Origin of the sequence: Streptomyces sp. NPDC057486, assembly GCF_042802415.1 — a bacterium.
GTDB classification, from domain to species: Bacteria; Actinomycetota; Actinomycetes; order Streptomycetales; family Streptomycetaceae; genus Streptomyces; species Streptomyces yanii.
Genome location: NZ_JBHVEE010000010.1, coordinates 56204 through 111898 on the forward strand (window position 1 = coordinate 56204; position 55695 = coordinate 111898).

The window sequence follows — 55695 nt, forward strand, 5'->3', positions numbered from 1 at the left end:
ACCGACGTCCGTCGCGCGGCGATCGCGGCCGGGCGCGAACTCGAACGCCGGATGCCGGACCGGGTGACCAGCGCGTGGTGGAAGGAGGAGCGCGGTGAACGCATCTTCGTCGACTACAACCAGACCGCCCGCGACCGGACGATCGCCTCCGCCTATTCCGTACGACCTCACCCGCACGCCCTGGTCTCGGCGCCGTTGCGATGGGACGAGATCGACGACGCCGAGCCGCAGGACTTCGACATCCGCAGCATGCCGAAGCGGTACACGGAGGTCGGCGACGTGCACGCGGACATGGACGACCACGCCTTCCGGCTCGACCGGCTGCTGGAACTGGCGGACCGGGACGAGCGGGAGCGCGGGCTCGGCGACATGCCCTACCCGCCGGAGTACCCGAAGATGCCCGGCGAACCCAAGCGGGTCCAGCCGAGCCGCGCCCGGCGCGACGAGGACGGGGAGGCATGAGCGCGCCCGACCTGGAGCCCGTCACGCCGCACGGGGAACACGCCCGCCCCCGGACCCGCGGTGACAGCTGGGCGGCGTTCAAGGAGTCCCCGTATCTGCCCGCCGTCGTGCTGCTGTTCATCATCGCGGCGGCGGCCGGTCTCTTCGCCGGGTCCTACACGTACGCGATGGCCAATCCGACCCCGCGCAACATCCCGGCCGCTGCGATCGGCGGCCTCGACTCGCTGCGCGACAAGGCCTTCCTCGCCCGGCTGGAGGTCGCGCTCGACACCTCGCTGGTGCTGCGCGAGTACGCCACCGAGGCCGAGGCCCGCACCGCACTGGAGGAGCAGAAGGTCTTCGCCGTCCTGCGGTCCGCGAACGGCGGGGTCGCCCTCGATGTCGCGAGCGCGTCCGGAGCCTCGGTCGCCCAGTTGCTCGCGGAGTCCGCACTGAAGGTGGCGGAAGCGACCCATGTGCCGGTCAAGGTCACCGATGTGAAACCACTGCAACGCGGTGATCCCCGAGGCCTTGCTCTCTTCTACATCTCGCTCGCCGCGGTCGTCATCGGCTTCGTCGGCGCCATCCAGCTGAGCGTGCACGCCAAGGGGCTGGAACCGCTGGAGCGGATCGGTTTCACCGTCGCGTACGCGCTGCTCGGCGGTTTCGCGATCGCTGCCGTGGTGGACTGGCTGCTCGGCTCCGTCGATCTGCCGTTCGTCCAGTCGTGGATGATCCTCGCCTTCACGATGTTCACCACGGGCATGGTCTTCACCATGTTCAACACCCTGATGGGGCGTTGGGCGATGATCCCCACCTGGGGACTGATGGTGCTGCTCGGCAACCCGTCCTCCGGCGGAGCGGTGTCCTGGCCGCTGCTGCCGTCGGTGCTGGGCTTCATCGGCCGCTGGCTCCCCCCTGGCGCTTCGGTCAACGCCCAGCACGCCGCCGTCTATTACCAGGGGCACCAGCGGATCTTCCCCTACCTGGTGCTCGCCTGCTGGTCACTGGTCTCCTGCACGGTGTTCTGGGTATGGCGCCACCGGCACCCCGGAGGCCGTGGCCGCATGGCTCAGCATGCGGTCACGGCCTCCTGACCTTCCCCGAGCGCATGCCCGTGCCGTCCGCCGCGGTGGAGCTGGTGATCGTCCCGTCGGCGTTGAGCCCGAGCACCGCGAGTGTGCGTCCCCGTACGGACCTGTGATGTGGTGTGCGGCTGCATGTGGTCGACCATCCTTCTTTGGTCACTGCAACAGCGTGGAGTCACTGCAACAGCCGACGAAGCCAGACCTCATTTCGCGACTCGCCCATGGCTATTGCGGGGTGGAGCGAACCTTGTTCTTAGTGTGAACAAAGGAAGATCCCCGGGCTGCGGTATGGCCGTCCCGGGAGCGACCTGTGCCCCGACGGTCTCCGTAAGTCTCCGTAACACCCGTCCAGCAGTGGGGAGTTCGACATGGATCGCAGGAGCTTCAACCGCCGGTTCCTGGTGGGGGGTGGGATCGCGGCCGCGAGCGGCGTGACATCGTTGTCGCTCGGATCGGTCGAAGCCAACTCGGCGGAGCCCCCGCCGAGGACCGCCCCGGCGGGAGGCGTGATCCGTCATCTCAAGCTGTACGCCGAGAATGTGGCGGACGGGCGGATGGGGTACGGCTTTGAGAAGGGCAAGGCGTCGGTCCCCGGTCCGCTCATCGAGATCAACGAGGGCGACACCCTGCACATCGAGTTCGAGAACACGATGGATGTGGCAGCCGGCCTGCACGTGCACGGCGTCGACTACGACATCGCGAGCGACGGCACCCGGATGAACAACAGCATCGTCGAGCCGGGCGGCACGCGTACGTACACCTGGCGCACCCACGCGCCGGGCCGCCGAAAGGACGGCACGTGGCAGCCCGGCAGCGCGGGCTACTGGCACTATCACGACCATGCCGTCGGGACGGACCACGGCACGGGCGGCATCCGCAAGGGGCTGTACGGCCCCGTGATCGTCCGGCGCAAGGGCGACATCCTGCCGGACAGGACCATCACGATTGTCTTCAACGACATGACGATCAACAACAGAGCGGCCCACGACAGCCCCAACTTCGAAGCCACCGTGGGCGACCGGCTCGAAGTGGTCATGATCACGCACGGCGAGTTCTACCACACGTTCCACATCCACGGTCATCGCTGGGCGGACAACCGCACCGGACTGCTCACCGGGCCCGACGACCCCAGCCGCGTGATCGACACAAAGATCGTCGGCCCGGCGGACTCCTTCGGCTTCCAGGTCATCGCGGGCGAACACGTGGGCGCGGGTGCCTGGATGTACCACTGCCATGTGCAGAGCCATTCCGACATGGGTATGGCCGGACTGCTGCTGGTCGCCAAGGCGGACGGCACGGTCCCCGGCCACGACCCCCATGCCATGCATGACATGAAGGCCGACACACCGATGAACGACAAGGTGACGACCGACAGGACCTGAGGCCGACGGACCGAGGCCGGACGAACCCGGTCAGGGCTCCGTCGGCCCCGTCGCCAGGCGCAGTTGTTCCTCCTCGACGATGCGCCTGGCCAGGCTTCCGTCCGACACGTCCACGGCGTCCGGCGTCGTCTCGGCGACGTCGCTGCGTCGCGCGTACGCGTCGAACAGTTGCTCCTTGCGGGCCAGGATGTCCAGCATTCGCTGGTCGACGCTGTCCGTCGCGAGCAGCCGGTGCACCTGGACCGTGCGTATCTGTCCCATCCGGTGGGCGCGGGCCACGGCCTGGTGCTCCATGGTCGGCTTGATCTGCGGCTCGCAGAGGATGACAACCGACGCGGCCTGCATGTTCAGCCCGACGCCCCCGGCCTGGATCTGGCTCAGCAGGACCGCGTGGCCGTCCACCGTGCTGAACTCGTCGATCAGCTCCTGCCGCCGGGCGGCCGGGACGTTGCCGGAGACCGGCCCGAACACCCCGCTGTCCAGGGCCTCCCCGACCGTGGTGAGCACCTCGCGGAAGTAGGAGAACACGACGACCTTGAGCCCGTTGCCTGCGGCCTCCGTGACCAGCTCGCGCAGCCGGTTCAGCTTTGCGGAGGTCTCCGGGCGGGCGTAAGCGGCCCGGCGCATCCGCATGAACTGTCCGGCGGCGACCGCCTCCCGGTAGGCGTCGAGATCGGCCTCGCTGAATTCCTCCCACTCGTCGACCTGCACCAGCGCCGGGAGTTCGGTCAGCACATCCTCCTGGTTGCGCCGCAGATAGGCGGGCGCGACGGCGCGGCGGAAGGCGTGCGACCCGGCGAGCCCGTGGGTGGTCCTGATCGACGGTGCGAGTTCGGGCTGGAGATGGCGGACCAGACTGCGGAACTCCTCGACCCGGTTCTCCATCGGCGTACCGGTCAGGAACAGCACCCGTTCGGTGCGTCCCGCCCAGCCGGAGACCGCGCGCGAGCGGCGGGTGGCGGGGTTCTTGACGTAGTGCGCCTCGTCGACGACGAGCATGCCGGGCCGCTTCCCGCCGTCCCGGGCGGCCGGGAGGGTGTGCAGGGCATCGAAGGTGGTGAGGGCGACCCCGCCGCGCTCGCGCCAATCGGCGAACGCCTCCTGCCGCTCGGGGCCGTGCACCGGCAGCACCCGCAGGGTGGACCGGGTCCGGAGCTCCCGCACCCAGTTGATCAGCACGCTTGCCGGACAGACCACCAGGAAGTGCGTCTCGCCCCGTGCCGAGAGGTGCGCGATCGCGGCGATCGCCTGCACGGTCTTCCCGAGCCCCATCTCGTCGCCGAGGATCACCCGCTTCTGAGCGAGCGCGAAGCGCGCCCCGAACGACTGGTAGCCCCGCAGCGAGACCCTCAGATGCGCATCGTCGAGCCGCAGCCCGCGTACCCGGTCGGCGATCCCCGACGGGAGGAACCCCTCGGCGGCGTCCCGGTCGGGGTGCGTGCCCGACATCTCGGCGAGCAGGCTGTAGTACTCGGCGGACCGCAGCTCGAAGTCGACCCACGCAGCGAGGTCCGACTCCGGGGTGCGCAGCAGATCGACCGACACCTGCCCGAACAACAGCGGAAGCCCGCGCTCCGTCGCCTCCGCGACCACGGTCCGGACAGAGGAGACGGCAGTGAGCGCCGCCGTGCGGGCCTGCCGACGGGCGAACAGCATGCGCAACCGACCGCGGGCCGGTTCGGCCTCGGTGAGCAGCGGCTCCAGCTGCCCGAAGAGCCGGCGCGCCGCGTCCACGGCCCGCCGGACGTCCGGACCCGCCTCGACCAACCGGTGCAACGCCATGACGAGGGCGGTCGTGGACTCGTCGGGTGCCTCGACGTCGATCCGGACGGCGACCGTGTCCCGGACCGCGTGCGCGATCTGGCCCGCGGCGGCGAGCGCCTGATCGGCGGTCTGCGCACCGACGCCGGGGATCTGGCGGAGCTCGTACCGATTGGCCTCATGGACCTGACCGACCGTCGTATAGCCGGCCTGCTCGACCGCGCCGAGGCGCAGTCGGCCCTCGGTGACGTCCTTGAGCCGGGAGACCGGGATCGCGGCCAGCTCACGGTGGATCAGGGAGTCGAGGACCGGGGCAAGGGCAGCGTGTATGGCATCGGTCGCGCGGGTGTGGTCGGCCAGCACGGCACGCGCCGCGTCGAGCAGCCGCTCGGCCTCTGCGATCAGCTCCCGGGCCGCCTTCCCCGTCGGCGCCCCGGTGTCCCTCGCCCCGGTACCGGTCTCCCCGGCCTCTGTCATGTGCGTTCCTCTGTCCGCGCAGCCCCGCTGCCGCCTTGCCCGGCAGCTGCCCGAGTGAGACATATCGTGCCATGGGCCGATGGCGGTGCGGGCCCGGCGGAGCGAGCGCCCCGGTGCGCGGTCAGGACGCGGGCGGACGGCGTTCGGCCGAGGGCGGCAGCAGGACCTCCAGTGCCTTGGCGCAGGACCGTGCCTGCACCAGGAACCACTCGGTGCGCGCCTCCGGGCGGAGACCGTGCTTCCGGCACCGGGGGCGCGGCGGGGGCGGGCGGACAGTCCGCTTGGCCGGCGGGGGCTGTGCCGTACGCACCCGGCCGTGAGCGAACACCTCGTCCGCTGACGGATCACCAAGTAGGACCCCGCCGACCGCGATACATACGAGGGGCGGACTTCCGACACACGCCCTGGGATCCCTCCCGGCAAGCTTTGCCCCGTCGCAAACATTGCCGGTCAAGGCACTAGTCGCCGAGGTCGAACACCGACCAGTCCGTGCCTTTGCGCTCCCGCAGATAGATCCGGGAGCCACGGCAGACCACCGCGTTCCGGCCCGGCACGCGGCCGTCCGGCCGGGCCAGCAGCGTCCCGCGCTCTTCCGCCTCGACAGCCGTCTCGGCGATCCGGCCGTGTTCCAGCCTCCCGTTGCCGGTCAGGAAGGCGACCCGTTCGCCGTTCACCGCGAGACCGCGCACACCGCGCACCGATGTGGGGCGCACGTGTACGGTCCCGTCGCCGAGCACCTCGATCAGCGGGTAGTACATGTACGGGCAGGCCCAGGCAGTCCCGCCGTCGACGTTCAACGCCACGCAGTCCGACATGTCGATGAGCCCGGGGCCGGGGCGGAACGACCAGAGCGGCTCGCCGGTGCTGCTCCAGCGGCGCAGACCGGGATGGCTGAGTGGATCATCGCCGTAGACCCCCTCATCGAAATAGCCCGCCCATAGACCCCCCGCCTCGTCGGCGATCAGATGCTCGATGGCGTCGCCCATCCGGAATGTCCAGGACGACCGTCCCAGCGCGTCGAAGACCTGCACGTGCTGCCTGTCGACGGTGCTGCGCTTCTCCGCCAGTACGAATCCGCCGTCCGGGAGCGCGTCGAAGGCGGGGCAGTACAGCTGCACCGCGCCGAGGTGTGTCTCGTACACACGGCCGTCGTCCGCGGTGACCACTGTGGCTTCGTACGGATCGGATGTGCCTTGCCCGGGGTTGCGCTCACTCAGCAGCCAGTGCGCGCGGCCGTACGCGTCGACGGTGCTGCTCATCATGTGCAGACCCCGGTAGGTGTGCGGCAGACGGGCGTACGGGGTCAGGGGTGTGGACTCCATGGTGCTCCTCGGCAGGAAAGCAGGAACGCGGAACGTGAACCGGGCGGCTGCGGGGCATGCGCAGGTGCCGGCGGCGCGTGGGCCGAGGGGCGGAGCAGAGGGCGCCTACGAGGCATGAGCCTTTCTGATGGTCATGCGCCGATCATCCATGAGGGCCGGGCCGCAGCGCAATGGTTTCCAGCGTTGCGCAGTCTGCGGTTGTCCGTGCCCGGTGCCAGACTCGGATGGTCAGGAGAAACCCCTGCAGTGCACACGCGGGACTCGCTGAAGGAGCGCACCATGCTCACCACCGGTTTTGTCACCGGATCCCCCAACTGGCTCGATCTCGGCACGCCCGACCTCGACCGGGCCACCACCTTTTACCAGGGCCTCTTCGGCTGGGACTTCGTTCCCGGCGGTCCCGAGACCGGGGGGTACGGGATGTTCATGCTGGACGGGAAATCGGTCGCGGGCGCCATGACCGTCACCGCGGAGCAGGCGAAGTCGTCCTGGTCGGTCTACTTCCAGACCCCCGACGTCGATGCCACCGCCAAGGCGGTCGAGCAGGCCGGCGGCGCGGTGCCCTTCCAGCCGATGGATGTCCTCGACTTCGGTCGGATGGGCGGCTTCACGGACCGGGGCGGCGCGTACTTCGGGACCTGGCAGCCGAAGAAGAACACCGGCCTGGGCGCGGTGGGCGTGCCGCGCTCGCTCTGTTGGACCGAGCTGTACACCCCGGACGTGCCCGCGGCCGCCGCGTTCTACGGGAGAGTCTTCGGGTGGGAGACCCATCAGGTTGCGTACCCCGGCGGCGGCGGGTCCTACACTCTGATCCGCACCAAGGGTGGCAGTGAGCATGCCGATTTCGGCGGGCTCGTACCTCTCGACGCCGTTGCGACCCAGGGTGTCCTGGGTCCGCACTGGCTGCCGTACTTCGAGGTGGACGACTGCGACGCCACGGTCGCGGACGTGGAGCGGCTGGGCGGCAAACTGACGCTGGAGCCGATGGAGATGGAAGGCGTGGGCAAGTTCGCCAACGTCGCCGATCCGTACGGGGCGCAGTTCGCCGTGATCAAGAGCTCCGACGCGTCGGAAAGCTGACCGGAGGACGCACCGGCCACGCATTGATGCGGCGTTGATCAGTCGTTTATCGCGACCGGGCACTGTGTGTGCCATGCTGATCAACACCGTGACCGACCCCGCACTCGCCTGGCAGGAGACGGCGCTCTGCGCGCAAGCGGGACCCGAGTTCTTCTTCCCTGCCCCCGGCAGCTCCACACGTGAGGCGAAGCAGCTGTGCAACGCCTGCGAGGGCCGGGTGGCATGCCTGGAGTACGCCCTCGACAACGACGAACGGTTCGGCGTCTGGGGCGGACTCTCGGAGAAGGAGCGGGAGCGGCTGCGCAGAGTTGAGCGCGACCGAGCCTGAACCTCCTTGTTCCGTACCGCAGTTCAGCCCTCCGCAGTCCTGGGGCCGCATCTCCAGAGGGCCGAGTTGAGCGACTGCGACTGCAACTACGTCGTCGTCGGGGCGGGATCGACCGGCTGTGCCGACCGAGCGCCGCGCATCACCCGCGGCCGCACCCACCGTCGCCGGGCGGGCGGCCGAAATAATTCGTGACGCCGCGCGGGTGACAGATGGTTAAGATCTCCCCAATGCCCGGACGTAGCGCAGAGGCAGGCGCACCGCCTTGCCAAGGCGGGTACGCCGGTTCGAATCCGGCCGTCCTGGCAGGTCGCCCCCTCGGGGCCCCGTAGCGCAGAGGCAGTCGCGTCCGCATGGCATGCGGAAGGACGCCGGTTCGAATCCGGTCGGGACCACGAGGGGGCGGAGCCATGGAGAGCGGCATCACGGACGAGGAACTGGCAGCCTTCGACCGCCTCGTCGGCCGACTCCGGGCACTGCCCGTCGACGACCCCGCCCGGCTCCGCGCGGAACAGGTCGCCTCCTCGTTCGCCCGCGACGGCCGGCTGGGACGGCGCAGAATCCGCGGCGAGCGGCGGACCGAGGCCGACGCCGCCGTGATCTCGGCGACGGCGACCGGCGCGGCCGACCGGCGCGAGGACGCCCCGCTGGACCCCGGCGCGGTTTCCGCCGGTCCGGCGGGAACACTGGCGCGGGCCCGCCGCTGCTACATCTGCAAGACCCCGTACCGGCAGGTCGACGCCTTCTACCACCTGCTCTGCCCGGACTGCGCGGCGGAGAACAGGTCCCGCCGCGCGCTCTCCACCGACCTTTCGGGACGCCGGGCCCTGCTCACCGGAGGCAGGGTCAAGATCGGCTTCCAGCTGGCGCTCATGATGCTCAGGGACGGCGCCGAACTCGTCGTCACCACCCGCTTCCCGCACGACACCCTGCGCCGCTTCCGGGCCGTCCACGACAGCCCGAAGTGGCTCAACCGGCTCACCGTCGCCGCCGTCGACCTCCGTGACCCGCGCCAGGTCCTCGGCCTGTGCGAGCAGTTGCGGGATACGGGCGAGCCGCTCGACATCCTGATCAACAACGCCGCCCAGACCGTTCGCCGCCCGCCCGGGTCGTACGCGCTGCTGGCGGCGGGGGAGTACGGGTCACTGCCCGCCGGTGTGCTCCGCGCCCCCGGGTACGCGGCCATGACCGCCCTCGCAGGACCTTCCGCGTCGAGCGCACTGGGGCTGGTGCTCCCCGACGCCGAGCAGACCGGACTGCCGGACGGTGTCGACCGAGTGGGGCTGCCTCCCGGCGTCGACGAGGCCGGCCTGCTGCCGGACACCGCGCCCGTGAACTCCTGGTCCGCGCGGATCGGTGAACTGGACCCCGCCGAAGTCCTGGAGACGCAGCTCGTCAACTCCCTGGCCCCCGCGTTCCTCTGCGACCGGCTGCTCCCGCTCCTGCTGGCTTCCCCGCGGCCGCGCCGCTACATCATCAATGTGACGGCGGTGGAGGGCCGGTTCGCGGTACGGAACAAGACGGGTGGCCACCCGCACACCAACATGGCGAAGGCAGCACTCAATATGCTGACTCGCACCAGCGGCGCCGAACTCGCCGCTCAGGGCGTCCATATGTGCGCCGTCGACACCGGCTGGATCACCGACGAGAACCCGGTGCCGAAGAAGGAGCGGATCGCCGCCGGAGGCTTCCGTACCCCGCTCGACATCGTGGACGGCGCCGCCCGCGTCTACGATCCGATCGTGCGTGGCGAGGCAGGGTCGCCCGTCTCGGGCGTCTTCCTCAAGGACTACCGGGAAGCGGAATGGTGAAGGGTGGCCGCACGCGCACTGCGGCCCCGGAGGGCGACGACCGGGATCAACTGATACACCACCGGACAGGCCGGCCCTCGCGATCGAGGAGGTCGGCATCGCCGTTCCTCGGCGACCCGGCCGACCGGCAGTGATCAATCGAGGCGGGACACCTGGTAGTGACTGATGTACCAGCCGTCCTCCACGCGCTTGACCAGGACGCCGAGATTGACGCCGAGCGTGGGACGGTCGGTGAACGAGAAGTCGACGCTCAGGTAACCGAGCACGAGGTCGTCGGCGGGCCGCCTGGTTTCGAGAATCCGATACGCGGCCGTCAGCCCGAGGGGCTGGGAATCGTAGTAGTCGGCGACGCCCTGCCGGCCGACGCTGTAGGGGCGCAGGCCCTGGAAGATCGCGTCCTCGGTGAAGTGGGAGGCGACCCGCTGCGGTTCGTGCCCGTCGACGGCTGCTTTCCACTGGTCGAGGACACCGCGCAGGATCGCTTCGCTGTCTGTCGTGCTGTTCATCAGGGTTCTCCTGTCGGGTGGAATGAGTTCAGGGCTGCTGGGTCGGGCCGGTCATGACGCCGGCCGCAGGTTCGGCCGTCGCGTGCCGCAAGCCTGTGCCGGTTGTCGGCGGGCCGGGTTCCGTATGCTTCGACGACCATCCGGCGAGGCGCAGGTGACGACTGCGGCCCTGGCCCTGGGAGCTCATGATGACCGTCCCCGAAACTGAAGTGGTTGCATTGCTAGCCGACCGGTCGGCTATTTCAATGTAGACGACCGGTCGAGAATGAGTCAACGGGCGCCCGGGCCGGTTCCCGCACGTACTTCTCCGCGGCCGGCGGGCGCAGACTCCCGGCCTGGAGGCCGAGCCGCTCCAGGTCCTCGGTCCGCACCCAGCACACCGCGAGGTCCTTGAGCCGGGAGGGGGTCGCTCCGCCGGTCAACGCTCGATCGTCGTTCGGTCGTCGTCGCGACCTGCCATGGACTCGGATGCTGCGATGAAGGCTCGTACGAGGGGACGGTTGTCTCCGCGGCGGGTGGCCATGAAGATTCGGCTCACCGCAGGAGGCCCGTCGAGCTCGAGCCTTCGGGCGCCTGCGGGCAGCAGCGACGTGACGCTGTAGGGGGCGATGGTGACGCCGAGGCCGGCGGCCACGAACATGATGATGGTGTGCCAGTTCGAACACTCCTGCGTGGCCTGGACGTCGATGCCGGCGTCACGCAACGACTGCGTGTTCACGTCGAACGCGTGAGCCCCTGCTGAACGCGGGAACAGGATCAGCGGGTCAGCTGCCAGCGCCGCTGGTTTCACATGGTCACCCCCCGCGGCGGGGTGCCCTGCGGGGATGACGGCGACGAACCGCTCCGTTGCCAGTAGGAAAAGGTCGATGTCGTCCCGCTCCTCAGCATCCCGCACGATCCCGACGTCGGCCGTCCCCCGCTCCAGGGCCGCCAGGACGTCGACGGTGAAGCCGTCGTGAAGTTTGACCTGGACGTCCGGGCGGCGTCGGGAGAATTCGCGGAGCCGTTCGCCGACGATCGAGGTGGCAGAGGTGATGAAGGCGACATCCAGGCGACCGGCCTCGCCGCGGCCGACCCGGCCGGCTTCCTCGAGGTCGGCGGCCAGGCGGCCCAGAAGGTCCCTCGCTCGTGGCTGGAACGTCGCTCCCGCGTCTGTGAGGTGGACGCTTCGCGAGGTCCGCCGGAACAGCTCGACGCCGAGGATCTTCTCAAGCTGTCTGATCTGCTGGGACAGGGCCGGCTGGGCTATGTGCAGTCGCTGGGCGGCCCGTCCGAAGTGGAGTTCCTCGGCCACGGCCAGGAAGTACCGCAGATGACGGAACTCGATTCGCTGATCCATAGGTCGAGCTTATTGATAGCGGTCAGGCTGTGTATTGGACATATGGGTGAGTGGGTCCGGAAACTACCGGGAAACTACACCGGAAAGGGAACCAGTCCGATGCCGTACATCTCTGCCCCGACCGTGGTCTCCTCGATCGCCTCACAGAGTGACGCCGACGCCTTCCGCACGCTGAACGAGGAGTGGATCTCGCGCCTGTTCACCCTGGAGGAAGAGGACCGGGCCGTTCTCGGGGATCCGTTCGGCCGCATCGTGGGCCTGGGCGGCGACGTGCTCCTGGCGCACGAGCGGGACAGCGGCACTGTCGTCGGGTGTGTCGCACTACTGGCCTATCCGGACGCCGTGTTCGAGCTGGCGAAGATGGCCGTGACGCCCGACGCGCAGGGCCACGGCATCGGCCGCCAACTCATCGCCGCAGCGATCGACCGCGCCCGCGCACTCGGTGGGGCCCGGCTGTTCCTCGGTACGAACAGCAAGCTCGCCCCCGCCATCCACCTCTACGAGAACGCCGGGTTCGTCAGGATCACCCGCGACCGTCTCCCGGTGGCCGACTACTTCGCCCGCGCCGACACCCTCATGGAACTGAAGTGACGCCCCGGCCCGGCGCCCGGAATCTGCCTCGCGCCGGCCCCGCCTTCATCGGCACGTCGCGCGGCGACCGCCTGCTCCACGTCGGTGGCGTCCCATGGAAGATCCTTCTGCGGGCCTCTGCTGTCTGATCACCCCTCAGGTGCGGAGAGCGGCGTCGAGATCGCGAATGAACTCTCCCACACGCCCGCCTCCGGGAGGTGCGGCGGGAAAACGGCCGAGCACCGCGGTGACGGATGGTGGCGCGTGATGACGCGCCCATTCAAGGGCCCCCGCGGCGACACTCCGGTCCTCTCCGGAGGCCAACTCTTCGGCACGCGCCGCATGCGCTGCCGCACCGAGAATGTGCTTGACCTGATGAGCGTCTGCCAGGGGATGAAGGAACGCGGCGCCGGCCGCGTGGCTTGCCGCCCGTGCCGCGTCGACCGCAGCGGGTGAATCGGCTTCCCGTGCCGCCCTGAACGCCGCCCAACCGCTCTGCCGCAGAGCGGCCGTGCGCCGGCCGCCCCCGGCGAAAGCGCGTGCTGCGTCGATGGCGTCACGAGGTCGCGTGTCAGCAGGACGACTCTGTTCGTAGATCGACAGCGCCCTGCTCGCACAATCAGCCGCGTAGCCCGTGACTTCACGAAGTTCGTGTTCGCTCAGCTCAATCCTGTCTGACCCAATCGGCACGGCTCAATCTTGCCGCAGGTCGCCGGAGTTCGTGAAGCACTCGCTGCGTGCCGGGTCGGTGACATCCTTGTGGTGACCACGGTCGACCGGCTCGCCCGATCCATCCGGGACGCCCGCGACACCGTCCGTGCCGTCGAGATGTGGACACCGACGTGGGCGCAGTGATCAACACTGCCGCGGGGGCCTGAGCCGGTCCCGCTGCTGTCGTCCGGTCCGACACGGTGCCCGAGGAACTCCTCGTGGCACCGGGCCGGGGCTCGGCGGGGTCCCGCGAGCAGGGCGGGCCGATCCGGGCTCGGCCGACAGGCCGCCGCGGCCGCCGTCCACGCGGCAGTCGTCGACGGTGAGGGCGGGGGCTCGCTCGTCACCGCGGCTGCCGCGCTGCTCGATGAGGTGCCCCGTGTCCGCGTCGCGGACCAGATGCGTGTGATGCCGGGTCGCACGGCGACGTCCGCCCACGAGTGAGCGGGCTCGTGGGCGGACGAATGCCGTGGAGGCTGTGTGGATCAGGCGTTTCGCGGAGGCCTGGGGCCCAGGTCTCCGCGAGGCCGGCGGGTCAGGCGTTCGCGCGGGCGGCCATCCGCGCCTTGCGCGCGGCCAGCTTCTCGTCGAACTTGACCGCCTCGCTGTCCAGTCCACCCATGTAGAGCCCCAGCTCTTCCTGCGCCTTCAGCCCGTCCGGGCCGAGCCCGTCGATGTTCAGGACCTTCAGGTAGCGCAGCACGGGCTGGATCACGTCGTCGTGATGGATCCGCAGGTTGTAGATCTCGCCGATCGCCATCTGTGCTGCGGCCCGCTCGAAGCCGGGCATGCCATGACCGGGCATCCGGAAATTGACCACGACGTCACGCACGGCCTGCATCGTCAGATCCGGGGCGAGCTCGAAGGCCGCACCGAGCAGGTTGCGGTAGAAGACCATGTGCAGGTTCTCGTCGGTGGCGATCCGGGCCAGCATGCGGTCGCAGACCGGGTCGCCCGACTGGTGGCCGGTGTTGCGGTGCGAGACGCGGGTCGCGAGTTCCTGGAAGGCGACGTACGCCACGGAGTGCAGCATCGAGTGCCGGTTGTCGGACTCGAATCCCTCCGCCATGTGCGCCATGCGGAACTGTTCCAGCTTGTCCGGGTCGACGGCGCGCGAGGTGAGCAGGTAGTCGCGCATCACGATGCCGTGCCGGCCCTCCTCCGCGGTCCAGCGGTGCACCCAGGTGCCCCAGGCGCCGTCACGGCCGAACAGGGAGGCGATCTCGTGGTGGTAGCTGGGGAGGTTGTCCTCGGTCAGCAGGTTCACGACCAGTGCGATCTTGCCGATGTCGGTGACCTTGGACTGGTCGGCCTGCCACGCCTCACCGTCCTCGAAGATGCCGGGGAAATTCCGGCCGTCCGAGAAGGGGACGTACTCGTGGGGCATCCAGTCCTTGGCGACCTTGAGATGGCGGTTGAGCTCCTTCTCCACCACTTCTTCCAGGGCGTACAGCAGTTGGGCGTCGGTCCACGCCTTTGATGAACTGCCGAGGTGGGGAGAGGTGATCGTCACGGGGGCTCCTGGGGACGGGAGAAGTACCTACGGTCTCGTAGGTTACGAGACCGTAGGTTAAAGGCGGAGTAAGGTCCCCGCCAACCCCGCCCCCGCGAAGTCCGATTACGTACTGTTATGTCTGCAGGTCACGCAGGCGCACGGAGAGACAGGTCACGCACCCTTCCAGTTTCTCGAACTCACTGATATCGACTGATACAGGGTGATATCCGAACCCGGCGAACAAATCCGCGGTCTTCGGCGCGCTCGCGGCCATCAGTAGATTCCCGCCGCCGAGCAGCACCACGTGCGAGCCCGCCTCCTCCGGAACCGGCAGGAAACGGTCGAAGAGCGACGGCTCGTCAACCAGGGGTGGATACCCGACGACCGTGCCGTCCGGCAGCGCCGTCACTGCGGACTTCAGATGCAGCACCTTGGTCAGTGGCACGGCTGCGACACGGGCGCCCAGCGGCTCGAACGCGGATCTGAGCTGCCGCACCCCTTCCGCGTTCGTCCGGCCGCCGCGCCCGACAAGGACCGTGTCGCCGATCTTCAGGACGTCTCCGCCGTCCAGCGTGCCCGGCTTCCGTACCCGGTTCACCGAGCAGCCGAGCCCGGCCAGTGCCTCCTCCACGGCCGCCGTCTCGCCCCGGCGGGACTCCGCGCCGGACCGGGCGATGAGGGCCACGTTCCGGAACATCACGACGGTGTCCTCGACGAACACGCTGTCCGGGTATCCGTCCGCCGGCTCCACCTCGACCGTCTCCCATCCGTACTCGCCGAGGACGGCGACATACCGCTCCCACTGCTCGATGGCGAGGCGGACATCGACGGGGGTGCGCTCGACATGGGTGACGAGACCCTCGGCGAGACGTGGGTCGGGACGGCGGACCAGAGCTTTTCTGCTGGGCACGAGTAGTTCCCTCCATAGGGTTTCGGGGTGGAGTGCGGGTCGGCCACCTCGGCCACGTCTTCGACGGCGTACCGCGATTCCTGGACCGGTGGAGCCAGTGTCCGCATTCGCTCCAACGATCTCCGGTAGCGGCGCAGTTGCATATCGGCATCGAGCGGCATCGGGCCGTGCGAGGTCGAGCTGCGCCGTGTCGAGCCGAGGCACTGCGGCGCCGGACCCGGGACATGCTGCTCCGGGTCCGCCGACGGTTCGATGCCCTGCGGATACCTCTGCGAACAGCATCCGTCAGCATCCGTCCCATGGATCGGCCGAGAAGTCCGAGGAATGTCGCGAGCGCCGCAGCGGGAGCATGTGGCTGCTCGCCGCCGTGGTCGACCCGGAGGGCAGGGGACTGGCATCTCCCTCCGGCACCGACTCCGGCCGGCGCCTGAAGGAGCCGGGCCCACTCCACCGGTGGCCCCGGCCGGCGCCTTTCCCTCACATCTGCCACGGCTCAGAGCTCCGGCGTCACCGCCTCGGCCGTGGTGTCACGCAGTTCGCCGTCCAGCAGCAGCCAGCGCGTGATGCCGAGCGATTTCAGGAACGGCACATCGTGGCTCGCCACGATCAGCGCTCCCTCGTACGACTCCAGAGCCGCCGTCAGCCGACGTACGCTTGCCATGTCCAGATTGTTCGTCGGCTCGTCCAGCATCAGCAGCTGCGGTGCCGGTTCGGCCAGCAGCAGCGCCGCCAGTGCCGCACGGAAGCGTTCCCCGCCCGACAGCGTCCCCACGGGCCGTTCCGCCCGGCCCCCCTTGAACAGAAAGTGCGCCAGCCTCGCCCTGATCCGGTTGTACGTGGCATTCGGTGCGAATCGCGCCACGTTCTCCACCACGCTCAGTCCGTCGTCGAGCACATCCAGACGCTGAGGCAGAAAGCCCAGCGGCAATTGGGGTGTGGCCTCGCCGGATACCGGTGCCAGCTGACCGGCAATGGTCCGCAACAGTGTCGTCTTGCCCGCGCCGTTGCGGCCCACCAACGCGATCCGCTCGGGGCCCCGCAACTCGAACCAGCCGCTCACCCGCGCTCCGTAAGCGAGTTCCAGATCGCGCAGTACGAGCACACCCTGGCCCGGATGCACCTTGGTGTGCGGCAGCTCGACCCTGATCTCGTCGTCGTCCCGCACCGCCTCGACGGCGTCGTCGAGGCGCTCCTTCGCCTCCGCCAGCTTCCCGGCGTGCATCAGGCGATGCTTGCCGGCCGACTCCTGGGCGGCCCGCTTGCGGTTGCCCATGACGATCTTCGGCTCGCGCTTGTTGTCCGACATCTTCTGTCCGTAGCGCTTCCGCCGGGCCAACTTGACCTGTGCGTCGGCCAGTTCACGCTTCTGGCGCTGCACATCGGCCTCCGCTACCCGCACCATGCGCTCGGCCGCCTCCTGCTCGACGGCGAGCGCCTCCTCGTATTCCGAGAGATTCCCGCCGTACCAGGTGACCGATCCGTCCCGCAGATCCGCGATCTGGTCGACCCGCTCCAGGAGTTCACGGTCATGGCTGACGACGACCAGGACACCCGCCCATGCGCCGATCGCCTCGTACAGCCGCCTGCGCGCGTACAGGTCCAGATTGTTCGTGGGTTCGTCGAGCAGCAGCACCCCGGGGCGGGCCAGCAGCAGCGCGGCCAGGCGCAGCAGCACGCACTCGCCGCCCGACATCTCGCCGATCGTGCGGTCGAGCCCGATGTGGCCGAGGCCGAGCTGATCGAGCGTCGCGCGGGCGCGCTCCTCCACGTCCCAGTCGTCGCCGACGGCAGCGAACTGCTCCTCGCGGACGTCACCCGCCTCGATGGCGTGCAGAGCGGCCCGGGTGCCGGCGATTCCCAGGGCCGCATCGACCCGCAGTGCCGTGTCCAGAACCAGATTCTGCGGCAGATACCCGATCTCGCCCCGGGTCCGGATGTGGCCCTCGGTGGGGGTGAGTTCACCTGCGATCAGCCGCAACAGGGTTGACTTTCCACAGCCGTTGAGGCCGATGAGGCCGGTCCTGCCGGGGCCCACGGTCAGCTGGAAGTCGTCGAAGACGTCACTGCCGTCGGGCCAGGCGAAGGAGAGCGACGAACAGGCGATATGAGTCATGGGGGTAGACATACGGATCTCCCGGTTGCGAGGAAGGACAGGGGGCAACGGGTGAGACACCGGTCACGGGCGTTCCACGGACATGGCCGAGGAGGAGTCCCGGTTGCGGAGGACGGCTCGAAGAGCTGAGGTCACACTCGGGCGCGCAGACATGACAGACATGAACGGGCATGCACTGTCCGGACACGGCGCGCAACACGGTGTCTCACGACCTCAGACGAGCAACGTCCTTCTCCGATCCGACGACAACAAGGACGTCACGAACGCTACGACTGGACCTCGCGCCCCGGCAAACGATTTACGTTGATCCCGGTCGCGCCGGTGCGTGCGGCGGATCGGGGCCGCGCAATGACAAGTCGCTGGACGGGCAGAGCCCTGAGGATGCTCATGGTGTTCTGCGCCGGCGCGGTGCTGACCGGCTGCTTCGGACCGCAGCCACCGAGGTTCGGGGACGGGGTGTCCGTCCCCTCCGAGCAGCGGCGCATTCCGCTGACCGTCCCGCCGGGGCCGGATGCCGGTTCACCGCCTGGGACGTCCACCGCGGGACACGGCAGTGGAGCCGCCGGATCCCGGGGGCGTACCGGGTGCTGACCCCGTGCGGCGCCGACGCGCTGGGCGGCCGCGAAACCGCCCCCGGGCTGTGCGAGCCGTTGGTCATCGGCAAGGACCGGGTCGGCACCCTGGACGAGGAGACGCACCGCCCGGAGTGGATCCCCGGTCTGCGTCCTCCGGCCCGGACCGTCGACCGGGTCGCCCGGTTCAGCTGTCGGACCTTCCTGGTCACCGCACCGGCCAGGAGGAGTTGCCGGGCGACGGTTCTGGCGGCCGCTTCGCCGGGAGACGAACACAAGGGGTGGCGTTACGACTTCGTCCGGGACCAGCCGCAGGCGGCACGCGATCCGCACACCGGGTGCCGCTGGAACCCCAGCCTGCCCCTGAACACCGCCTACGACCTGGTGCTGCCCGAGCGGGGCGGCGCCCTGTCCTCGACCCGTACTTCGGCCCGGAGCACAGCCCCCGGCGGCTCGCCGAGGGGGCGTACGTGGTCGCGGCGGACGGCAGGGGCTCCCCGGACCTGATCCGCGCCCCCGGCAGCCCCGACCGCCCACTCGACGCCGGCGTGGTCGACCGGAAGCGGACCGAGGCGCTGGGGCCAGGGGCCCGGCAGGTGGTGGAGGGCCTCTTCCAGGCCGGGCGGAAACTACTGCTGGTCGGCTACGACGGCGCGGTGCGCCGACGCTGGACGTCGGACTGCATTGCCTTCCCCGCTGCGAAGTCCGCCGCGGTGATGTACTGCGACGGTCGGAACCTGCTGGAGGTCACAGCGGTGAAGACGGAGTGACCGGGCTCAGCACGCTCCGCCGAGCAGGTCCGTCAGACTCCGGTCGAGATCCAGAAAGCGGTGCTCCTGCCCCGACGGGACCAGCTCCTCGGCGCGCCTGAGGAAGCGACGCAGTTCCGCCGTGCGGACATGCACCATGGCGATGCCCTCGGTGGCATGGAACTCCAGGACCGTACGGTCGTAGCCGAACGGCCTGATCCGTACGTCCCCGACCCCGGCCGGTCCTTCCATTCCTGCCGCCAGCAGTTCGCGGGAGAACTCCCAGGACACCTCGGTGCCCTCCAGGGTTGCCGGGGCAGGGAAGGCCATGCGCACGGCGAACGGATCCTTGCGGTCGTACTGCAGAGTGGCGGGAAGGGTCTCCATCCGCGGCGCGGATGCGACCATGCGGGCCTGCACGGACTGCTCGATAACGCTGGACAAGACCTGCTCCCTCTTGCGGCCAGATGAACGGTTCCCGGCACTGACAGAGACGACGGAACTCCCTGATCCGTGCACGGGCGAGGGGGTGAGCTGCGTCACCGCACCGCACCCCCTTCGATGCACGTGCCCGCGTGGCGGCGGCGCACTCTGGACGGCGTACTGCCCGTGGGTTAGCTTCCTGCGCCATGAGGCCCAAGGGGAAGACGACACGACTGATGGCATGGGGACTGTGCGGGGCGGCGCTGACCGCGGCACTGGTCACACCGGCAGCGCAGGCAGCGCCGGGGCAGCGGCACGGACCCGGCGACCGGACGGGCTGGACACTCACGCAGACGGGAACCGACGCACGCTTCCGCGGCCTCGCTGCCGTCAGCCGCCGCACCGCCTGGGCCGCGGGCTCGAAGGGCACGGTGCTGCGCACTTCCGACGGCGGCCGTCACTGGCACGACGTGTCGCCGACGGGAGCGGCGGAGGCGGCACTGGAATTCCGTGACATCGAGGCGTTCGACGCGCGGCGTGCGGTGGCGCTGGCCATCGGTGAGGGCGAGGCGTCGCGGGTGTTCCGTACGGACGACGGTGGAGCGACCTGGACCGAGTCCTTCCGCAATACCGATGCCCGTGCCTTCTACGACTGCCTCACCTTCTTCGACAGCCGCCACGGGCTCGCCATGAGCGATCCCGTCGACGGCAGGTACCGGATCCTGTCCACCGCGGACGGTGGCCGCAGCTGGAACGTACTGCCCACAGCGGGGATGCCGGCCGCCCAGGCGGGCGAGGCGGCCTTCGCCGCCAGCGGCCAGTGCCTGGTCAGCTCGGGGCCGAAGGACGTCTGGCTGGCGACCGGCGGGGCGGCCACCGCACGGGTGCTGCACTCCGCCGACCGGGGGCTCACCTGGACGGCCACCGAATCGACGATCCCGGCCGGGGACCCGGCCCGCGGTGTCTTCGGTCTCGCCTTCCGCGACCGTACGCACGGCATTGCCGTCGGCGGCGACTACCGCGCCGGCCAGGCCTCTGCGGACGCCGCGGCCGTCACGGGCGACGGAGGCCGGACCTGGCAACGGTCCACCACCCCGCCGACCGCCTACCGTTCCGGCGTGGCCTGGGTCCCGCGCAGCCGCTCCACGGCACTCGCCGTCGGACCGACCGGGACGGACCTGACGACGGACGGCGGCCGCACCTGGCACACCGTCGACACTGGTTCGTACGACACCGTGGACTGCACGCAGGACGGCGGCTGCTGGGCGGCGGGGGAGAAGGGACGGATCGCCCGGATGAACTAGGGCGTGTGTCGGAAGTCCCGCCGTCAGCGCGAAGGGTGGGCCCGGCGGCGTCCGGCACGCATGCACGCTCGCTGCGAACGGGGTCTCCCCTGCTCGAGCGAAGCCGAGAGCGTGGGGAAGACCGACGACAACGCGGCAGATGTGCGTGCCGGGCCCCGCGGGCCCGGCAGGGTCCGAACGAGAGGCCTTACGGCAACTGCTGCCGGTACGGGGCGAGTTCGTCCGACGTCTTCGTCGCGATGAACTCCATGATCCGGTAGGCGCACACGCCCTCGGCCGCGAAGGGGTCGGCCGCCGTGATCTTCTCGATCCGCGTGCGGTCGTCCCCGACGGCGAGGATCACCCCGCCGTCGCGCGGGTTCTTGCGCCCGGACGCGATGAAGACCCCCGCCGCGTACTGCGTGTCCAGCCAGGCGACATGCGCCTCCATGAGCGCGTCGACGCGCTCGACGGGGGCGGTGTAGGTCAACTCGAGTACGAACATGGCTCTCACCCTACCGAGGCCTCATCGAGGCAGGTGCGGACGGGACTTCTAAGCTGGAAGGCACTATGACGACGCTCCGCACGCCGGCCGACGCAGCCGAAGCCCGCGCCATCCAGGACACCCTCCGCGCCCGCGTGGTGCTGGACGAGCCGGGACCGCCGCCCGGCACCGGACGGGTGACGGGTGTGGACGTCGCCTACGACGACGAGCGCGACCTCGTCGTGGCGGCGGCGGTCGTGCTCGACGCGGCCACCCTCGATCTCGTCGCCGAGGCCACCGCCACCGGCCGGGTGACCTTCCCGTACATCCCGGGGCTGCTCGCCTTCCGGGAGATACCGACGGTGTTGGCCGCGCTGGAATCCCTCCCGGTCGACCCCGGCCTCGTCGTCTGCGACGGCTACGGCAGGGCGCACCCGCGCCGGTTCGGGCTCGCCAGCCACCTCGGCGTCCTCACCGGACTGCCGGTCATCGGCGTCGCCAAGAACCCGTTCACCTTCACGTACGAACAGCCGGGCCCCCGGCGCGGCGACTTCTCCCCCCTCGTCGACGGGGACGAGGAAGTGGGCAGGGCGCTGCGCACCCAGGACGGCACCAAGCCGGTGTACGTGTCCGTCGGCCACCGGACCGGTCTGGACAACGCCTGCGCGCACACACTCCTGCTGGCCAGGGACTTCCGTCAGCCGGAGACGACCCGTAGGGCCGACGCGCTCTGCAGGCGGGTCCTCCGGGAGGCGACCGTCTGAGCGTCCGACGGCGCCCGCGTCCGAGTATCTGAGTAGGTGTACGGATACCACGTGCCGATCATGAACGGCACGCTGGTGCGTATGACCGATCATCGAACGTCCACACGTGCCGGAACCGTCTACGTCGCCCAGCGGCGCGTCGCCATAGGGATGACTCTCGGGGTTCTTGCCGGAGTCGTCTGGACCGTCTCGATGATCTGCACGCTCGTGTCCTGGATTTTCTGACGCCGGGACGGCCCGCGGATGCGGCCGTCCCGGCGTGAATCCGCTCAGCGCGTCGCCGCGACCCGGAAGCGCAGCCCGGCGCCGCGCAGCCGCTCCAGCAGTGCGTCGCCCATCGCGACGGCAGTCGTGACCTGCCCGGATGTCGGCGGGAGTTCGTCCAGGGCGAGGCAGAGGGCGGACTGGGCGAGCATCTTCGCCGTCTCGTCGTAGCCGGGGTCGCCGCCGGAGACCTCCGTGAACACCCGGCGCCCGCCGCCTTCCCCGACGAACCGGACCGTGAACCAGCTCCGCTTCCGGCGCTCCGCGTCCGGGCCCTCACCGGGCTCGTACCGGTCCGTCAGCCAGCTGCGCGCGGCGGGCACCTGCGCGGCGCCCACGAGGGCGCCGATCGCGGCCGTGCCGCCCAGCGCCATCGGCAGCGTCTTCACCGAGGCGAAGTGGCGGTAGCGGAAGTCGGGGCCGTACCGCGCGAGCGCCCGCGCGGAGCGCTCGATGACCTGCGGGTCCAGTGTCGGCAGGGGCAGTGCCCAGGTGCCGGTCTCGGCGCTGAAGTGCGGGGTGCCGAAGCGGGCGCGGGCGCGGCGTCCGACCAGGCGCGGTTCGTGCAGCCGTCGCTCCTGCGCGGCGCGCAGCATCTGCGGGCCGCGGCCCATGGCGGTGAGAGCCGAGGCGAACGTGCCGCCGGAGAAGACGGCGTTGCTTCGGACGAACCCGTCGATGGTCAGCGGCACGTCCTGCGGCAGCTGCTGGACGGTGAAGTAGACGCCGAGGTCGTGCGGTACGGAGTCGAAGCCGCAGGCGTGCACGAGCCGCGCCCCGGTCTCGCGGGCCCGCGCATCGTGCTCCAGAAACATCCGGTCGACGAACTCGGCCTCGCCGGTCAGGTCCGTGTAGTCCGTCCCCGCCTCCGCGCAGGCGGCGACCAGCTGCTCGCCGTACCAGACGTAGGGGCCCACGGTGGTGGCCACCACGTGGGTCGATTCGGCGAGTGCGCGCAGTGAACCGGGGTCGTCGGCGTCGGCGTGCAGCAGCGGAAGGTCCGCGCAGCGCGGATCGACGGCGGCCAGGCGCTCGCGCAGCTTCTGCAGCTTGGCCGGGCTGCGGCCGGCCAGCGCCCAGCGGCAGCCGTCGGGTGCGTGGGCGGCGAGATATTCGGCGGTGAGGGCACCCACGAAGCCGGTGGCGCCGAAGAGGACTATGTCATAGGGGCGTTGTGCCCCGTTCTGCCTGTTCACGAGTGTCTCCGCAGGGGCCGGCGCCGATGTAGCAGGCAGAGGTTAGCGGAGGGGTTCGTGGCGGTGCGCAGTCGGGCGGCGTTCGTGGGGGAGGATCCTCGAGAAAGAACCAAGACCGACCGGCAATCGGGGGGCGGCGTCACGGGGCTCGGGCACGCACCTCGCGGCGGCGTCGTCGTCAATCACCATGGCTCCTTCCCCAAGCTCTCGGCTTCGCTCGAGCAGGGGAGACCTCATCCGGCTCAATCCTCCGCCTTGCGATCCAAGCACCCCGGCCCCGCTTCTTCACCCACCCCCCAATTGCCGGTCGGTCTAAGCGCTTGCTCAGCCAAAAGGGTTGTGCGGAGCGCGGAGCATTCTTAGCATCGTCGCTGTTACATCAGTTGTGTCACACCGCTGGGGGTTCGATGGCAACGACAGAGCACGGCCCGCTCGCGGGTGTGCGCGTGGTCGAGCTGGCGGGTATCGGACCCGGCCCGTTCGCCGCGATGCTGCTGGCCGACCTCGGCGCCGACGTCGTCAGGGTCGACCGGCCCGGCGGCGCGGGGCTCGGCATCGACCCCGCGTACGACCTCACCAACCGCAACAAACGCTCGGTGCTCGTCGACCTCAAGGCCGAGGACGGCCCGGGCCGCGTCCTGGACCTGGTCGAACGCGCCGACATCCTCATCGAGGGCTACCGGCCGGGCGTCGCCGAGCGCCTGGGCGTCGGCCCCGACGCCTGCCTGGCCCGCAACCCGCGGATCGTGTACGGGCGGATGACCGGCTGGGGCCAGGACGGACCGCTCGCCGAACGGGCCGGGCACGACATCGCGTACATCGCCGTCACCGGCACCCTCTCCATGATCGGCAAGCCCGGCGAGCCGCCCACCGTCCCCGCCAATCTGGTCGGCGACTACGCGGGCGGTTCGCTCTACCTCGTCGTCGGCGTCCTCGCCGCCCTCCAGCACGCCCGGACCCCCGGCGGCGCGGGTCAGGTCGTGGACGCGGCGATCGTCGACGGCGCCGCCCATCTCGCAACGATGATCCACGGGATGCTGGCGGCCGGCGGCTGGCAGGACCGGCGCGGCTCCAACCTCCTGGACGGCGGCTGCCCGTTCTACGGGTCGTACGAGACCTCCGACGGCCAGTACATGGCGGTCGGCCCGCTGGAGCAGCAGTTCTACGACGAGTTCATCAAGCTCCTCGGCATCGAGGACCGAGCCCCGGACCGCGGCGATTTCACCCGCTGGGACGAGCTGCGCACGGTCGTCGCCGACCGGTTCAAGACCCGGACACGCGCGGAGTGGACCGAGGTCTTCGAAGCCACGGACGCCTGCGTGGCCCCGGTCCTCTCGCTCCGCGAGGCCCCGCACCACCCGCACCTCGCTGCCCGCTCCACCTTCGTCGAGCACGCCGACCTCGTCCAGCCCGCCCCCGCACCCCGCTTCTCCGCCACCCCGGTCTCCGTGCGCAGCGGACCCGCGCAGCCCGGCGCGGACACCGAGGGCGTCGCCCGGGACTGGGACGTACCGAGCATCCACCGGACCGGGAAGGACACCACCGCCTGATGGAACTCTCCCTGCCGCTGAACTACGCGGGTGACCCGCGCGAGGCCTGCGACCAGGTCGCAGCGCTGGAGTCCGCCGGACTCGACGCCGTCCGGGTCGCGGAGGCGTACGGCTTCGACCCGCCCACCCGCATGGGCTGTCCGGCGGCGCGTACCGAACGTATGAAGATCGGTGCGGCGATGCTCAACGTCATCCCGGTCGGTCCCGACCCGGCCCGGCTGATCTCCACCGTCAAGAACTGGCTCTAGGGGGCCCGCAGTGCAGCGGCAGATCTTCACCGAGGAGCACGACGCGTTCCGCGAGACCGTCCGGACCTTCCTCACCAAGGAAGTCCTCCCGCACTACGAGCAGTGGGAGAAGGACGGCATCGTCTCGCGCGAGGCCTGGCTCGCGGCAGGCCGGCAAGGGCTGCTCGGCCTCGCCGTCCCCGAGGAGTACGGGGGCGGCGGCACCACCGACTTCCGCTACAGCGCCGTCCTCGCCGAGGAATTCACCCGGGCCGGCGCCCCGGGGCTCGCGCTCGGCCTGCACAACGACATCATCGGTCCCTACCTCACCGGCCTCGCCACCGAGGAACAGAAGCGGCGCTGGCTGCCCGGCTTCTGCAGCGGCGAGATCATCACCGCCATCGCGATGACCGAACCCGGCGCCGGTTCCGACCTCCAGGGCATCCGCACCACCGCCGAGGACAAGGGCGACCACTGGCTGCTCAACGGCTCCAAGACGTTCATCTCCAACGGCATCCTCGCCGACCTGGTGATCGTCGTCGCGAAGACCACCGCGGAGGGTGGCGCGAAGGGGCTCTCGCTGATCGTCGTCGAACGCGGTGCGGAGGGCTTCGAGCGGGGCCGCAACCTCGACAAGATCGGCCAGAAGTCCCAGGACACGGCCGAGCTGTTCTTCAACGACGTCCGCGTCCCCAAGGAGAACCTGCTCGGAGAACGCGACGGCGCGTTCGTCCACCTGATGACCAACCTGGCGCAGGAGCGGATGGGCATAGCGGTCGCCGGCATCGCCGCCGCCGAGTACCTCCTGGAGATCACCACCCAGTACGTCAAGGAGCGCGAGGCCTTCGGGCGGCCGCTCTCCAAGCTCCAGCACATCCGCTTCGAGATCGCCGAGATGGCCACCGAGTGCGCCGTCACCCGGGCCTTCCTCGACCGGTGCATCGTCGACCACTCGGACGGGAAGCTCGACGCCGTGCACGCGTCGATGGCCAAGTGGTGGGCCACCGAACTGCAGAAGCGCGTCGCCGACCGCTGCCTCCAGCTCCACGGCGGATACGGCTACATGACGGAATACCGGGTCGCCAAGGCGTTCACCGACGGCCGCATCCAGACCATCTACGGCGGCACGACCGAGATCATGAAGGAGATCATCGGCCGCTCGCTGCTCGCCTGACCCCCGACGCCCGATCACCCTCGAAAGGCTGCTGTCTTGAGTACCGAAGCATTTGTCTACGACGCGATCCGCACCCCGCGCGGCCGCGGCAAGGCCAATGGCGCCCTGCACGGCACCAAGCCGATCGACCTCGTCGTCGGCCTCATCCACGAAATGCGCAACCGCTTCCCGGGCCTGGACCCGGCCGCCATCGACGACATCGTCCTCGGCGTGGTCAGCCCGCTCGGCGACCAGGGCTCCGACATCGCCCGGATCGCCGCCATCGCCGCCGGACTCCCGGACACGGTGGCGGGCGTCCAGGAGAACCGGTTCTGTGCCTCCGGTCTGGAAGCCGTCAACCTGGCTGCCGCGAAGATCCGTTCGGGCTGGGAGGACCTGATCCTCGCAGGCGGTGTCGAATCGATGTCCCGGGTGCCGATGGGCTCCGACGGCGGCGCCTGGGCGATGGACCCGATGACCAACTACGAGACCGGCTTCGCCCCGCAGGGCGTCGGCGCCGACCTCATCGCCACCATCGAGGGCTTCTCGCGCCGCGACGTCGACGAGTTCGCCGCGCTCTCCCAGGAGCGGGCCGCCGATGCGTGGAAGGACGGCCGGTTCGCACGCTCCGTCGTCCCGGTCAAGGACCGCAACGGCCTCGTCGTCCTCGACCACGACGAGCACATGCGCCCCGGTACCACCGCCGACTCGCTGGCCGCGCTCAAGCCCTCGTTCGCCACCATCGGCGAGCTGGGCGGCTTCGACGCCGTGGCACTGCAGAAGTACCACTGGGTCGAGAAGATCGACCACGTCCACCACGCGGGCAACTCCTCCGGCATCGTGGACGGCGCCGCGCTCGTCGCCATCGGCAACAAGGAGACCGGCGAGCGGTACGGACTCACGCCGCGCGCCCGGATCGTCTCCGCCGCGGTCTCCGGCTCCGAGCCGACCATCATGCTGACCAGCCCCGCGCCCGCCACCCGCAAGGCCCTCGCCAAGGCCGGGCTCACCATCGACGACATCGATCTCGTCGAGATCAACGAGGCGTTCGCCGGTGTCGTGCTCCGCTTCGCCCGGGACATGGGGCTCTCCCTCGACAAGATCAACGTCAACGGCGGCGCCATCGCGCTCGGCCACCCGCTCGGCGCCACCGGCGCGATGATTCTCGGCACCCTCATCGACGAACTGGAGCGCCAGGACAAGCGGTACGGCCTCGCCACCCTCTGCGTCGGCGGTGGCATGGGCGTCGCCACCGTCATCGAGCGTCTCTGACCGTCCCCGGCCACCCCTTGCTTACGGAGAACACCGCAATGACCGAGAGCACGACCATCTGCTGGGAACAGGACGAGACCGGCGTCGTCACCCTCGTACTCGACGACCCCAACCAGTCCGCCAACACGATGAACCAGGCCTTCAAGGACTCCATCGCGGCCGTCGCCGACCGCGCGGAAGCCGAGAAGGACTCCATCCGCGGCATCATCTACACCTCCGCCAAGAAGACCTTCTTCGCGGGCGGCGACCTCAAAGACATGATCAAGGTCGGTCCGGAGAACGCCCAGGACGCCTTCGACGTCGGCACCGCCATCAAGAACTCGCTGCGCCGCATCGAGACCCTCGGCATCCCCGTCGTCGCCGCCATCAACGGCGCGGCCCTCGGCGGTGGCTACGAGATCGCGCTCGCCTCCCACCACCGCATCGCCCTCGACACGCCCGGCTCCCGCATCGGCCTGCCCGAGGTCACCCTCGGCCTGCTGCCCGCGGGCGGCGGTGTCACCCGCACCGTACGCCTCATGGGCGTCGCCGACGCGCTGCTGAAGGTCCTCCTCCAGGGCACCCAGTACACCCCGAAGCGCGCCCTGGAGAACGGCCTCGTCCACGAGGTGGCGGCCACGCCCGAGGAGATGCTCGACAAGGCCCGCGCCTTCATCGACGCCAACCCCGAGTCCCAGCAGCCCTGGGACGTCAAGGGCTACAGGATCCCCGGCGGCACCCCGTCGAACCCGAAGTTCGCGGCCAACCTGCCCGCCTTCCCGGCCAACCTGAAGAAGCAGCTCGCGGGCGCCCCCATGCCGGCGCCCCGCAACATCCTGGCCGCCGCCGTCGAGGGCTCCCAGGTCGACTTCGAGACCGCGCTGACCATCGAGGCCCGGTACTTCACCGAGCTCGTCACCGGCCAGATCTCGAAGAACATGATCCAGGCGTTCTTCTTCGACCTCCAGGCAGTCAACTCCGGCGCCAACCGCCCCAAGGGCATCGAGGAGCGCCAGGTCAGGAAGGTCGCCGTCCTCGGCGCCGGGATGATGGGCGCAGGCATCGCGTACTCCTGCGCGCGCGCCGGCATCGAGGTCGTCCTCAAGGACGTCTCCACCGAGGCGGCCGCCAAGGGCAAGGCGTACAGCGAGAGGCTGCTCGCCAAGGCGCTCTCCCGGGGCCGCACGACCGAGGCGAAGCGCGACGAGCTGCTGGCCCGCATCACCCCGACCGGCGACCCGGCCGATCTGGCGGGCTGCGACGCCGTCATCGAGGCGGTCTTCGAGGACACCGCGCTCAAGCACAAGGTGTTCCAGGAGATCCAGGACATCATCGAGCCCGACGCGCTGCTCTGCTCCAACACCTCGACCCTGCCGATCACCGTCCTCGCCAAGGGGGTGACGCGCCCCTCCGACTTCATCGGCCTGCACTTCTTCTCGCCCGTCGACAAGATGCCGCTGGTCGAGATCATCAAGGGCGAGCAGACCGGCGACGAGGCCCTGGCGCGCGCCTTCGACCTGGTCCGCCGGATCCGGAAGACGCCGATCGTCGTCAACGACTCGCGCGGCTTCTTCACCTCGCGGGTCATCGGTCAGTTCATCAACGAGGGCGTCGCCATGGTCGGCGAGGGCGTCGAGCCCGCGTCGGTCGAGCAGGCAGCGGCGCAGTCCGGCTACCCGGCCAAGGTCCTCTCGCTGATGGACGAGCTGACGCTGACCCTGCCGCGCAAGATCCGCAACGAGACGAAGCGCGCGGTCGAGGAGGCGGGCGGCACCTGGGCCGGGCACCCTGCGGACGAGGTCATCGACCGGATGGTCGACGAGTTCGGTCGTACCGGCCGGAGCGGTGGCGCGGGGTTCTACGAGTACGACGAGGACGGCAAGAGGGCCCGGTTGTGGCCGGGGCTGCGCGAGCACTTCACGAAGGCGGGCACCGACATCCCCTTCATCGACATGAAGGAGCGGATGCTCTTCTCCGAGGCCCTGGACAGCGTCCGCTGCCTGGAGGAGAACGTCCTCATCTCGGTCGCCGACGCCAACATCGGCTCCATCATGGGCATCGGCTTCCCGCCGTGGACGGGAGGCGTGCTCCAGTACATCAACGGGTACGAGGGCGGCCTGCCCGGCTTCGTGGCGCGCGCCCGGGAACTCGCCGAGAAGTACGGCGACCGGTTCCTGCCGCCCGCGCTGCTGCTGGAGAAGGCCGAGAAGGGCGAGACCTTCCACGACTGACCGGCGGCCCGGCGGGCCACGTGCGGCCGGAGGCTGCGGCATCCGCACCCTTCGGCCGGAAAATGCCGGGTGGACGGCGGGACACCCTGTTAGCGTCGGTGCCATGAAGCGCGCTGCTGCCATGACGACGACGCCGGAGAGTGTCCCGGCGCGCTGACAGATGTCTCAGTCCGAAGCCCCGGGGCGAGTGCCCCGGGGCTTCGGCTTGCGGCCACTCGCCCGATGACCGCGAGGAGACCGCCATGCACGACCACCGCAAGCTCGGCCGCGAACTGGCCCTGTTCGACACCGATCCGCTGATCGGCGCGGGACTTCCGTACTGGCTGCCCGACGGCGCAACCGTGCGGCACACCCTGGAGGAGTACATCCGCACCGCTGAGCGGCGGGCCGGCTACCGGCATGTGTACTCGCCGGTGCTGGGCAAGCGGGAACTGTACGAGATCTCCGGGCACTGGTCGCACTACAGCGACGACATGTTCCCGCCGATGGACCTGGGATCGGAGCAGGTCGTCCTGCGGCCGAGTCTCTGCCCCCACCACGCGGTGATCTACCGCTCCCGCTCGCACAGCTACCGCGAGCTCCCGCTGCGCATGGCCGAACTGGGCGGCATGTACCGCTCCGAACTGTCCGGCGTGCTCGGCGGGCTGACCCGCGTCCGGGCCATCCAGCTGAACGACGCGCACATCTTCTGCACCCTGGACCAGGTCGCCGACGAGGCGCGGGCCGCCCTGGAGATGATCCGCAGTGCCTACGAGGCGCTGGGCATCCGTCCGGCCCGCTACCGGCTCTCCCTCCCCGGCCCCGGCGGCAAGTACGTGGCCGCCCCCGAGAAGTGGCAGCGGTCCACCGCCCTGCTCACCGAGGTACTCGACCGCTCCGGCCTGCCGTACGACTCGGCGGAGGGCGAGGCCGCGTTCTACGGCCCGAAGATCGACGTCCAGGTCACCGATGGTGCGGGCAGGGAATCCACCCTGTCCACCGTCCAGGTCGACTTCCACCAGCCCGAGCAGTTCGACCTGCACTACATCGGCGCGGACGGCGCGAAACACCGGCCGGTCATGATCCACCGCAGCATCATCGGCAGCGTGGAGCGGGCCGTCGCCCACCTCATCGAACAGCACGGCGGCGCCTTCCCCGCCTGGCTCGCCCCGACCCAGCTGGCGATCCTCCCGGTCTCCGCGGCGGAACTGCCGAACGCCGTCGCGCTGGCGGCGCGCTGCACCGAGCGCGGGCTGCGGGCCGAGATCGCCGGGCCGGAACGCGGCACCCTGGGCGCCCGCATCCGGGAGGACCGCCTGGTGCCGTACCAAGCGGTCATCGGAGCCAAGGAAGCCGTCGACGACCACGTCGCCGTACGACTGCGCGACGGACGCCGCCTCGACCCGCAACCCGCCGACGCCTTCCTCGAACGGATCGGCGCGCTCATCGACGACCACAGCACCGAGCTGTGGGACGACGCCGCATAACGGACCGCCCACCGGCAGTGAGCCCCGTCGCCGGCGGGGCTCACTCCGCCTTGAACGCCGCCCGCAGCTCTTCCTTGAGCGACCGCTGGAACGCGGTCACCAACGCCTGCAGCACCATCGGCTGCATATGGGCCGACAGCGACTTCATCGCCGCCACATGCTCCGGGTCCGACTCCCGCTCCCGGTACGGATTCCACACCTCGTCCCGGAACAGCCGCGTCAGCTCCTGCGCGGCGGAACGGGTGTGCTCCAGCAGAACCGTGCGGGCCGCGAGGATCGTCTCGTGCGCGATCGGGACGTCGAGCAGCTCGACGCCGAGACGCAGCAGCCCGGGATCGACCCGGTAGCTCCCGGCCACCGCCTCCGCACGCTCCAGAACGCCCATCGCGGCCAGCCGGTCGATGTCCCCCTCGGTCAGAGCCCGTCCCGCCCGCCGCTCCAGCTCCGCCCGTGTCGTGTGCTCCGCCGAGTCCGGTGCCCAGGACGCCACCAGCGCCCGGTGGATGGCCAGATCGTGAGCGCTCAGATCGGGCGGCAGCTGCTCCAGATAGCGTTCGATCGCGGCGAGGGTCATGCCCTGGTGCTGAAGCTCCTCGATCAGCGCCAGCCGCGAGAGGTGCTCGTGCCCGTAGTGACCGACCCGGCGCGGTCCGATCACCGGGGGTGGCAGGAGCCCTCGCGTGCTGTAGAAACGCACAGTGCGTACGGTGACTCCGGCGCGCGCCGCCAGCTCGTCGACGGTGAGCGTCGGCTCCTCGGTCCCGGTCGCCATGTCTGCTCCTCGCTCCTGACCTCTGGGCACTGCTGTCCTCGGTCGCGGCTGTACGTGGGCACGGCCGCATCCGTTGCATCCATCCGGTTTAACAGTATTGCTGTCTCACCACTGTTGTGAAAGTGTCCGGCAGCATCGAAGCGCAGTCCCACCCCCCCGGTACGGACCCGCAAGGTCCGGCCGATGGCGCCAGGAGGCGGCCGTGACCACGATCCTGCGACTTCCCGCCGAACCCGGGCAACTCACGCTCCCCGCCCTGCTGCTGCGCAACGCCGAGGGCCATGGTGACCTTCCGGCGCTCTCGTGGCGTGCCGACGAGGCCATCGAGGCGCTGTACGGGGACGAGTGAACCCGGCCGGTTGTCAGTGGCGGCTCCTACGCTGGTGCCATGTCGGAGATCACGTATGTACGGGGGGACGCCACGGCGCCGCGGGGCAAGGGCGTCAAACTGATCGCGCATGTCTGCAACGACCTGGGCGGGTGGGGCAAGGGGTTCGTCCTCGCCGTCTCCCGCCGCTGGCCGGAACCGGAGGCCGCCTACCGGCGCTGGCACCGGGAGCGCGCGGGCAACGACTTCGGCCTGGGCGCGGTGCAGTTCGTCCAGGTCGGGCCCTACGTGTGGGTGGCGAACATGGTGGGGCAGCGGGGCATGCGTACGGGCAGCAAGGGGGTGCCCGTACGGTACGAGGCGATCGACACCGCCCTGGGCTCGGTCGCCGAACGGGCCGCCGAGCTGGGGGCATCGGTCCACATGCCCCGGATCGGATGCGGCCTCGCGGGCGGTAAGTGGTCCCGAACAGAGCCCTTGATCGAGCGTCGGCTGCTGCGCCGGGACATAGCCGTGACGGTGTACGACTACGAGTAGGGCGCCCGGCACTGAGCCCGCGTCACCGGTGAACCACCGCCCACCATAGGCTCCCGGTCATGCGAACCGACAGAGCTCCGGAAGCCCGCGCCCTTCTGATCACCGGCACCGTCGGGGCCGGCAAGACGTCGGTGGCCGACGCCGCAGGGGACCTGCTCACCGGCGTCGGCGTGCCCAACGCCGTCATCGACATGGACTGGCTCCGCCGGACCTGGCCCGCGCCCGCCGGTGACCGCTTCAACTTCGCCCTGCTGCTGCGCAATCTGAGGTGCGTGGTCGGCAACTACCTCGACTCGGGCGTCACCCGGATCGTCCTCGCGGGCGTCGTCGAGGACGCGGAGGGCCGGAAGCAGTGCGAGAAGGCGGTGGGCATCGGCCTGTCCGTGTGCCGGCTCCGGGTCGAGCTGCCGGTGGTCCGGCAGCGGCTGTCCCGGCGCCACGCGGACGAGCCCGAGGCGCTGCGGTGGCACCTGGACAGATCGGGGGAGCTGGACGGGATCCTCGACCGGGCCCAGGTGGAGGACTTCACGGTCGACGCCACCCACCACCGCGTCGACGAGGCCGCGGCCGCTGTGCTGGGAGCGGCCGGCTGGCGGTGACGGGCGGCACCGTCCTCCCGCGCACAGCGGCCGCCGGCCGGACCGGTCCCGCTGGTCCCACCGCCCCTGCCGCTCGCCGGTTCGCCGGAAATCGCATACTGGAAGACACATCAGCCGGGTACCGATCCGCCGCCCGCCGACTGCTGGGAGCGCCCGCATGAGCAGCGAAGAACCCCGAGGGAGCGGCCCCGAGCCGCCGCCGCCCGGCGGAGTGCTGTGGAGCCTCGCCGGGGACGTCCGCGCCCTGCTGATGCTCCCCGCGGCCCTCACCCTCCAGGTCGCGCATCCGGCGGTCGGCGCGGGCGTCGACGAGCACTCGGTGTTCCGTACGGACCCGTGGGGGCGCGGCGAGCGGTCCCTGCGCTCGCTCCAGCTCTGGGTGTACGGGGGCGAGGAAGCAGCCGAGGAGGGGCGGAGGCTGCGGAAGCTGCATCGCACCATCCAGGGCACGGACAGCCGAGGGCGCCGCTACCACGCGCTGTCACCGGAGAACTACGCGTGGGTGCACGCCACCGGCTTCCCCGTGTACCGGCACGCCACGCGCTATCTCGTTCGCCCCCTCACCGAGGCGCAGGAACAGGCCCTGTACCGGGAATGGCTTCAGGTCGGCCGGGTCCTCGGCATCCACGACCGGGACATGCCGCAGTCGATCGAGGAGTTCTGGCCGTACTTTCGCAAGATGCTCGCCGACGAGATCGAGGCGACCGTCGTCGTCGAGGAGCTGATCGCCACCGACCGGCCGGTACCGCCGCCGGACCGGGGTCCGCTGCCGGTCAGGTTGCTGCTCAAGGCCTTGTGGCCGGTCCTGTTCCCGCCGCTGGCCCGGTTCCGCAGGTTCATCACCATCGGGCTGATGCCGCCGGACGCGCGCGAGGCGATCGGTCTGGAGTGGACGGACGCGCAGGAGCGGAAGCTGCGCCGGTTCTGCGGTGTCGTCCGGGTCGTGGTGCCCGTGCTGCCTGAGCGGCTGCGTTATCTGCGGTTCGCCCGCGAGGCGCGGGCGGAGTACCGCAGATCTGTCCGGGGTGCTTCTCGCTGAAGGTCCTCCGGACTGGACGGGCGGCGTGGCGGGCGTCGCCCGTCAGGCCTGGGGACCAGGCGTTCGGATCAGGGTTTGCGCCCGACGCCGCTGGCCGCGTGGCCCTGAGCGGTGTCATCCAGCGGCTGGCCGGGATCGGGCCGCCAGGCCGCCGTCCTGACGACGCCGGGGTCGACCAGGTCCAGGCCGTGGAAGAAGCCGGCGATCTGCTCCGGACTGCGCAGGTGGTACGAGCTGGCCGAGTTCGCGTTGTACGCCCTGATGGCCGTGTTCAGTGCTTCGCTCGTGTTCGTACCGTCGCTCAGCGCCAGGTAGCTGCCCGAGGGCAGCGCGGCCACGAGCCGGTCGACGATGGCCAACGGGCCGTCCTCGTCCGGCAGCTGCCCCATGATTCCCAGCATCGTCAGACCGATCGGCCGGCTGAAGTCCAGTGTTCTGGCCGCCTGTTCGAGGATTGTGTCGACGTCCCGCACATCGGCGTCGATGTACGCACACGCGCCCTCGGGGGTGTCGGCGAGCAGTGCGCGGGCGTGGGTCAGTACGAGCGGGTCGTTGTCCACGTACACCACCCGGCACTCCGGCGCCAGCCGCTGAGCCACCTCGTGGGTGTTGTTGGCGGTGGGCAGGCCGGCACCGATATCGAGGAACTGGCGTATGCCGGCCTCCGCGGTCAGGAAGTGCACCGCGCGGGCGAGGAAGGCCCGTTGCAACCGGGCGATCTGAGCGAAGTCGGGAAACGCCTGCAGGATCATGTCGCCGGCCTCGGCGTCGACGGGGTAGTTGTCCTTGCCCCCGAGGAGGTAGTTCCACACCCGGGCCGAGTGCGGCCGGTCCGTCTGCAGCCTGTCGGTAAGTGAGTGAGAAAGTTCATTCATGAACAGAGCTTGGCACAGAGGCGTGCTGCTCAGGCGGATACCCGCTTGATGAGCTCGGTCGGCGTGATCACCGAATCGGGCTCCCCTCCCTCGCCGTCCAGCCGCTGCATCAGCAGACGAACCATCAACCGCCCCATGCCTTCGACATCCTGACGGACCGTCGTCAACGGCGGATCGGTCGCCTCGGCGACCTGCTCCATGTCGTCGAAGCCCACCAGTGCCACATCCTCCGGTACCCGTCGGCCGTGCTCGCCCAGCACCCGCAGGGCGCCGGACGCCATCAGGTCGTTGGACGCGAAGACTGCGTCGAGGTCGGGGTGGCGCGCCAGCAGCTCGGCCATCGCGCGGGCGCCGCCCTCGACGGTGAAGTCACCGTCCGCGACCAGGGACGGATCGGCGTCCGGCAGTACCTCGCGGTAGCCGTCGATCCGGTCGAGCGCCGACGTCTGGTCGCGAGGACCCGCAATGTGCGCGATCCGCTGCCGGCCGAGGGAGACCAGATGGCGTACGGCCTCGATGGCACCCCCACGGTTGTCGCAGTCGACGTAGGGGACGGCGTGTTCCGACGCGTCGCCCGTCGTGCCGGGGCGGCCGCCGTAGACCGTGGGGACCCGGAACCGGCGGATGATCGCGGGAAGTTCGTCGTCGGTGTGCAGCGAGAATGCCAGCACACCGTCCACATGGCCCCCGGCCAGATAGCGGGTGACCCGGTCGAAATCGCCGCTTCCCTCCACCAGGAGCAGCACCAACTGGGCGTCGAACACATTCAGTTCACGGCTGATTCCGCGGATCTGGCGGGAGAAGAACGGGTCGGAGAAGATCCGGAACTCCGGCTCGTCGATGATTACGGCGACCGCGCCGTTGCGCCGCGTGACCAGGGTCCGTGCCGCATGGTTCGGTATGTAGCCGAGCTCCTCGACCGCCTTGCGGACCTGGTCCACCAGCGGCCGGCGCACCCCCGCCCCGCCGTTCACGACCCGGGAGGCCGTCGCCCTGGAGACCCCGGCGAGGGCCGCCACGGCCTCCAGCGTGGGACGGACATCGCGAGCGGAATCGGGGCTCGGACCGGGCAAGGGACGCTCCTCGGGCGCACGGGACCGGCCGTGAGCGGCCGGGGCTGGCGGGCCAGCACGAACCCCGCCAGCCTATCCGGCGCCGTCACCCCGCCCGGGGGTGACGGCGCCGACCACGGCCCTGTGGATCGGTCCCGGTCGTGGATCGTGTTCGTCGCGGCGATCCTTCTCCAGGAGGCGGGCTGCCCGGCGCCCTGCACGGTCCGTGCCGCGCTGGGCGCCGGAGCCTCGGGCCGCGACGGCTGGTACGGCCAGGTGTCGAAGAACCCGGCGAGGGGCGTGCCCGACACCCGCTCCGGGTACGTCACGAAGTCGCTCACGTTCGCGTTCCCGTAGGCATGCTCGGCCGGCCGGCCCTTCAGCAGCGCGAAGAAGGTCTCGTCACCCAGCTTGTTCCGGAGCGCCTGGAGGGCAAGCACCGAGCCGACATGGCACTTGACTGCCCATCCGTCACATCCGCCTGTGATCGCCCCCTGTTGCACAGGAGTTGACCGGGGTACCTTCCGCAGATGCCGATACGTGCGCGGAGCACCCGCTTGACGTACAGATCGCTGGTGGTGGCGGCCTCGGCCGCCCTGATGACCGTCCTGCTCTCACCGGCAGGTGCACAGGGCGCGAGCCCGCGGGAGAGCAGAGCCGTCTACTCGTACGGGAACGCCGTCCGTGAGTCCGTCTGGGTGGACACCGGACTGGACGGCGACGGAGACGGGAAGAGCGACCGCGTCGCCGTCGACATCGTCCGGCCGCGCGAACCCGCGCAACAGGGCCGGAAGATACCCGTGATCATGGACGCCAGCCCGTACTACTCGTGCTGCGGGCGGGGTAACGAGAGTCAGTTGAAGACCTACGACACCAACGGCGACCCCGTCCAGTTCCCGCTCTACTACGACAACTACTTCGTGCCGCGCGGCTATGCCTTCGTCGCCGTGGATCTGGCCGGTACCAATCGCTCCGACGGCTGCGTCGACGTCGGCGGCCGCTCCGACATCCAGTCCGCGAGAGCCGTCATCGACTGGCTGAACGGCCGGGCCCGCGGCTACACCACCCGCACCGGCACCGGACGCACCACGGCACGCTGGTCCAACGGCCGTACCGGCATGATCGGCAAGAGCTACGACGGCACCATAGCCAACGGTGTGGCGGCGACCGGAGTCGACGGGCTGCGGACCATCGTCCCGATCGGTTCCATCTCCTCCTGGTACGACTACTACTTCGCCCAGGGTGCCCCCCTCTACGACGGTGGCCCCGAATGGCTCTCCGACTATGTCGAGAGCCCCGAGGCGCGGGCGCGCTGCGCAGCCGTGCAGCGGAAACTCGTCGACGAGGCGCCCCGTACCGGCGACTGGACGAAGCTCTGGAGCGAGCGCGACTACGTGAAGGACGCCCGCAAGGTGAAGGCCAGCGTCTTTGCCGTGCACGGGATGCAGGATCTCAACGTCCGCACCAAGCACCTCGGCCAGTGGTGGGACGCCCTTGCCGCCCAAGGTGTGGAGCGCAAGATCTGGCTCTCCCAGACCGGTCATGTCGACCCGTTCGACTACCGGCGCGCCGAGTGGGTCGACACGCTGCACCGCTGGTTCGACCACTACCTCCTCGGCTACGACAACGGCATCGACCACGCACCGATGGCCGACATCGAACGCCACCCCGACCAATGGTCCACCGACAAGGTCTGGCCGCCCCGCACCACCGCCGCCACCACCGTGCGCCCCGGCGCCGGTACCGCACCCGGCGTCGGCACCCTCACCCGGAGGACCGCCCGGCCCGGCGCCACCGAGACGTTCACCGACGATCCGAAGCAGAACGAGACGGACTGGGCCGCGGACCTGGACCGGTCCACGGACGCCAAGGCCGGGTTCCTCACCGCGCCGCTCGCCCACGACCTGCGGCTCTCCGGCTCGTCGAAGGTGACCGTCACCGCGACCCCGACCACCTCGACCGCCCATCTCTCGGCAGTCCTCGTCGATGTCGGCCCCGACACCATCCGGGACTACGGCGCATCCGGCGAAGGCATCAGAACCCTCGTCGATCGCACCTGCTGGGGTGCGAGCACGGCCGGCGACAGCTCCTGCTTCAAGGAGACGACGGCCAGAACCGCCGCCGTCGACCGGACCGTCTTCAGCCGCGGCTGGGCCGACCTCGGTACGTACGCCTCCGCAGGCAAGGGCCGCCCGCTCACCCCGGGCAAGCGCTACACGATCACGGTCGATCTGGCCGCGAGCGATCACGTGGTGCCGGCCGGGCACCGCCTCGCCCTGATCGTCGCGGGTACCGACCGGGACCTCATCGATCCACCGGCCTCCACGCCCACGCTCACCCTCGATCTGGCGCGAACGTCCGCGAAGCTGCCGTTCGTCGGCGGCGCCGCAGCGTTCGTACGCGCCACCGCGGGCCCCGCGCACGCGGTAGCCACCCCCCACGCATCCCGTCCCGAAGACGTGGCACCGCCGCGTCCCGCACTCCGTATCCCGGGAGGCAGCCGCTCATGACACCCCGTATCCCGTTCGCCCGCAACCTCGCCATCGCCGTCGCGGCGACGGCGCTGGCCGTCCCCCTGGCCGCCGCGCCGGCCCAGGCCGCGCCCACCCCGCCCCGTACCGGCTTCGAAACCAGCAACGGGGCCCACTGGACCGGCCAGCCCGAGGAGCAGTCCTTCCTGGCGGCCGTCGACCGGGGCAGCGACCGGGTCTCCGTCGACCGGATCGGCACGACGAAACAGGGCCGCCCGCTCCAGCTCGTCCGAATCGGCAACCAGCGCGCGGCCACCACGGTCCTGCTGATCTGCAGTCAGCACGGCAACGAGCCGTCCGGCCGCGAGGCGTGTCTGACCACCATCCGTGATCTCGCGTACTCCGACGACCGGGCGACCCGCACCTTCCTCTCGCACACCGATGTCCTCGTGGTGCCCACCGCCAACCCCGACGGGCGCGCCGCGAACACCCGGGGCAACTCCGACGGCGTCGACATCAACCGCGACCACATCGCCCTCCAGACCGCCGAGGCACGCGCCATGGCAGCGGTCATCCGCGACCGGAAGCCCGAGGTGATCTACGACCTGCACGAGTACGGTGCCACCCCGCCGTACTACGACAAGGACCTGTTCGTCCTCTGGCCCCGCAACCTCAACGCCACCGACCGGGTGCACGACGAATCGCAGACCCTGGCGGAACAGTACGTGCGGCCCACCGCCAAGGACGCCGGCTACAGCAGCGGTCTCTACGGGATCTGGACCGACCCCGTCACCGGAGACCCGATCAAGCAGACGGCGGGTGACGGGCAGGAGCGCATCCTGCGCAACACCTCGGGCATCAAGCACGCGGTCGGCCTGCTCATCGAGTCCCGCGTCGATGCGCTCACCGCGGCCGAGAAGGCCGACCCGGCCCTCAACAGCCGGCGCCGCGTCGACTCACAACTCGTCGCGCTCGACGGTCTGTTCCGCTTCACCGACGAACGACGCGGTCCCATCGGCGCCGCCACCGCCGCGTCCCGCGCGGCCGGGTACGCCGACCGCGGTCCCGTCTATCTCGGGGGCGCGGACAACGAACCGGCCGAACCCGTCAAGATCCTTCAGGACCCGCCGTGCGGCTACCGCCTGAGCGCCGCGCAGTTCGCCGACGTCAAGGACGAACTCGCCCTGCACGGCGTCACCTCCCGGCCCGACGGTGACGGAGCGTACGTATCGATGCGGCAGTCGGCCCGGAAGCTGATCCCGCTCCTCCTGGACGAGCGGGCGACATATCACCTCACAAGCGGTCAGCCCGATACGGCTTGTTGAGCACGTGAACCATCTGATGCGCGCGGTGCTGCCAACGGAGAGCGGAACTCAGCTCCCGTGACAGGTGCCACCCGTGTCGCAGGACGAACAGAGGACGGGCGGCCGGGGATCTGCCGGTGACGGCGGATCTGCCCGGCCGCCCGCGCCCTCCGCCCCGCGGCCCGGTTCAGGAGAGGAGATCGGCCGCCGCCCGCGCGCAGCCCAGGGCCACCGTCACGCCCGCACCCCCGTGCCCGTAGTTGTGCACCAACCGGCCGCCGCCCGGCAGCGGTTCGACCCCGATCCGCACACCGGCGTCACGCGCGGGACGCAGACCCACCCGGTGCCCGATGACCCGCGCACCCGCGATCTCCGGCCGGATCCGGGCACACCGGGCCACGATCTCCTCGGCGGTACGGGGGTCGGGCACCGTGCTCCAGTTGTCCACCTCGGCCGTGCCGCCGAGAACCAGCCTCCCGGGCTGCGGGAAGAAGTACGTCGTCGCGTCCGACACAGGGTCCGCCTCGGTGAACCACTCCTCGATCCCCGGGTTCTCCACCAGCACCAGCTGGCCGCGCACCGGGCGCACCCCGGCATCGGGGACCAGCTCGCGCGCCGCGAGACCGGTGCAGTTGACCACCGTCGCAGCCTCCGCGGCGGCTTCGTCGAACGAGGCGACCGTACGCCGCTCGACGGCGCCGCCGGCTGCCGCCAACTGCCGCTCCAGCCAGCGAAGATGGACCGGCATGTCGATCAGCGGCAGCCGGACCCGCAGCCCCTCCGCGACCTCCTTCACGTCCTTCAGCTGCCCTGTCCACGACCCGAGAGCGGCGAGCCGCTCGCCCCCGTGCAGACCGGGGATCAGCCGCACCCCCGTCTCCTCCGGGCGCCCGGCCAGTTGCTCGTATCTCCGGAGCGAGGTCAGCGACCAGTCGCCGACCGACTCCTCCGGCTCGATCCGGTACGGCCACCACAACGCCCCCGCCACTGCCGACGTCGTCGCCGTGGCCGGCTCCCGGGACCAGACCCGCACCCGGTGGCCGCGCTCGGCCAGCACCAGGGCCGTGGTCAGCCCGATGATCCCGCCCCCCACCACGATCACGTCCGGCACGTCCGCCCGCCCCGTCATCCCTGCCCGTGTGTCGCTCATGGCCGGACGCTAACGGAATCCGCGCTGCCGCGCGCACAACGGGTCCGCGTTGGGAATACTCGGAACATGTCTGCCGAGTACGCGACTTTCGGCCTTGCGCCGGCGATGCGAGCCGGTGGAGTCCTGGCCGACGGTGACCACCAGGTGCACCGGGACTTCATGGACTTCGTCATCGACGGCCGTCCGCTGCTGTTCCATCTCTCCGACCTCGACGCCGTCTCCCCGCTCGCCTCCGACGTACCGCCCGCGATCTTCACCACCCACGTGCGGCGCCTGCTCCTCGAAGCGGATGCCCCGCTGCCCGACGGGCGCTATGTGATCTACGGGTGTCCGGAGTGCGAGAGCCTCGCATGCGGGGCGGTCACCGCCGTCATCGAACGCGACGGCACCGACGTCGTCTGGCGCGACTTCGCCTGGCAGACATACGAGACCGTCGACCTGGAACAGGGCGGCTACCACGGGATAGGGCCGTTCCGCTTCGACGGAGACCAGTACCGGCAGGAACTGGAACGCCTTCTGACGTCCGAGGCGGCGGGCGGCACGGAAGCGGGGCCGGACGCGCCCGCCGGGCAGCGCGTGCTGCTCATCGGGGCTCGCGCCGCCGTACTCGCCAAGCTCGCCGCCGCGCTCCGCACCATCGGGATCGGCGCCGACATCACCGCGGACGCCGCCAAGGTGCCCGCCGAGGAACTCCGCGGCTACCGCGCCGTGGCCTTCGGCCGGGCGATCACCGAGGACGAACGCGCCGCCGTGCGTCACGCGTTCACCCGGGCCGCCGCGGACGTCGCCTACGTGGACGGCCTGGCCCCGGTGGTCCCGGTGCTGGTCGCCCAGATCCAGCACGCCCTGGACCGCAGCGCACCGGCCCGGCGCCGCCTGGTCCGGCTGACGGCGGCGGACGGCACGGCCGAGGTCGACGTCAGCTCGGCCTGCCGGGTCAGCCTGGTCGCCTACCGCCTCGACCGGCTGTACCGCACCCACGTGCAGGAGGTCTTCGACGGCGTACTGGAGCCGGGGCAGCACCGAATTCCACTGGACACACGGGCCGTCAAGGGACGATCCTTCGTCGTGGCACGCACCACCGGGAGCGTGCTGGTGGCCCCCATGGTCCACCACTGAGCACGGAGTCGATGGCCCCGGCGAGCCGCCAATCGCCGCACACAATGCCTCGAACGCACCACCGGTCGTCCAGGAGGTCCGCCTCCGTGCCGCGATGAGCGGCGACCGGGGCGGGCCCGCCCCCGCGATCCGCACCCGCACCCGCGCGGAACTGCGCCGCACCCGGCGCCCCCGCGCCCACTCCTGCTGGGACCATCTCTACGCAGCACCGCTCTGGCCGCTGCACGGCGCCAACCTCGGCACCCTCGCCCGCACCTGCGACGCGGTCGGCGCCTGCCTCACCGTGCCCCGCTTCCCCTGGGTCCCCGAGGCCCTCGCCCGCGGCAACACCCTCCGCGAACCTCTCTGCACCCACTGGACCGGCGACCCCCTCGGCTGGTTGCGGAAACAGCGCGAACGCGGCCTGCGGATCGTCGGCGTCGAGCTGGCCGACGAAGCGATTCGCCTCGCCGACCTGCCCGCAGCCCGCCAACCGACCGTGATCGTTCTCGGCCATGAGCAGCACGGCATCCCGCCCGAGGCACTGGATCTCCTCGACACGTGCGTGGAGATACCGATGATCGGTACAGGCGCGAGCCTGAACGTCGCCGTGGCGGGCTCCCTCGCCCTGTACAAACTGGCCGGGCTGCTCTGACAACCGTCGAGAGCGAAGCCGTCCGCCGATTAGGATCGACACCCTGATGACTGCCACTCTCGTCGCCAAGGACCTCGCCGCCGGACACGGCGACCGCACGCTCTTCGCCGGACTCGACCTCGTCGTCGCACCCGGTGACGTGATCGGTCTCGTCGGAGTCAACGGAGCCGGAAAATCGTCCCTCCTCCGGCTGCTCGCCGGGCTCGACCGACCGGAGGAGGGCGAGCTGCGGCTCTCCCCGCCCACCGCCACAGTCGGCCACCTCCCGCAGGAGCCGGAGCGCCGCCAGGACGAGACCGTGCGGGACTTCCTCGCCCGCCGGACCGGCGTCGCCGACGCCCAGACGGCGATGGACGCCGCCACCCAGGCCCTCGTCGACGGGGCACCGGGGGCGGAAGACGCGTACTCCGAAACTCTCGAACGCTGGCTGGCCCTGGGCGGCGCCGACCTCGACGAGCGCGCCGAGGAGGTCGCCGCCGACCTCGGTCTGACCGTCGGCCTCGACCTGCCGATGACCGCGCTCTCCGGGGGCCAGGCCGCCCGCGCCGGACTCGCCTCGCTGCTTCTGTCGCGGTACGACGTCTTCCTCCTCGACGAGCCCACCAACGATCTGGACCTGGACGGACTGGAGCGACTGGAGCGGTACGTCTCCGGGCTGCGCGCCGGCACCGTCGTCATCAGCCACGACCGCGAGTTCCTGATGCGTACGGTCACCAAGGTCCTCGAACTCGATCTCGCCCAGCAGCAGATCAACCTCTACGGAGGTGGGTACGCGGCCTATCTGGAGGAGCGCGACCGGGCCCGCAGGCACGCCCGTGAGGAGTTCGAGGAGTACGCCGACAAGCGCTCCGCCCTCGAAGGCCGCGCCCAGATGCAGCGCAGCTGGATGGACAAGGGCGTCAAGAACGCCCGCCGCAAGGCCACCGACTCCGACAAGATCGGACGCAAGTTCCGCAGCGAAGCGAGCGAGAAGCAGGCCGCGAAGGCCCGGCAGACGCAGCGCATGATCGAACGGCTCGATGTCGTCGAGGAGCCGCGCAAGGAGTGGGAGCTGCGGATGGAGATCGCCACGGCCCCGCGCTCCGGATCGGTCGTCGCCACGCTCCGCGAGGCGCAGGTCGTGCGCGGCGACTTCGCGTTCGGGCCGGCGTCGCTGCAGATCGACTGGGCGGACCGGGTGGCGATCACCGGCGCAAACGGAGCCGGCAAGTCCACTCTCCTCGCGGCACTGCTCGGCCGCCTGCCGCTGGACTCGGGCCATGCGACGCTCGGCTCGGGCGTGGTCGTGGGCGAGGTGGACCAGGCCCGGAAGCTGTTCCACGGCTCGGAGACCTTGCTCGAGGCGTTCTGCGCAGCCGTCCCCGAGACCGAACCCGCCGAGGTCCGCACGCTGCTCGCCAAGTTCGGGCTGCGCGCGGACCATGTGATGCGTCCCGCCACGACCCTCTCCCCGGGCGAACGGACCCGGGCGGCCCTCGCCCTTCTCCAGGGCAAGGGCGTGAACCTCCTGGTCCTGGACGAGCCGACGAACCACCTCGACCTGCCCGCGATCGAGCAGCTGGAGTCGGCGCTCGACTCGTACACGGGGACGTTGCTGCTGGTCACGCACGACCGACGGATGCTCGATGTCGTCCGCACGACGCGCATGCTGCGGGTGGACGGGGGCAGGGTCACCGAGAGCTGAGGGTCAGCGGGTGCGTACGCCGTCCAGGGCGATCTCCAGGACGCGGTCGCGCTGTTCGGTCGTGGGGTACGACGCCCCGGTGACGCCCGCGACCATGCGGATCAGGTCGTCGAAGGACATGTCGGGCCGGACCTCGCCGGCTTCCTGGGCGCGCGTGAACAGCGGGCCGCCCGCCTCGTACATCGAGGTGCGGCAGGAGACGAACACATCGGACTCGCCGTCCATCGCCTCGCGAATCGCCCGCTTGGTGACCATGTACTCGACGAAGCGGCGCAGCCAGACGGTCAGCGCCTGCCACGGCGGCTCGTCCGCGACCTCCTCGGCGACCTTGCACAGGGCGTCGACCTCGTCCGCGTAGACGACCTCGAAGAGCTGGAGGCGGGTCGGGAAATTGCGGTACAGCGTGCCGATGCCGACGCCCGCGCGGCGCGCGATGTCCTCCAGGGAGGCGTCGGCACCCTGGGCGGCGAAGGCCTCACGGGCGGCCTTCAGCAGCGCGTCGTAGTTGCGCCGGGCGTCGGCTCGGCGCGGGCGCCGGGCCTCGACGATCTCGCTCACCGGGGTGTGCGCCACCTTGTGTCTCCCTGACTTGAACCGGAGGTGTGCCTCCGCTAATCTGGAGGTGCTCCTCCACTTTACCAGTGGAGCGGCTTCCGGCGTCGGCTGTGCCCGACGGCTCCCATCCTTCCGGACGCGGCAGCGAGGCCGCGCCCCGCGTCCGTGCCCCCGGGGCACCCCGCACTCCCACCCCCTACCGGTGCAGACGGCCGGTTTCCGCCGTCCCGCAGAACCGGCATGCCCGTATACCCGAGAGAGAACCCGACTTTGTCCGCTCCGTCCCGACCGCGTTCCTCGAACCGGGTCACCTTCGCCGTCCTCGCGACCGGCGCGGGTGTGTTCTCCCTCCTCCAGTCTCTGATCGCACCGGCCCTGCCCACCGTCCAGCACGCCATGCACACCTCGCAGGCGACGGTGACCTGGGTGATGACGGCCTATCTCCTCTCCGCCTCGATCTTCACCCCGATCCTCGGTCGCGTCGGCGACCTGATCGGCAAGAAGCGCACGCTCGTGGCCGCACTGGTCGCGGTACTCGTCGGCTGTCTGCTCGCCGCGCTCGCGCCCAACATCGGCATCCTGATCGTCGCGCGGGTCGTGCAGGGCATCGGCGGCGCCCTCTTCCCGCTGTCCTTCGGCATCATCCGGGACGAGTTCGACGCCTCCCGGGTCGGCGCCAGCATCAGCAACCTGTCCGCGGTCATCGCCGCGGGCGGCGGCCTCGGTATCGTCCTCGCCGGGCCCATCGTCGCCACGCTCGACTACCGCTGGCTGTTCTGGCTTCCGGTGATCGTGGTCGCGCTGACCGCCGCGATCGCCCTCCGGTACGTGCCCGAGTCGCCGCGGCGCGCCGAGGGTCGCGTCAACTGGAGCGGTGCGATCCTGCTCTCCGGCTGGCTGGTGGCGCTTCTGCTGCCGCTGAGCCAGGCAAGCTCGTGGGGCTGGGGCTCGGCCCGGGTCCTCGGCCTGTTCGCGGTCGCCGTCGTGCTGTTCGCCGCATGGCTGGTCGCCGAGGCGCGGGCCGAACACCCGCTGATCGATCTGCGCATCATGCGGCTGTACCCGGTGTGGACGACCAATGCGACCGCACTGCTCTTCGGGGCGGGCATGTACGCGGTGTGGTCATTCCTGCCAGGCTTCGCACAGACCCCGTCGGCCGCCGGGTACGGATTCGGCTCCAGTGTCACCGGGGCCGGACTGCTGATGCTGCCCATGCTGGTCGCGATGTTCGCCTCCGGTGTGCTCAGTGGCCGCCTCGCTCCCGTGGTCGGCGCGAAGAGCCTGCTCGTCACCGGTGCGGCACTCGGTGCGGTCTCCTGCGGACTGCTCACCGTCTGGCACGGACAGGTCTGGCAGGTCTCCGTGGCCGCCGGGGTGTTCGGCCTCGGCATCGGATTGGCGTTCGCCTCCATGGCCACCCTCATCGTGCACAGCGTCCCGGCCGAGCAGACCGGCGCTGCGACCGGCATGAACGCCAACATTCGCACCATCGGCGGCTCCATCGGCGCCGCGGTCACCGGCATCCTGGTCACCGGACGGCTCCAGCCGACCGGGCTCCCGTACGAGTCCGGCTACACCCACGGCTTCGCCCTGCTCACCCTCCTCTGCCTCGCCGCGTCGCTCGTGGCCCTGCTGATCCCGGCCCGCCGTGCGTCGCTCCAGCTCCGCGCGACCGGGGCAGGGGCGGACCGGAAGGAGACGGCGGGGGTGGCCGGAGGCTAAGGGCTGTCCCGTAATCCCTGGCGGGCGCACGACGACACCTACGGCACCTCGCTGCGTTGTCGGAACGCGCGAGTACGTCCGGTGCGTGCGATCGCAGGGCGGAGGGTCGTCCTCGTACCGGACGTACTCGGGCGGGCCCGACAACGCGGCGAGCGTGCGTGCCGGGCGTCGCGGCGCAGACGGGACTTCCGACACACGCCCTGGTGCCCCTCCCGGCGGGCGGGAACTGCGCAGCGCAGTCGGCGGCAGCACAGTGCACCGGCTGGCGGCGTGCTCAGCGGGCGCCCGGCTCCGGGCCCGGCCGGTTCCCTCGGCGCATTCCGGGTGGGCCCGCCGGGGGCCGGTCGGGTCTCGTCACCCGGCCCGGCCCCCGGCCTGGTCAGCGCTTGCCGCGGCGGTTCCCGGGACTGCCGCCGTCCGCCAGGCCCGCGCGGCGCAGGGCGTCGGCCATCGCGCTGTTCGTGGGGGCCGGGGCCGCCGCCTGGCGGGCGCCGCCTCCGCCGTCTCGGCGTTCGCGGGGCGTGCGCTGCTGGGGCGGGCGTGTGCCCTGGGCGCGCTCACGGCGCCGGCCCTGGCCGCCGCCGGAAGCCTGTGGTGCCGCCTCGTCGTCCAACCGCAGCGTCAGTGAGATCCGCTTCCGCGGGATGTCGACGTCCATCACCTTCACCTTCACGATGTCGCCCGGCTTCACCACATCACGCGGATCCTTCACGAACGTCTTCGACATCGCCGACACATGCACCAGACCGTCCTGGTGCACACCCACGTCCACGAACGCCCCGAACGCGGCGACGTTCGTGACGACTCCCTCCAGCACCATCCCGGGGGTCAGATCGCCGATCTTCTCGACGCCCTCCTTGAAGGTGGCCGTCTTGAACGCGGGCCGCGGGTCGCGACCCGGCTTCTCCAGCTCCTTCAGGATGTCCGTGACCGTCGGCAGACCGAACTTCTCGTCCACGAAGTCGTCGGCGCGCAGCGACCGCAGCACGCTCGAGTTGCCGACCAGCGCAGCGACCTCGCCGCTCACGGCCTTGGCCATCCGCCGCACCACCGGGTACGCCTCCGGGTGCACGCTCGACGCGTCGAGCGGGTCGTCGCCCCGGATCCGGAGGAAGCCCGCGCACTGCTCGTACGCCTTCGGGCCCAGCCGCGCCACATCCTTCAGCGCCTTCCGGGACCGGAAGGGCCCGTTCGCGTCCCGGTGCGCGACGATGTTCTCGGCGAGGCCGGAGCCGATGCCCGAGACCCGCGAAAGCAACGGGGCGGACGCGGTGTTGACGTCGACGCCGACACCGTTCACACAGTCCTCGACGACCGCGTCCAGCGAGCGCGACAGCTTCACTTCGGACAGGTCGTGCTGGTACTGGCCGACGCCGATCGACTTCGGGTCGATCTTCACGAGCTCGGCCAGCGGGTCCTGCAGACGCCGCGCGATCGACACCGCGCCGCGCAACGACACGTCCATGTCGGGGAGTTCCTGCGAGGCGAAGGCGGAGGCCGAGTAGACCGAGGCGCCCGCCTCGGACACCATCACCTTGGTGAGCTTCAGCTCCGGGTTCCGCTCGCACAGTTCACCCGCGAGCTTGTCCGTCTCGCGGGACGCCGTGCCGTTGCCGATCGCGATCAGATCGACGGAGTGCTCCCTCGCCAGCCGCTCCAGCTTGGCCAGGGACTCGTCCCACTTGTTCGCCGGGACGTGCGGGTAGATGACGTCCGTCGCGACGACCTTGCCGGTCGCGTCGACGACGGCGACCTTCACCCCGGTACGGAAACCGGGGTCGAGCCCCAGCGTGGCGCGCGTGCCGGCCGGCGCGGCGAGCAGCAGGTCGCGCAGGTTCGAGGCGAAGACCCGTACCGCCTCGTCCTCCGCAGCCGTCCGCAGCCGCAGCCGCAGATCGATCCCGAGGTGGACGAGGATCCGGGTCCGCCACGCCCACCGCACCGTGTCGCCGAGCCACTTGTCGCCGGGGCGGCCCCGGTCGGCCACGCCGAAGCGCCGGGCGACCATGTTCTCGTACGTCGAAGGGCCCGGCTCGTCCGACGGCTCCTCCGGCTCCAGGACCAGGTCGAGCACGTCCTCCTTCTCGCCCCGGAGCATCGCGAGCACCCGGTGCGAGGGCAGCGCGGTGAACGGCTCGGCGAAGTCGAAGTAGTCGGCGAACTTCGCGCCGGCCTCTTCCTTGCCGTCCCGCACCTTCGCCGCCAGCCGCCCGCGCGACCACATGCGCTCACGCAGCTCGCCGATCAGGTCCGCATCCTCCGAGAAACGCTCGGTCAGGATCGCCCGGGCGCCCTCCAGCGCCGCCGCCGCGTCCGCGACGCCCTTGTCGGCGTCCACGAAGGCAGCCGCCGCGGCGAGCGGGTCGACCGACGGGTCGCCGAGCAGACCCTCGGCCAGCGGTTCGAGCCCCGCCTCCCGGGCGATCTGCGCCTTCGTCCGCCGCTTCGGTTTGAACGGCAGATAGATGTCCTCCAGACGGGCCTTGGTGTCGGCCGCCCTGATCTGCGCCTCCAGAGCCTCGTCCAGCTTGCCCTGCTCCCGTACGGACTCGAGGATCGCCGAACGTCGATCCTCCAGCTCCCGCAGGTAGCGCAACCGCTCCTCGAGTGTGCGCAGCTGCGCGTCGTCGAGCATCTCGGTCGCTTCCTTGCGGTAGCGCGCGATGAACGGCACGGTCGACCCGCCGTCGAGCAGCTCGACGGCCGCCTTCACCTGCCGCTCGCGTACGCCGAGCTCCTCGGCGATCCTGCCTTCGATGGACGTCGTCACGGTTTCTACCGACTCGCCTTCTCGTACTGGCTGTGCTTACCGGGGCCAGGGCACGCCGTGGTCCCTTCGCCAGCATTGTGCCGGGTGGCCGGGCGCCGTGTCGCCCGACCACCCCGTTTGTCGACCGGTCGGCGGCTCAGCCCTTGCCGACCAGATCGGCCGGGAACGCACCCGCGGAAGCCGCCGTGATGAGGAATCCGCGCGCCAGCTCGGTGAGCCGTTCCACGCCCTCCGCGCCCAGATGCTCGTACGGTGCCAGGTCCATCCGGTCCGTGGTGTCCTCAAGCTCCGCCCGCAGTGCGACGCCCGCCTCCGTCAACTCGCCCTCGCCGTCGAGAAGTCCGCGCCCGCGCAGCCGTTCGGCCGCTTCCTCCCAGTCCGTGCGGCGCCAGCCGCGGGTGGCGAGCACCCAGCGCGGGGACATCCCCTTTCCGGTCGCGGTGTGGCTGACCAGGGCCTCGACCGGGTCGAGGCCGGCGGCGACGAGCGCGGCGAGATGGCCGTCACCGCGGTGTTCGCGCAGCAGCGTCCCGGCGTGCCAGTACGCCAGATGCGGCTGCTCCGGCACCGGCAGATCGGCGTGGGCGGCGTACAGCGGCCGGGCGTGTCGCGTGCACGCCTCGGCGGCGCGCAGCGCCAGCCCCGCCGCCTCGGCCAGCTCGGGGGAGTCGATGATCTCCGGGCCGAGCAGTCGGCGCAGCGTCGTGTCCACGGCCCGCAGCCGGGCGTCCAGGACCGCCTGCGGCGAGGCGACGGACCACACCGCGGGGAGGTGCCGGGCGACGAGTTCGTGGTTGAAGTTGTAGAAGGTGGCGGTGACCGTGCCGGGTCCGACGGCGCCGAGAGCCGCTCCGCGTGAGGCGAAGTAGGCGGCGTTCGAGTCGTCGATGCCGAGCTCTGCGAGCTCCTTGCCGAGGTCGGGGGAGAAGTAGACCGTCGAGTGCAGGGGGTTGATGGCGTTGTGGCAGCGGCGTCCGGCGCGCGGCGGCAGAGTACTCATGCCCGCACGTTACCGACTGGTTGGTACGCCCCGTAACCCCGAGGCCCGGCCCAGTTCCGGCCGGTGCCGGTATGGCAGGAAAGGTGGGTTCTTCGTCATTGCGGCCATCTTCGTGGCTGCCCAGGATGGCAGACATGACGCAGCGATCCGTACTCGTCGTCCTCTTCGACGGCGTTCAGAGTCTCGACGTGACCGGGCCCATGGAGGTCTTCGCCGGTGCCTCCCGCTTCCCGGACGTCACGTACGGCCTCCGCACCGCCTCCCTCGACGGGGCGCCGGTCCGCACGAGCGTCGGCCTCACCCTCGTTCCGGACGGCAGCCTCGCCGACGCCGAACCGCCCCACACCCTTCTTGTCCCCGGCGGCCAGGGCACCCGGCACCCCGATCCGGCACTCGTCGACTGGCTGCGCACCCAAGCCCCGCACGCCGAACGACTGGTCTCGGTCTGCACGGGAGCGCTGCTCCTCGCCGCCGCCGGCCTCCTGGACGGGCACCGGGTGACCACCCACTGGGTGATCGCCGACCATCTCGCCCGCTCCTACCCGGATGTCGAGGTCGACCCGGACCCGATCTTCGTACGCGACGGGAAGCTGGCCACCTCCGCCGGCGTCACCGCGGGCATCGACCTCTCCCTCGCTCTCGTCGAGGAGGACTTCGGCAGGCAGGTGGCCCTCACCGTCGCCCGCCATCTCGTGGTCTTTCTGCGCAGACCCGGGAACCAGGCCCAGTTCAGCGCCCAGCTCACCGCACAGACCGCACGCCGCGAGCCGCTGCGCGAGGTCCAGCACTGGATCACCGAACACCCCGACGACGACCTCTCCGTCGACGCGCTCGCCGCCCGGGCCCGCCTCTCGCCCCGTCACTTCGCCCGCGCCTTCCAGACCGAGACGGGAATGACCCCCGGCCGGTACGTCGAACGTGTCCGGATCGAACACGCCAGACGGCTGCTGGAGGACACCACCGACGGGGTCGCCGGGATCGCGCGCACCTGCGGGTACGGCACCCCGGAGGCGATGCGCCGTGCCTTCGTCAAGGCCCTCGGCACCGCCCCCGCCGAATACCGGCGCCGCTTTCGTCCCCAGCCCATGACCGGCACGACCAGCAGTGTCAACTGAAAGGACCACCATGCAGATCGCCATCGTTCTTTTCGACCGCTTCACGGCCCTCGACGCCGTCGGCCCCTACGAAATCCTCTCCCGCGCCCCCGGCGCCGAGACCGTCTTCGTCGCCGAGCGGACCGGTCCCGTGCGCAACGACAGCGGCAGCCTCGCGCTCGTCGCCGATCGGACCCTCGCCGACGTGCCCGCCCCGGACGTGGTGATCGTCCCCGGCGGCCCCGGCCAGAGCGCCCAGATGGAGAACGAGACGCTGCTCGGCTGGCTGCGCGCCGCGGATGCGACCAGCACCTGGACGACCTCCGTCTGCACCGGCTCGCTGCTGCTTGCCGCGGCCGGTCTGCTCAAGGGGCGGCGTGCCACCTCGCACTGGCTCGCCCTGGACCTCATCAAGACCTTCGGAGCCGAGCCGACCGGCGAACGAGTCGTCATCGAGGGCAAGTACGTGACGGCCGCCGGTGTCTCGTCCGGCATCGACATGGGGCTCACCCTGCTCGGCCGGATCGCCGGCGACGAGCACGCCCAGGCCGTACAGCTGCTGACGGAGTACGACCCCCGGCCGCCCTACGACGCGGGGTCACCGGAGAAGGCTCCGGCCGCGCTCGTCGAGGAATTCCGCGCCAAGAGCCGCTTCATCCTCCGTTAGGGGATGGTCGCAAAGCGGCGCCGGGGACGGCTGCGAAGGACCGTCGGCCGCCCGGAGGGAGTGGTCCGCCGCGGGCCGGGCGGGGCCTTCGCCGACATGCCCTGCCGGGATGTCCGGCGCTCAGGTCGTCCAGGTGAAGCGCGGCGCCCGCCGCTCCAGGAAGGCGGCGACACCCTCCGCCGTGTCGCCGCTGCGGCGCGCCTGCTCCACCCAGTACGCGTCCCGGTCCTCCCGCCCCGTGGCGAACTCCTTTGCCGCCGCCTGTGTCAGCTGTGAGCGCGATGCCAGGATCCGTACGTACGCCTCCACCCGCTTGTCCAGCTCACCGGTCGGCAGCACCTCGTCCACCAGTCCGGTGCGCAGCGCCCGTTCCGTACCGATCAACTCGCCGGAGAACAGCAGATGCTTGGCCGCGGCCGGTCCGATCAGTGAGACCAGCCGCCGGGTCGACGACGCGGCGTAGACGATCCCGAGCCTGGCCGGGGTGACGCCGAAGGACGCGCCCTCCTCGGCGAACCGCAGATCGCAGGCGGCCGCCAGCTGGCTGCCGCCGCCCACGCAGTAGCCGCGCACCGCGGCGAGCGTCGGCCGGGGAAAGGCGGCCAGGGCCTCCTCGGCCGCCACCGCCAGAGCCTGCGGATCGTACGCCGGGTCGCTCGCCCGGTCCCGCAGTGAGGAGATGTCCGCGCCCGCGCAGAAGGTGTCCCCTGCGCCGGTCAGAACCAGGACGCGCACGGCGGGGTCGGCGGCCATCCGCTTCAGCAGTGCGGGCAGAGCCTGCCACATGGCGGCCGTCATGGCGTTGCGCTTGGCCGGGTTGCTGATCACGACGGTGGCGATGCCGTCCGCGACGGTGAGCTGCAGCTGCGGTTCCGTACGGTCCATGCGCCGGATGCTATCCGCACCGTTCGAACCTGTGATCAAGAAGGGGTCGCGAAGTCACGCACCGTGAGGAGCTGTCGGAGGGACGTTCCCGGACTCCAGGGCGGGAAACCGAGCCGCAGTTTCGGCGGGCTCGTCCTGCTCGGCGCCCTCCTGCTCGTGGCGGGCCTGGACGGGCCCGTCCAGGCCGGGGACGTGACCGGGGTCCGTGGCCGCCGCGTCGTCTCGCCGGCCTCGGACCGGATGGCGACCGAGGCACCCCCGGACAAGCCTCCAGAAGAAGATCAGAACCAGTCCGAGAACTGACGCTGTCATACTCATTCGAAAAAATTCTGTCGATAGAGGTCGACTTCTGTTCAGTAGCACAGTCCGGACCGACTACTCCCCGCACTCTGTACTTCGACGTGCAGTGACTGTCGAGTCGAGAGCGGGTGCGGGAACTATGGAGAGCCGCGGGAGTGTCCCCGCCAGGCCCGTGCCGTACGAGGGAGTCTGGCGGTTCACCGCGCCGGCCGTCGACGTCTCCGTACCGCAGGCCCGGCACGCCGTACGCGATCTGCTGAACCGCCAGGGCGTGCCCATGGACGAGGGCATCACCCAGGGCCTGCTGCTCATCGTCTCCGAGCTGGTCACCAACGCCGTGAAGCACGCCGCTCTGCTCTCCCCGGAGCTCGCGGTCGAGGTGGCCGTCGGTGCCGAATGGGTCAGAGTCTCCGTCGAGGACAACCACCCGTACCGGCCCACGGCGCTGGAGACGGACTACGCGCAGACGGGCGGGCGCGGGCTGCTGTTGGTCCGGGAGATCACGAACGAGGCGGGCGGCACCTGCGATGTGGAGCACACCGCCGGCGGCGGAAAGATCATCTGGGCGGCACTGCCGCTGACCCCGCTCCTCTGACCGCCCGCCCGTCCCGCGCCCGCCGTTCGGTTCGCCGCTACCAGCCCGCGGACGGGCCGGTCAGCTCCCTGATCGCCGGGCGCGCGGCATCGAGCACCGTCATGAACCATGCCGAGAACGGTGCCTCGGCATGCCGCTTCGCCAGTTCGTCGGCGGCCACGAACGCCGTCTCGCCGACCTCCTCGGGGTCCGGCTTCAGCTCCGCCTGCGCCATACCGACGAAGAGGTGGTTGAACTCCTGCTCCACCAGGCCCGATGCCGGGTCGGGGTGGTTGTAGCGGACGGTGCCCGCCTCGGCCAGCAGCGAGGGCGAGATCCCGAGCTCCTCGTACGTACGCCGGGCGGCGGCGGTGAAGGGTGCCTCGCCCGGGTACGGGTGGCCGCAGCAGGTGTTCGACCAGACACCGGGGGAGTGGTACTTGCCGAGCGCCCGGCGCTGCAGCAGCAGTCTGCCCTGCTCGTCGAAGAGGAACACGGAGAACGCCCGGTGCAGTTGACCGGGTGCCTGGTGGGCGGCGAGCTTCTCCGCCGTGCCGATGGTGGTGCCGTTCTCGTCGACCAGTTCGAGCATGATCGCTTCTGCTGTGCCGTTCGACGAGCTGTTCGCCGCGGTGGCTGGTGTGGTCGGCATACCCATCCTTCGCTATGGTCCCCGGCCTGGTGCGCCGGACCCCTCGAGTCCGCTCAAGTCTGCCGTACAAAAGCGGCTTGTCCGTACTTCGGGTCCTGGCATGTCCGGCCCCGCCGCACCTGGTGGATGCGGCGGGGCCGGACGGCGCGTCAGATTCCGAATGCCGCCGGATACTGGATCGTGCCCGTCGGCACGGGCGCGGAATCGTCGAGGACCAGAGCCATCATCGCCTCGTCCGGCACCTCGAAGCCCGCCCGGATCCCGAACCGGGACGCCGGTACGAAGCCGAACCGCGGGTAGTAGTCGGGATGCCCGAGCACCAGGACGAGTGACTCGCCCCGCAGTCGGGCCGCGTCCAGCACGGCCCGTACCACCGCCTGACCCGCGCCCTGCAGCCGGCGGTCCGGGGCCGTCGCCACCGGGGCCAGTGCGAGCGCCGGCGCGTCACCCACCCGGCACCGGGTCAGCAGGGCGTACGCCGCGATGTCCCCGGTCCCTCCGGTTTCCCGTGCCACGTAGGACAGGCCGGGCAGCCAGGCCTGCGGATCGGTGCGCAGCGCGTCGACGAGACGGGCCTCGTCCGGAGTCGGAAAGGCTGCCGCATTGACCGCGTGCACCGCATCGATGTCCGCCGCCGTCTCCGGCCGGGTGGTCCAGCGGGGGTCGGCGGGCCGCAGGACGTACGCGGCATAGCCGTACTCCGTACCGTGGTCGCGTCGCATGGCCAGTTCCTCCCGCGTCGACGCGAGCGCCCACGCCATGCCGGGCGCCGACGGATCGGTGGCCGCGACCTTCTCGGCGAGCGGCACGTAGTACTCGTCCCAGTCGCTCTCGGGCTGCACCCGCACCCCGAGGACGTGATAGCCCGCCGCGACGGCCCGCGCCGTCTGTGCGGACACCGGGAGCATCGGGCCGTCCTGGTCCCAGAAGGCGCGCGCCTCGTCCGACGGCGTGTCCGTCGTCCAGAC

53 protein-coding genes, 2 tRNA genes and 2 pseudogenes (2 of these 57 only partly in view) are annotated in these 55695 nt (G+C 70.6%); 35 read left to right on the forward strand and 22 right to left on the reverse strand.

All coding sequences use genetic code 11. The features are described 5' to 3' along the window. From ligD to ACFU6I_RS07690, 3 genes are all read left to right on the forward strand, one after another. On the forward strand, positions 1–462 hold the 3' portion of the coding sequence (ligD, locus tag ACFU6I_RS07680; RefSeq protein ID WP_384362766.1) for a non-homologous end-joining DNA ligase. The gene continues 561 nt to the left of window position 1, outside the view; only the last 462 of its 1023 coding nucleotides appear in the window; its start codon lies off the left edge, out of view; it ends in the stop codon at positions 460–462. Then, positions 459–1538 carry an ABC transporter permease gene (locus ACFU6I_RS07685; RefSeq protein WP_384362768.1) on the forward strand — a complete coding sequence of 360 codons (1080 nt, stop codon included), beginning with the start codon at positions 459–461 and terminating at the stop codon, positions 1536–1538. Before ligD ends, ACFU6I_RS07685 begins: the two co-directional genes overlap by 4 nt. A gap of 359 nt (positions 1539–1897) precedes the next feature. Further along, positions 1898–2911 (forward strand): multicopper oxidase domain-containing protein, encoded by a 1014-nt coding sequence (locus ACFU6I_RS07690; RefSeq protein WP_384362770.1) that lies wholly within the window; start codon positions 1898–1900, stop codon positions 2909–2911. Positions 2912–2941: 30 nt separating this feature from the next. On the opposite strand, the gene ACFU6I_RS07695 is transcribed toward ACFU6I_RS07690, so the two are convergent. Together ACFU6I_RS07695 and ACFU6I_RS07700 are read right to left on the reverse strand one after the other, a co-directional pair. Next, on the reverse strand, positions 2942–5149 hold the full coding sequence (locus ACFU6I_RS07695) for a DEAD/DEAH box helicase (protein ID WP_384362772.1): 2208 nt from the start codon (positions 5147–5149) through the stop codon (positions 2942–2944). 458 nt (positions 5150–5607) lie between these two features. After that, positions 5608–6471, reverse strand: coding sequence for a hypothetical protein (locus tag ACFU6I_RS07700; protein WP_384362774.1), 864 nt, complete (start codon positions 6469–6471; stop codon positions 5608–5610). A gap of 279 nt (positions 6472–6750) precedes the next feature. On the opposite strand from ACFU6I_RS07700, the gene ACFU6I_RS07705 reads away from it, so the two are divergent. The 5 genes from ACFU6I_RS07705 to ACFU6I_RS07725 all read left to right on the forward strand — a co-directional run bounded on the left by ACFU6I_RS07705 (position 6751) and on the right by ACFU6I_RS07725 (position 9687). Next, positions 6751–7551: a VOC family protein gene (locus tag ACFU6I_RS07705; RefSeq protein WP_384362776.1), complete on the forward strand. Its 801-nt coding sequence runs from the start codon at positions 6751–6753 to the stop codon at positions 7549–7551. Between the two features lie 73 nt (positions 7552–7624). Further along, a complete protein-coding gene (locus tag ACFU6I_RS07710) occupies positions 7625–7879 on the forward strand; it encodes a WhiB family transcriptional regulator (protein ID WP_327243128.1) in 255 nt (84 codons plus the stop codon). A gap of 231 nt (positions 7880–8110) precedes the next feature. Further along, a tRNA-Gly gene (locus ACFU6I_RS07715) sits at positions 8111–8182 on the forward strand. 16 nt (positions 8183–8198) lie between these two features. Beyond that, positions 8199–8271, forward strand: a tRNA-Ala gene (locus ACFU6I_RS07720). A gap of 15 nt (positions 8272–8286) precedes the next feature. Continuing rightward, on the forward strand, positions 8287–9687 hold the full coding sequence (locus tag ACFU6I_RS07725; RefSeq protein WP_384362778.1) for an SDR family NAD(P)-dependent oxidoreductase: 1401 nt from the start codon (positions 8287–8289) through the stop codon (positions 9685–9687). A 134-nt stretch (positions 9688–9821) separates the two neighbouring features. On the opposite strand, the gene ACFU6I_RS07730 is transcribed toward ACFU6I_RS07725, so the two are convergent. Next, positions 9822–10193: a YybH family protein gene (locus tag ACFU6I_RS07730; protein ID WP_376667478.1), complete on the reverse strand. Its 372-nt coding sequence runs from the start codon at positions 10191–10193 to the stop codon at positions 9822–9824. A gap of 418 nt (positions 10194–10611) precedes the next feature. Then, entirely contained in the window at positions 10612–11532 is a 921-nt protein-coding gene (locus tag ACFU6I_RS07735; protein WP_384362780.1) for a LysR family transcriptional regulator, read from the reverse strand. A gap of 99 nt (positions 11533–11631) precedes the next feature. Between ACFU6I_RS07735 and ACFU6I_RS07740 the strand changes: the two genes are divergently transcribed. Then, the gene (locus tag ACFU6I_RS07740) at positions 11632–12123 is read left to right on the forward strand and encodes a GNAT family N-acetyltransferase (protein ID WP_384362782.1); all 492 of its coding nucleotides are present in this window, start codon (positions 11632–11634) and stop codon (positions 12121–12123) included. A 135-nt stretch (positions 12124–12258) separates the two neighbouring features. Here the strand turns inward: ACFU6I_RS07740 and ACFU6I_RS07745 are convergent, their stop codons facing one another. Further along, positions 12259–12792 (reverse strand): putative immunity protein, encoded by a 534-nt coding sequence (locus ACFU6I_RS07745; RefSeq protein WP_384362784.1) that lies wholly within the window; start codon positions 12790–12792, stop codon positions 12259–12261. A gap of 9 nt (positions 12793–12801) precedes the next feature. On the opposite strand from ACFU6I_RS07745, the gene ACFU6I_RS07750 reads away from it, so the two are divergent. Beyond that, positions 12802–12957 carry a recombinase family protein gene (locus tag ACFU6I_RS07750; RefSeq protein WP_384362786.1) on the forward strand — a complete coding sequence of 52 codons (156 nt, stop codon included), beginning with the start codon at positions 12802–12804 and terminating at the stop codon, positions 12955–12957. A gap of 391 nt (positions 12958–13348) precedes the next feature. Here the strand turns inward: ACFU6I_RS07750 and ACFU6I_RS07755 are convergent, their stop codons facing one another. From ACFU6I_RS07755 to ACFU6I_RS07765, 3 genes are all read right to left on the reverse strand, one after another. Then, positions 13349–14326, reverse strand: a complete 978-nt coding sequence (locus ACFU6I_RS07755; RefSeq protein ID WP_384362788.1) for an acyl-ACP desaturase — start codon at positions 14324–14326, stop codon at positions 13349–13351. A gap of 115 nt (positions 14327–14441) precedes the next feature. Then, positions 14442–15218 carry a dimethylargininase gene (gene ddaH, locus ACFU6I_RS07760; protein WP_384362790.1) on the reverse strand — a complete coding sequence of 259 codons (777 nt, stop codon included), beginning with the start codon at positions 15216–15218 and terminating at the stop codon, positions 14442–14444. Positions 15219–15711: 493 nt separating this feature from the next. Then, positions 15712–17343 (reverse strand): ABC-F family ATP-binding cassette domain-containing protein, encoded by a 1632-nt coding sequence (locus ACFU6I_RS07765; protein WP_384362792.1) that lies wholly within the window; start codon positions 17341–17343, stop codon positions 15712–15714. 572 nt (positions 17344–17915) lie between these two features. On the opposite strand from ACFU6I_RS07765, the gene ACFU6I_RS07770 reads away from it, so the two are divergent. Next, on the forward strand, positions 17916–18410 hold the full coding sequence (locus ACFU6I_RS07770) for a hypothetical protein (RefSeq protein ID WP_384362794.1): 495 nt from the start codon (positions 17916–17918) through the stop codon (positions 18408–18410). Further along, the gene (locus ACFU6I_RS07775; RefSeq protein WP_384362796.1) at positions 18374–18673 is read left to right on the forward strand and encodes a hypothetical protein; all 300 of its coding nucleotides are present in this window, start codon (positions 18374–18376) and stop codon (positions 18671–18673) included. The genes ACFU6I_RS07770 and ACFU6I_RS07775 overlap by 37 nt, the downstream gene beginning before the upstream one ends. Before the next feature lie 6 nt (positions 18674–18679). Here ACFU6I_RS07775 and ACFU6I_RS07780 read toward each other — a convergent pair whose 3' ends face one another. After that, positions 18680–19096 carry an SsgA family sporulation/cell division regulator gene (locus ACFU6I_RS07780; RefSeq protein WP_384362798.1) on the reverse strand — a complete coding sequence of 139 codons (417 nt, stop codon included), beginning with the start codon at positions 19094–19096 and terminating at the stop codon, positions 18680–18682. A gap of 185 nt (positions 19097–19281) precedes the next feature. Between ACFU6I_RS07780 and ACFU6I_RS07785 the strand changes: the two genes are divergently transcribed. Then, on the forward strand, positions 19282–20379 hold the full coding sequence (locus ACFU6I_RS07785) for a WD40/YVTN/BNR-like repeat-containing protein (RefSeq protein WP_384362800.1): 1098 nt from the start codon (positions 19282–19284) through the stop codon (positions 20377–20379). A 187-nt stretch (positions 20380–20566) separates the two neighbouring features. Here the strand turns inward: ACFU6I_RS07785 and ACFU6I_RS07790 are convergent, their stop codons facing one another. Next, positions 20567–20863 (reverse strand): YciI family protein, encoded by a 297-nt coding sequence (locus ACFU6I_RS07790; RefSeq protein WP_384362802.1) that lies wholly within the window; start codon positions 20861–20863, stop codon positions 20567–20569. 65 nt (positions 20864–20928) lie between these two features. Between ACFU6I_RS07790 and ACFU6I_RS07795 the strand changes: the two genes are divergently transcribed. Both ACFU6I_RS07795 and mmpA read left to right on the forward strand, forming a co-directional pair. Beyond that, positions 20929–21606, forward strand: coding sequence for an endonuclease V (locus tag ACFU6I_RS07795; RefSeq protein WP_384362804.1), 678 nt, complete (start codon positions 20929–20931; stop codon positions 21604–21606). An 81-nt stretch (positions 21607–21687) separates the two neighbouring features. Further along, entirely contained in the window at positions 21688–21831 is a 144-nt protein-coding gene (mmpA, locus tag ACFU6I_RS07800) for a morphogenic membrane protein MmpA (protein ID WP_384362806.1), read from the forward strand. 44 nt (positions 21832–21875) lie between these two features. On the opposite strand, the gene ACFU6I_RS07805 is transcribed toward mmpA, so the two are convergent. Beyond that, a complete protein-coding gene (locus tag ACFU6I_RS07805; RefSeq protein WP_384362808.1) occupies positions 21876–23066 on the reverse strand; it encodes a saccharopine dehydrogenase family protein in 1191 nt (396 codons plus the stop codon). A 407-nt stretch (positions 23067–23473) separates the two neighbouring features. Here ACFU6I_RS07805 and ACFU6I_RS07810 point away from each other — a divergent pair, with 407 nt between their 5' ends. From ACFU6I_RS07810 to thrS, 6 genes and pseudogenes are all read left to right on the forward strand, one after another. Beyond that, positions 23474–24616: a CaiB/BaiF CoA transferase family protein gene (locus tag ACFU6I_RS07810; RefSeq protein ID WP_384362810.1), complete on the forward strand. Its 1143-nt coding sequence runs from the start codon at positions 23474–23476 to the stop codon at positions 24614–24616. Beyond that, positions 24616–24807, forward strand: a pseudogene (locus tag ACFU6I_RS07815) (LLM class flavin-dependent oxidoreductase); the annotation flags it as partial. The gene ACFU6I_RS07810 and the pseudogene ACFU6I_RS07815, both read left to right, overlap by 1 nt. Positions 24808–24874: 67 nt before the next feature. Continuing rightward, positions 24875–26017, forward strand: coding sequence for an acyl-CoA dehydrogenase family protein (locus ACFU6I_RS07820; protein ID WP_345516326.1), 1143 nt, complete (start codon positions 24875–24877; stop codon positions 26015–26017). A 36-nt stretch (positions 26018–26053) separates the two neighbouring features. Continuing rightward, positions 26054–27268 carry an acetyl-CoA C-acetyltransferase gene (locus ACFU6I_RS07825; protein WP_384362813.1) on the forward strand — a complete coding sequence of 405 codons (1215 nt, stop codon included), beginning with the start codon at positions 26054–26056 and terminating at the stop codon, positions 27266–27268. Positions 27269–27306: 38 nt separating this feature from the next. Further along, positions 27307–29478: a 3-hydroxyacyl-CoA dehydrogenase NAD-binding domain-containing protein gene (locus tag ACFU6I_RS07830; protein WP_384362815.1), complete on the forward strand. Its 2172-nt coding sequence runs from the start codon at positions 27307–27309 to the stop codon at positions 29476–29478. A gap of 140 nt (positions 29479–29618) precedes the next feature. Then, on the forward strand, positions 29619–30944 hold the full coding sequence (thrS, locus tag ACFU6I_RS07835; protein ID WP_384362817.1) for a threonine--tRNA ligase: 1326 nt from the start codon (positions 29619–29621) through the stop codon (positions 30942–30944). A 40-nt stretch (positions 30945–30984) separates the two neighbouring features. Here the strand turns inward: thrS and ACFU6I_RS07840 are convergent, their stop codons facing one another. Beyond that, positions 30985–31716 carry a MerR family transcriptional regulator gene (locus tag ACFU6I_RS07840; RefSeq protein ID WP_384362819.1) on the reverse strand — a complete coding sequence of 244 codons (732 nt, stop codon included), beginning with the start codon at positions 31714–31716 and terminating at the stop codon, positions 30985–30987. 202 nt (positions 31717–31918) lie between these two features. On the opposite strand from ACFU6I_RS07840, the gene ACFU6I_RS07845 reads away from it, so the two are divergent. The 4 genes from ACFU6I_RS07845 to ACFU6I_RS07860 all read left to right on the forward strand — a co-directional run bounded on the left by ACFU6I_RS07845 (position 31919) and on the right by ACFU6I_RS07860 (position 34219). Next, a complete protein-coding gene (locus ACFU6I_RS07845) occupies positions 31919–32065 on the forward strand; it encodes a hypothetical protein (protein WP_384362880.1) in 147 nt (48 codons plus the stop codon). A 39-nt stretch (positions 32066–32104) separates the two neighbouring features. Continuing rightward, positions 32105–32581, forward strand: coding sequence for a macro domain-containing protein (locus tag ACFU6I_RS07850; RefSeq protein WP_384362821.1), 477 nt, complete (start codon positions 32105–32107; stop codon positions 32579–32581). Positions 32582–32640: 59 nt separating this feature from the next. Then, positions 32641–33180, forward strand: a complete 540-nt coding sequence (locus ACFU6I_RS07855) for a hypothetical protein (RefSeq protein WP_384362823.1) — start codon at positions 32641–32643, stop codon at positions 33178–33180. A gap of 157 nt (positions 33181–33337) precedes the next feature. Continuing rightward, a complete protein-coding gene (locus tag ACFU6I_RS07860) occupies positions 33338–34219 on the forward strand; it encodes an oxygenase MpaB family protein (protein WP_384362825.1) in 882 nt (293 codons plus the stop codon). Positions 34220–34287: 68 nt separating this feature from the next. On the opposite strand, the gene ACFU6I_RS07865 is transcribed toward ACFU6I_RS07860, so the two are convergent. The 3 genes and pseudogenes from ACFU6I_RS07865 to ACFU6I_RS07875 form a co-directional block, all read right to left on the reverse strand. After that, complete coding sequence (locus ACFU6I_RS07865; protein ID WP_384362827.1) at positions 34288–35094, reverse strand: SAM-dependent methyltransferase; 807 nt, start codon at positions 35092–35094, stop codon at positions 34288–34290. Positions 35095–35123: 29 nt separating this feature from the next. Then, positions 35124–36167, reverse strand: a complete 1044-nt coding sequence (locus ACFU6I_RS07870) for a LacI family DNA-binding transcriptional regulator (protein ID WP_384362829.1) — start codon at positions 36165–36167, stop codon at positions 35124–35126. 131 nt (positions 36168–36298) lie between these two features. Beyond that, a pseudogene (locus ACFU6I_RS07875) lies at positions 36299–36583 on the reverse strand (M1 family peptidase); the annotation flags it as partial. 93 nt (positions 36584–36676) lie between these two features. On the opposite strand from ACFU6I_RS07875, the gene ACFU6I_RS07880 reads away from it, so the two are divergent. Continuing rightward, entirely contained in the window at positions 36677–38656 is a 1980-nt protein-coding gene (locus ACFU6I_RS07880; protein ID WP_384362831.1) for a Xaa-Pro dipeptidyl-peptidase, read from the forward strand. Then, entirely contained in the window at positions 38653–39942 is a 1290-nt protein-coding gene (locus tag ACFU6I_RS07885) for a M14 family metallocarboxypeptidase (protein ID WP_384362836.1), read from the forward strand. The genes ACFU6I_RS07880 and ACFU6I_RS07885 overlap by 4 nt, the downstream gene beginning before the upstream one ends. Positions 39943–40108: 166 nt before the next feature. Here ACFU6I_RS07885 and ACFU6I_RS07890 read toward each other — a convergent pair whose 3' ends face one another. Beyond that, positions 40109–41071 carry an NAD(P)/FAD-dependent oxidoreductase gene (locus ACFU6I_RS07890; RefSeq protein ID WP_384362838.1) on the reverse strand — a complete coding sequence of 321 codons (963 nt, stop codon included), beginning with the start codon at positions 41069–41071 and terminating at the stop codon, positions 40109–40111. A gap of 66 nt (positions 41072–41137) precedes the next feature. Here ACFU6I_RS07890 and ACFU6I_RS07895 point away from each other — a divergent pair, with 66 nt between their 5' ends. The 3 genes from ACFU6I_RS07895 to ACFU6I_RS07905 all read left to right on the forward strand — a co-directional run bounded on the left by ACFU6I_RS07895 (position 41138) and on the right by ACFU6I_RS07905 (position 44508). Continuing rightward, entirely contained in the window at positions 41138–42190 is a 1053-nt protein-coding gene (locus ACFU6I_RS07895) for an oxidoreductase (protein WP_384362840.1), read from the forward strand. Positions 42191–42284: 94 nt separating this feature from the next. Beyond that, positions 42285–42824, forward strand: a complete 540-nt coding sequence (locus ACFU6I_RS07900) for a TrmH family RNA methyltransferase (RefSeq protein WP_327243095.1) — start codon at positions 42285–42287, stop codon at positions 42822–42824. A 46-nt stretch (positions 42825–42870) separates the two neighbouring features. Continuing rightward, the gene (locus tag ACFU6I_RS07905) at positions 42871–44508 is read left to right on the forward strand and encodes an ABC-F family ATP-binding cassette domain-containing protein (protein WP_345516343.1); all 1638 of its coding nucleotides are present in this window, start codon (positions 42871–42873) and stop codon (positions 44506–44508) included. Between the two features lie 3 nt (positions 44509–44511). On the opposite strand, the gene ACFU6I_RS07910 is transcribed toward ACFU6I_RS07905, so the two are convergent. Beyond that, positions 44512–45081 carry a TetR/AcrR family transcriptional regulator gene (locus tag ACFU6I_RS07910; RefSeq protein ID WP_384362843.1) on the reverse strand — a complete coding sequence of 190 codons (570 nt, stop codon included), beginning with the start codon at positions 45079–45081 and terminating at the stop codon, positions 44512–44514. A gap of 252 nt (positions 45082–45333) precedes the next feature. Between ACFU6I_RS07910 and ACFU6I_RS07915 the strand changes: the two genes are divergently transcribed. Continuing rightward, positions 45334–46785: an MFS transporter gene (locus tag ACFU6I_RS07915; RefSeq protein ID WP_384362845.1), complete on the forward strand. Its 1452-nt coding sequence runs from the start codon at positions 45334–45336 to the stop codon at positions 46783–46785. Between the two features lie 379 nt (positions 46786–47164). On the opposite strand, the gene ACFU6I_RS07920 is transcribed toward ACFU6I_RS07915, so the two are convergent. Then, positions 47165–49555, reverse strand: coding sequence for a Tex family protein (locus tag ACFU6I_RS07920; RefSeq protein ID WP_384362847.1), 2391 nt, complete (start codon positions 49553–49555; stop codon positions 47165–47167). Between the two features lie 136 nt (positions 49556–49691). Continuing rightward, positions 49692–50555: a hypothetical protein gene (locus tag ACFU6I_RS07925; RefSeq protein ID WP_345516347.1), complete on the reverse strand. Its 864-nt coding sequence runs from the start codon at positions 50553–50555 to the stop codon at positions 49692–49694. 134 nt (positions 50556–50689) lie between these two features. On the opposite strand from ACFU6I_RS07925, the gene ACFU6I_RS07930 reads away from it, so the two are divergent. Next, entirely contained in the window at positions 50690–51670 is a 981-nt protein-coding gene (locus tag ACFU6I_RS07930) for a GlxA family transcriptional regulator (protein ID WP_384362849.1), read from the forward strand. A gap of 10 nt (positions 51671–51680) precedes the next feature. Beyond that, a complete protein-coding gene (locus tag ACFU6I_RS07935; protein ID WP_345516349.1) occupies positions 51681–52316 on the forward strand; it encodes a DJ-1/PfpI family protein in 636 nt (211 codons plus the stop codon). Between the two features lie 120 nt (positions 52317–52436). On the opposite strand, the gene ACFU6I_RS07940 is transcribed toward ACFU6I_RS07935, so the two are convergent. Further along, the gene (locus ACFU6I_RS07940) at positions 52437–53201 is read right to left on the reverse strand and encodes an enoyl-CoA hydratase/isomerase family protein (protein ID WP_384362852.1); all 765 of its coding nucleotides are present in this window, start codon (positions 53199–53201) and stop codon (positions 52437–52439) included. Positions 53202–53264: 63 nt separating this feature from the next. Here ACFU6I_RS07940 and ACFU6I_RS07945 point away from each other — a divergent pair, with 63 nt between their 5' ends. Both ACFU6I_RS07945 and ACFU6I_RS07950 read left to right on the forward strand, forming a co-directional pair. Beyond that, a complete protein-coding gene (locus tag ACFU6I_RS07945; RefSeq protein ID WP_384362854.1) occupies positions 53265–53504 on the forward strand; it encodes a hypothetical protein in 240 nt (79 codons plus the stop codon). Positions 53505–53640: 136 nt separating this feature from the next. Beyond that, positions 53641–54096 (forward strand): ATP-binding protein, encoded by a 456-nt coding sequence (locus ACFU6I_RS07950; protein WP_384362856.1) that lies wholly within the window; start codon positions 53641–53643, stop codon positions 54094–54096. 37 nt (positions 54097–54133) lie between these two features. Here ACFU6I_RS07950 and idi read toward each other — a convergent pair whose 3' ends face one another. Further along, a complete protein-coding gene (gene idi / locus ACFU6I_RS07955; RefSeq protein ID WP_384362858.1) occupies positions 54134–54727 on the reverse strand; it encodes an isopentenyl-diphosphate Delta-isomerase in 594 nt (197 codons plus the stop codon). 149 nt (positions 54728–54876) lie between these two features. Next, a protein-coding gene (locus tag ACFU6I_RS07960) for a bifunctional class I SAM-dependent methyltransferase/N-acetyltransferase (RefSeq protein WP_384362860.1) crosses the window boundary here: on the reverse strand, positions 54877–55695 show its 3' portion. Its footprint extends 462 nt past the window's final position; the window shows 819 of its 1281 coding nt (coding positions 463–1281); the start codon falls outside the window, past its right edge — the gene reads right to left on this strand; the stop codon is at positions 54877–54879.

Coding starts and splice junctions, on each gene's coding strand:
- ACFU6I_RS07685 (WP_384362768.1), top strand. CDS start 459: ATGAGCGCGCCCGACCTGGAGCCCGTCACGCCGCACGGGGAACACGCC.
- ACFU6I_RS07690 (WP_384362770.1), top strand. CDS start 1,898: ATGGATCGCAGGAGCTTCAACCGCCGGTTCCTGGTGGGGGGTGGGATC.
- ACFU6I_RS07695 (WP_384362772.1), bottom strand. CDS start 5,149: ATGACAGAGGCCGGGGAGACCGGTACCGGGGCGAGGGACACCGGGGCG.
- ACFU6I_RS07700 (WP_384362774.1), bottom strand. CDS start 6,471: ATGGAGTCCACACCCCTGACCCCGTACGCCCGTCTGCCGCACACCTAC.
- ACFU6I_RS07705 (WP_384362776.1), top strand. CDS start 6,751: ATGCTCACCACCGGTTTTGTCACCGGATCCCCCAACTGGCTCGATCTC.
- ACFU6I_RS07710 (WP_327243128.1), top strand. CDS start 7,625: ATGCTGATCAACACCGTGACCGACCCCGCACTCGCCTGGCAGGAGACG.
- ACFU6I_RS07725 (WP_384362778.1), top strand. CDS start 8,287: ATGGAGAGCGGCATCACGGACGAGGAACTGGCAGCCTTCGACCGCCTC.
- ACFU6I_RS07730 (WP_376667478.1), bottom strand. CDS start 10,193: ATGAACAGCACGACAGACAGCGAAGCGATCCTGCGCGGTGTCCTCGAC.
- ACFU6I_RS07735 (WP_384362780.1), bottom strand. CDS start 11,532: ATGGATCAGCGAATCGAGTTCCGTCATCTGCGGTACTTCCTGGCCGTG.
- ACFU6I_RS07740 (WP_384362782.1), top strand. CDS start 11,632: ATGCCGTACATCTCTGCCCCGACCGTGGTCTCCTCGATCGCCTCACAG.
- ACFU6I_RS07765 (WP_384362792.1), bottom strand. CDS start 17,343: ATGTCTACCCCCATGACTCATATCGCCTGTTCGTCGCTCTCCTTCGCC.
- ACFU6I_RS07785 (WP_384362800.1), top strand. CDS start 19,282: ATGAGGCCCAAGGGGAAGACGACACGACTGATGGCATGGGGACTGTGC.
- ACFU6I_RS07790 (WP_384362802.1), bottom strand. CDS start 20,863: ATGTTCGTACTCGAGTTGACCTACACCGCCCCCGTCGAGCGCGTCGAC.
- ACFU6I_RS07795 (WP_384362804.1), top strand. CDS start 20,929: ATGACGACGCTCCGCACGCCGGCCGACGCAGCCGAAGCCCGCGCCATC.
- mmpA (WP_384362806.1), top strand. CDS start 21,688: ATGACCGATCATCGAACGTCCACACGTGCCGGAACCGTCTACGTCGCC.
- ACFU6I_RS07810 (WP_384362810.1), top strand. CDS start 23,474: ATGGCAACGACAGAGCACGGCCCGCTCGCGGGTGTGCGCGTGGTCGAG.
- ACFU6I_RS07830 (WP_384362815.1), top strand. CDS start 27,307: ATGACCGAGAGCACGACCATCTGCTGGGAACAGGACGAGACCGGCGTC.
- ACFU6I_RS07840 (WP_384362819.1), bottom strand. CDS start 31,716: ATGGCGACCGGGACCGAGGAGCCGACGCTCACCGTCGACGAGCTGGCG.
- ACFU6I_RS07850 (WP_384362821.1), top strand. CDS start 32,105: ATGTCGGAGATCACGTATGTACGGGGGGACGCCACGGCGCCGCGGGGC.
- ACFU6I_RS07855 (WP_384362823.1), top strand. CDS start 32,641: ATGCGAACCGACAGAGCTCCGGAAGCCCGCGCCCTTCTGATCACCGGC.
- ACFU6I_RS07860 (WP_384362825.1), top strand. CDS start 33,338: ATGAGCAGCGAAGAACCCCGAGGGAGCGGCCCCGAGCCGCCGCCGCCC.
- ACFU6I_RS07865 (WP_384362827.1), bottom strand. CDS start 35,094: ATGAATGAACTTTCTCACTCACTTACCGACAGGCTGCAGACGGACCGG.
- ACFU6I_RS07880 (WP_384362831.1), top strand. CDS start 36,677: ATGCCGATACGTGCGCGGAGCACCCGCTTGACGTACAGATCGCTGGTG.
- ACFU6I_RS07885 (WP_384362836.1), top strand. CDS start 38,653: ATGACACCCCGTATCCCGTTCGCCCGCAACCTCGCCATCGCCGTCGCG.
- ACFU6I_RS07890 (WP_384362838.1), bottom strand. CDS start 41,071: ATGAGCGACACACGGGCAGGGATGACGGGGCGGGCGGACGTGCCGGAC.
- ACFU6I_RS07895 (WP_384362840.1), top strand. CDS start 41,138: ATGTCTGCCGAGTACGCGACTTTCGGCCTTGCGCCGGCGATGCGAGCC.
- ACFU6I_RS07900 (WP_327243095.1), top strand. CDS start 42,285: ATGAGCGGCGACCGGGGCGGGCCCGCCCCCGCGATCCGCACCCGCACC.
- ACFU6I_RS07905 (WP_345516343.1), top strand. CDS start 42,871: ATGACTGCCACTCTCGTCGCCAAGGACCTCGCCGCCGGACACGGCGAC.
- ACFU6I_RS07925 (WP_345516347.1), bottom strand. CDS start 50,555: ATGAGTACTCTGCCGCCGCGCGCCGGACGCCGCTGCCACAACGCCATC.
- ACFU6I_RS07930 (WP_384362849.1), top strand. CDS start 50,690: ATGACGCAGCGATCCGTACTCGTCGTCCTCTTCGACGGCGTTCAGAGT.
- ACFU6I_RS07935 (WP_345516349.1), top strand. CDS start 51,681: ATGCAGATCGCCATCGTTCTTTTCGACCGCTTCACGGCCCTCGACGCC.
- ACFU6I_RS07940 (WP_384362852.1), bottom strand. CDS start 53,201: ATGGACCGTACGGAACCGCAGCTGCAGCTCACCGTCGCGGACGGCATC.
- ACFU6I_RS07950 (WP_384362856.1), top strand. CDS start 53,641: ATGGAGAGCCGCGGGAGTGTCCCCGCCAGGCCCGTGCCGTACGAGGGA.
- idi (WP_384362858.1), bottom strand. CDS start 54,727: ATGCCGACCACACCAGCCACCGCGGCGAACAGCTCGTCGAACGGCACA.